This is a genomic window from Bacillus sp. MYb209 (assembly GCF_002975175.1).
GTDB lineage: Bacteria > Bacillota > Bacilli > Bacillales > Bacillaceae_G > Bacillus_A.
Map to the genome: position 1 here is coordinate 505,529 of NZ_PCNZ01000001.1, position 57,671 is coordinate 563,199.

At 36.4% G+C, this 57,671-nt stretch carries 58 protein-coding genes, 1 pseudogene and 2 other annotated features (2 of these 61 running past the window's edge); of the genes and pseudogenes, 23 read left to right on the forward strand and 36 right to left on the reverse strand.

What is annotated here, in order from left to right:
• A protein-coding gene (locus CQZ94_RS02825) for an MEMO1 family protein (protein WP_071720112.1) crosses the window boundary here: on the forward strand, positions 1-40 show its 3' portion. 317 nt of this gene lie to the left of the window's left edge; the window shows 40 of its 357 coding nt (coding positions 318-357); its start codon lies beyond the left edge, outside the window; its stop codon occupies positions 38-40.
• A gap of 93 nt (positions 41-133) precedes the next feature.
• Here the strand turns inward: CQZ94_RS02825 and CQZ94_RS32320 are convergent, their stop codons facing one another.
• The 9 genes from CQZ94_RS32320 to CQZ94_RS02875 all read right to left on the reverse strand — a co-directional run bounded on the left by CQZ94_RS32320 (position 134) and on the right by CQZ94_RS02875 (position 8,106).
• A complete protein-coding gene (locus tag CQZ94_RS32320) occupies positions 134-340 on the reverse strand; it encodes a recombinase family protein (protein WP_105584193.1) in 207 nt (68 codons plus the stop codon).
• 259 nt (positions 341-599) lie between these two features.
• On the reverse strand, positions 600-3,878 hold the full coding sequence (locus tag CQZ94_RS02835; RefSeq protein ID WP_181149420.1) for an Eco57I restriction-modification methylase domain-containing protein: 3,279 nt from the start codon (positions 3,876-3,878) through the stop codon (positions 600-602).
• Positions 3,879-5,140: 1,262 nt separating this feature from the next.
• Positions 5,141-5,737 carry a DUF4878 domain-containing protein gene (locus tag CQZ94_RS02845; RefSeq protein WP_142395730.1) on the reverse strand — a complete coding sequence of 199 codons (597 nt, stop codon included), beginning with the start codon at positions 5,735-5,737 and terminating at the stop codon, positions 5,141-5,143.
• A 158-nt stretch (positions 5,738-5,895) separates the two neighbouring features.
• Positions 5,896-6,441: a hypothetical protein gene (locus CQZ94_RS02850; protein WP_142395731.1), complete on the reverse strand. Its 546-nt coding sequence runs from the start codon at positions 6,439-6,441 to the stop codon at positions 5,896-5,898.
• A gap of 80 nt (positions 6,442-6,521) precedes the next feature.
• Complete coding sequence (locus CQZ94_RS02855; RefSeq protein WP_142395732.1) at positions 6,522-6,791, reverse strand: hypothetical protein; 270 nt, start codon at positions 6,789-6,791, stop codon at positions 6,522-6,524.
• Between the two features lie 18 nt (positions 6,792-6,809).
• Entirely contained in the window at positions 6,810-7,169 is a 360-nt protein-coding gene (locus CQZ94_RS02860) for a hypothetical protein (RefSeq protein WP_105584198.1), read from the reverse strand.
• 136 nt (positions 7,170-7,305) lie between these two features.
• Positions 7,306-7,488, reverse strand: a complete 183-nt coding sequence (locus tag CQZ94_RS02865; RefSeq protein WP_105584199.1) for a DUF3976 domain-containing protein — start codon at positions 7,486-7,488, stop codon at positions 7,306-7,308.
• 28 nt (positions 7,489-7,516) lie between these two features.
• On the reverse strand, positions 7,517-7,894 hold the full coding sequence (locus tag CQZ94_RS02870; RefSeq protein ID WP_105584200.1) for a permease: 378 nt from the start codon (positions 7,892-7,894) through the stop codon (positions 7,517-7,519).
• Entirely contained in the window at positions 7,891-8,106 is a 216-nt protein-coding gene (locus CQZ94_RS02875; protein WP_105584201.1) for a helix-turn-helix transcriptional regulator, read from the reverse strand. The genes CQZ94_RS02870 and CQZ94_RS02875 overlap by 4 nt, the downstream gene beginning before the upstream one ends.
• 956 nt (positions 8,107-9,062) lie before the next feature.
• On the opposite strand from CQZ94_RS02875, the gene odhA reads away from it, so the two are divergent.
• From odhA to CQZ94_RS02905, 6 genes are all read left to right on the forward strand, one after another.
• A complete protein-coding gene (odhA, locus tag CQZ94_RS02880; RefSeq protein ID WP_105584202.1) occupies positions 9,063-11,930 on the forward strand; it encodes a 2-oxoglutarate dehydrogenase E1 component in 2,868 nt (955 codons plus the stop codon).
• A gap of 130 nt (positions 11,931-12,060) precedes the next feature.
• Positions 12,061-13,317 carry a 2-oxoglutarate dehydrogenase complex dihydrolipoyllysine-residue succinyltransferase gene (odhB, locus tag CQZ94_RS02885; RefSeq protein WP_105584203.1) on the forward strand — a complete coding sequence of 419 codons (1,257 nt, stop codon included), beginning with the start codon at positions 12,061-12,063 and terminating at the stop codon, positions 13,315-13,317.
• Between the two features lie 125 nt (positions 13,318-13,442).
• Positions 13,443-15,362 (forward strand): putative thiazole-containing bacteriocin maturation protein, encoded by a 1,920-nt coding sequence (locus CQZ94_RS02890; protein WP_105584204.1) that lies wholly within the window; start codon positions 13,443-13,445, stop codon positions 15,360-15,362.
• Complete coding sequence (locus tag CQZ94_RS02895) at positions 15,359-17,308, forward strand: TOMM precursor leader peptide-binding protein (protein WP_105584205.1); 1,950 nt, start codon at positions 15,359-15,361, stop codon at positions 17,306-17,308. Before CQZ94_RS02890 ends, CQZ94_RS02895 begins: the two co-directional genes overlap by 4 nt.
• Before the next feature lie 22 nt (positions 17,309-17,330).
• Positions 17,331-18,893, forward strand: a complete 1,563-nt coding sequence (locus CQZ94_RS02900; protein WP_105584206.1) for a SagB family peptide dehydrogenase — start codon at positions 17,331-17,333, stop codon at positions 18,891-18,893.
• Between the two features lie 91 nt (positions 18,894-18,984).
• Positions 18,985-19,575, forward strand: coding sequence for a class I SAM-dependent methyltransferase (locus CQZ94_RS02905; RefSeq protein ID WP_105584207.1), 591 nt, complete (start codon positions 18,985-18,987; stop codon positions 19,573-19,575).
• A gap of 31 nt (positions 19,576-19,606) precedes the next feature.
• Here the strand turns inward: CQZ94_RS02905 and CQZ94_RS02910 are convergent, their stop codons facing one another.
• The 3 genes from CQZ94_RS02910 to CQZ94_RS02920 form a co-directional block, all read right to left on the reverse strand.
• A complete protein-coding gene (locus CQZ94_RS02910; RefSeq protein WP_105584208.1) occupies positions 19,607-20,017 on the reverse strand; it encodes a DUF3908 family protein in 411 nt (136 codons plus the stop codon).
• A 148-nt stretch (positions 20,018-20,165) separates the two neighbouring features.
• Complete coding sequence (locus tag CQZ94_RS02915; RefSeq protein ID WP_105584209.1) at positions 20,166-20,654, reverse strand: GNAT family N-acetyltransferase; 489 nt, start codon at positions 20,652-20,654, stop codon at positions 20,166-20,168.
• A gap of 101 nt (positions 20,655-20,755) precedes the next feature.
• The gene (locus tag CQZ94_RS02920; protein WP_105584210.1) at positions 20,756-22,090 is read right to left on the reverse strand and encodes a CoA-disulfide reductase; all 1,335 of its coding nucleotides are present in this window, start codon (positions 22,088-22,090) and stop codon (positions 20,756-20,758) included.
• Between the two features lie 198 nt (positions 22,091-22,288).
• On the opposite strand from CQZ94_RS02920, the pseudogene CQZ94_RS30820 reads away from it, so the two are divergent.
• Positions 22,289-22,708 (forward strand): annotated as a pseudogene (locus CQZ94_RS30820) (hypothetical protein).
• Positions 22,709-22,754: 46 nt separating this feature from the next.
• Here CQZ94_RS30820 and CQZ94_RS02935 read toward each other — a convergent pair.
• Both CQZ94_RS02935 and CQZ94_RS02940 read right to left on the reverse strand, forming a co-directional pair.
• A complete protein-coding gene (locus tag CQZ94_RS02935; RefSeq protein WP_105584211.1) occupies positions 22,755-23,993 on the reverse strand; it encodes a TcaA 3rd/4th domain-containing protein in 1,239 nt (412 codons plus the stop codon).
• 19 nt (positions 23,994-24,012) lie between these two features.
• Positions 24,013-24,795: a zinc ribbon domain-containing protein gene (locus CQZ94_RS02940; protein ID WP_105584212.1), complete on the reverse strand. Its 783-nt coding sequence runs from the start codon at positions 24,793-24,795 to the stop codon at positions 24,013-24,015.
• Between the two features lie 200 nt (positions 24,796-24,995).
• Here CQZ94_RS02940 and CQZ94_RS02945 point away from each other — a divergent pair, with 200 nt between their 5' ends.
• The gene (locus tag CQZ94_RS02945) at positions 24,996-25,829 is read left to right on the forward strand and encodes a hypothetical protein (protein WP_105584213.1); all 834 of its coding nucleotides are present in this window, start codon (positions 24,996-24,998) and stop codon (positions 25,827-25,829) included.
• Between the two features lie 14 nt (positions 25,830-25,843).
• On the opposite strand, the gene CQZ94_RS02950 is transcribed toward CQZ94_RS02945, so the two are convergent.
• The 10 genes from CQZ94_RS02950 to trpE form a co-directional block, all read right to left on the reverse strand.
• On the reverse strand, positions 25,844-26,527 hold the full coding sequence (locus tag CQZ94_RS02950; RefSeq protein WP_105584214.1) for a DUF2278 family protein: 684 nt from the start codon (positions 26,525-26,527) through the stop codon (positions 25,844-25,846).
• Positions 26,528-26,618: 91 nt separating this feature from the next.
• Positions 26,619-28,118, reverse strand: coding sequence for an L-lactate permease (locus tag CQZ94_RS02955; protein ID WP_105584215.1), 1,500 nt, complete (start codon positions 28,116-28,118; stop codon positions 26,619-26,621).
• Between the two features lie 114 nt (positions 28,119-28,232).
• The gene (locus CQZ94_RS02960) at positions 28,233-28,592 is read right to left on the reverse strand and encodes a DUF4029 domain-containing protein (RefSeq protein ID WP_105584216.1); all 360 of its coding nucleotides are present in this window, start codon (positions 28,590-28,592) and stop codon (positions 28,233-28,235) included.
• Positions 28,593-28,667: 75 nt separating this feature from the next.
• Positions 28,668-29,444, reverse strand: coding sequence for a tryptophan synthase subunit alpha (gene trpA / locus CQZ94_RS02965; protein ID WP_105584217.1), 777 nt, complete (start codon positions 29,442-29,444; stop codon positions 28,668-28,670).
• A 3-nt stretch (positions 29,445-29,447) separates the two neighbouring features.
• Complete coding sequence (trpB, locus tag CQZ94_RS02970) at positions 29,448-30,641, reverse strand: tryptophan synthase subunit beta (protein ID WP_105584218.1); 1,194 nt, start codon at positions 30,639-30,641, stop codon at positions 29,448-29,450.
• Positions 30,638-31,252 carry a phosphoribosylanthranilate isomerase gene (locus CQZ94_RS02975; RefSeq protein WP_105584219.1) on the reverse strand — a complete coding sequence of 205 codons (615 nt, stop codon included), beginning with the start codon at positions 31,250-31,252 and terminating at the stop codon, positions 30,638-30,640. Before CQZ94_RS02975 ends, trpB begins: the two co-directional genes overlap by 4 nt.
• Positions 31,249-32,010: an indole-3-glycerol phosphate synthase TrpC gene (gene trpC, locus CQZ94_RS02980; RefSeq protein ID WP_105584220.1), complete on the reverse strand. Its 762-nt coding sequence runs from the start codon at positions 32,008-32,010 to the stop codon at positions 31,249-31,251. The genes CQZ94_RS02975 and trpC overlap by 4 nt, the downstream gene beginning before the upstream one ends.
• A 1-nt stretch (position 32,011) precedes the next feature.
• Positions 32,012-33,037, reverse strand: a complete 1,026-nt coding sequence (gene trpD / locus CQZ94_RS02985; protein WP_105584221.1) for an anthranilate phosphoribosyltransferase — start codon at positions 33,035-33,037, stop codon at positions 32,012-32,014.
• Positions 33,034-33,621, reverse strand: coding sequence for an anthranilate synthase component II (locus CQZ94_RS02990; protein ID WP_105584222.1), 588 nt, complete (start codon positions 33,619-33,621; stop codon positions 33,034-33,036). The genes trpD and CQZ94_RS02990 overlap by 4 nt, the downstream gene beginning before the upstream one ends.
• Positions 33,618-35,036: an anthranilate synthase component I gene (trpE, locus tag CQZ94_RS02995; protein ID WP_142395733.1), complete on the reverse strand. Its 1,419-nt coding sequence runs from the start codon at positions 35,034-35,036 to the stop codon at positions 33,618-33,620. The genes CQZ94_RS02990 and trpE overlap by 4 nt, the downstream gene beginning before the upstream one ends.
• A 52-nt stretch (positions 35,037-35,088) precedes the next feature.
• Positions 35,089-35,334 (reverse strand) — a binding site (T-box leader).
• A 42-nt stretch (positions 35,335-35,376) separates the two neighbouring features.
• Positions 35,377-35,615, reverse strand: a binding site (T-box leader).
• Positions 35,616-35,921: 306 nt separating this feature from the next.
• Here trpE and putP point away from each other — a divergent pair.
• Entirely contained in the window at positions 35,922-37,400 is a 1,479-nt protein-coding gene (gene putP, locus CQZ94_RS03005) for a sodium/proline symporter PutP (RefSeq protein WP_105584225.1), read from the forward strand.
• A gap of 163 nt (positions 37,401-37,563) precedes the next feature.
• On the forward strand, positions 37,564-37,962 hold the full coding sequence (locus tag CQZ94_RS03010; protein ID WP_105584226.1) for an Ig-like domain-containing protein: 399 nt from the start codon (positions 37,564-37,566) through the stop codon (positions 37,960-37,962).
• A gap of 135 nt (positions 37,963-38,097) precedes the next feature.
• Here CQZ94_RS03010 and CQZ94_RS03015 read toward each other — a convergent pair whose 3' ends face one another.
• A complete protein-coding gene (locus tag CQZ94_RS03015; RefSeq protein WP_105584227.1) occupies positions 38,098-38,493 on the reverse strand; it encodes a PH domain-containing protein in 396 nt (131 codons plus the stop codon).
• Positions 38,494-38,581: 88 nt separating this feature from the next.
• Between CQZ94_RS03015 and CQZ94_RS03020 the strand changes: the two genes are divergently transcribed.
• Entirely contained in the window at positions 38,582-39,253 is a 672-nt protein-coding gene (locus tag CQZ94_RS03020; RefSeq protein WP_105584228.1) for a DUF4386 domain-containing protein, read from the forward strand.
• Here the strand turns inward: CQZ94_RS03020 and CQZ94_RS03025 are convergent.
• Both CQZ94_RS03025 and CQZ94_RS03030 read right to left on the reverse strand, forming a co-directional pair.
• Entirely contained in the window at positions 39,243-39,818 is a 576-nt protein-coding gene (locus tag CQZ94_RS03025; protein ID WP_105584229.1) for a Crp/Fnr family transcriptional regulator, read from the reverse strand. The genes CQZ94_RS03020 and CQZ94_RS03025 overlap by 11 nt on opposite strands.
• Positions 39,819-39,982: 164 nt before the next feature.
• Complete coding sequence (locus CQZ94_RS03030; RefSeq protein ID WP_105584230.1) at positions 39,983-40,894, reverse strand: DMT family transporter; 912 nt, start codon at positions 40,892-40,894, stop codon at positions 39,983-39,985.
• Positions 40,895-41,097: 203 nt separating this feature from the next.
• On the opposite strand from CQZ94_RS03030, the gene CQZ94_RS03035 reads away from it, so the two are divergent.
• The 6 genes from CQZ94_RS03035 to exsF all read left to right on the forward strand — a co-directional run bounded on the left by CQZ94_RS03035 (position 41,098) and on the right by exsF (position 46,448).
• Entirely contained in the window at positions 41,098-41,829 is a 732-nt protein-coding gene (locus CQZ94_RS03035; protein ID WP_105584231.1) for an alpha/beta hydrolase, read from the forward strand.
• Positions 41,830-41,919: 90 nt separating this feature from the next.
• Complete coding sequence (locus tag CQZ94_RS03040; protein WP_105584232.1) at positions 41,920-42,438, forward strand: YjcG family protein; 519 nt, start codon at positions 41,920-41,922, stop codon at positions 42,436-42,438.
• Position 42,439: 1 nt separating this feature from the next.
• Entirely contained in the window at positions 42,440-42,862 is a 423-nt protein-coding gene (locus tag CQZ94_RS03045; protein WP_105584233.1) for a GNAT family N-acetyltransferase, read from the forward strand.
• Between the two features lie 99 nt (positions 42,863-42,961).
• Complete coding sequence (locus CQZ94_RS03050) at positions 42,962-45,028, forward strand: ATP-dependent helicase (protein WP_105584234.1); 2,067 nt, start codon at positions 42,962-42,964, stop codon at positions 45,026-45,028.
• Between the two features lie 296 nt (positions 45,029-45,324).
• Entirely contained in the window at positions 45,325-45,795 is a 471-nt protein-coding gene (locus CQZ94_RS03055) for a CotY/CotZ family spore coat protein (protein ID WP_105584235.1), read from the forward strand.
• Positions 45,796-45,935: 140 nt separating this feature from the next.
• Positions 45,936-46,448, forward strand: a complete 513-nt coding sequence (exsF, locus tag CQZ94_RS03060; protein ID WP_105584236.1) for an exosporium protein ExsF — start codon at positions 45,936-45,938, stop codon at positions 46,446-46,448.
• 76 nt (positions 46,449-46,524) lie between these two features.
• On the opposite strand, the gene CQZ94_RS03065 is transcribed toward exsF, so the two are convergent.
• The gene (locus CQZ94_RS03065) at positions 46,525-46,710 is read right to left on the reverse strand and encodes a cytochrome C oxidase subunit III (RefSeq protein ID WP_105584317.1); all 186 of its coding nucleotides are present in this window, start codon (positions 46,708-46,710) and stop codon (positions 46,525-46,527) included.
• A gap of 154 nt (positions 46,711-46,864) precedes the next feature.
• Positions 46,865-47,224, reverse strand: coding sequence for a DUF1360 domain-containing protein (locus CQZ94_RS03070; RefSeq protein ID WP_105584237.1), 360 nt, complete (start codon positions 47,222-47,224; stop codon positions 46,865-46,867).
• Positions 47,225-47,347: 123 nt separating this feature from the next.
• Between CQZ94_RS03070 and CQZ94_RS03075 the strand changes: the two genes are divergently transcribed.
• A complete protein-coding gene (locus CQZ94_RS03075) occupies positions 47,348-47,812 on the forward strand; it encodes a CotY/CotZ family spore coat protein (RefSeq protein ID WP_105584238.1) in 465 nt (154 codons plus the stop codon).
• 58 nt (positions 47,813-47,870) lie between these two features.
• On the opposite strand, the gene CQZ94_RS03080 is transcribed toward CQZ94_RS03075, so the two are convergent.
• The 7 genes from CQZ94_RS03080 to CQZ94_RS32325 form a co-directional block, all read right to left on the reverse strand.
• On the reverse strand, positions 47,871-48,410 hold the full coding sequence (locus tag CQZ94_RS03080; RefSeq protein WP_105584318.1) for a spore coat CotO family protein: 540 nt from the start codon (positions 48,408-48,410) through the stop codon (positions 47,871-47,873).
• A 150-nt stretch (positions 48,411-48,560) separates the two neighbouring features.
• Positions 48,561-49,331 (reverse strand): enoyl-ACP reductase FabI, encoded by a 771-nt coding sequence (fabI, locus tag CQZ94_RS03085; protein ID WP_000421884.1) that lies wholly within the window; start codon positions 49,329-49,331, stop codon positions 48,561-48,563.
• Between the two features lie 108 nt (positions 49,332-49,439).
• The gene (gene rfbD, locus CQZ94_RS03090) at positions 49,440-50,294 is read right to left on the reverse strand and encodes a dTDP-4-dehydrorhamnose reductase (protein ID WP_105584239.1); all 855 of its coding nucleotides are present in this window, start codon (positions 50,292-50,294) and stop codon (positions 49,440-49,442) included.
• An 11-nt stretch (positions 50,295-50,305) separates the two neighbouring features.
• The gene (gene rfbB / locus CQZ94_RS03095) at positions 50,306-51,277 is read right to left on the reverse strand and encodes a dTDP-glucose 4,6-dehydratase (RefSeq protein WP_105584240.1); all 972 of its coding nucleotides are present in this window, start codon (positions 51,275-51,277) and stop codon (positions 50,306-50,308) included.
• Positions 51,278-51,292: 15 nt separating this feature from the next.
• The gene (rfbC, locus tag CQZ94_RS03100) at positions 51,293-51,838 is read right to left on the reverse strand and encodes a dTDP-4-dehydrorhamnose 3,5-epimerase (protein WP_105584241.1); all 546 of its coding nucleotides are present in this window, start codon (positions 51,836-51,838) and stop codon (positions 51,293-51,295) included.
• Complete coding sequence (locus tag CQZ94_RS03105) at positions 51,835-52,584, reverse strand: sugar phosphate nucleotidyltransferase (RefSeq protein WP_105584242.1); 750 nt, start codon at positions 52,582-52,584, stop codon at positions 51,835-51,837. Before CQZ94_RS03105 ends, rfbC begins: the two co-directional genes overlap by 4 nt.
• A gap of 14 nt (positions 52,585-52,598) precedes the next feature.
• A complete protein-coding gene (locus CQZ94_RS32325) occupies positions 52,599-53,057 on the reverse strand; it encodes a glycosyltransferase (RefSeq protein ID WP_374954544.1) in 459 nt (152 codons plus the stop codon).
• A 165-nt stretch (positions 53,058-53,222) separates the two neighbouring features.
• Here CQZ94_RS32325 and CQZ94_RS03115 point away from each other — a divergent pair, with 165 nt between their 5' ends.
• The 4 genes from CQZ94_RS03115 to CQZ94_RS03130 all read left to right on the forward strand — a co-directional run.
• Entirely contained in the window at positions 53,223-54,062 is an 840-nt protein-coding gene (locus CQZ94_RS03115) for a BclA C-terminal domain-containing protein (protein ID WP_105584243.1), read from the forward strand.
• Positions 54,063-54,593: 531 nt separating this feature from the next.
• Complete coding sequence (locus CQZ94_RS03120; protein WP_105584244.1) at positions 54,594-55,754, forward strand: FtsW/RodA/SpoVE family cell cycle protein; 1,161 nt, start codon at positions 54,594-54,596, stop codon at positions 55,752-55,754.
• Positions 55,755-55,833: 79 nt separating this feature from the next.
• A complete protein-coding gene (gene prpE / locus CQZ94_RS03125) occupies positions 55,834-56,574 on the forward strand; it encodes a bis(5'-nucleosyl)-tetraphosphatase PrpE (protein ID WP_105584245.1) in 741 nt (246 codons plus the stop codon).
• A gap of 149 nt (positions 56,575-56,723) precedes the next feature.
• Positions 56,724-57,671, forward strand: partial view of a peptidase G2 autoproteolytic cleavage domain-containing protein gene (locus tag CQZ94_RS03130; protein WP_105584246.1) — the 5' portion only. 447 nt of this gene lie beyond the right edge of the window; only the first 948 of its 1,395 coding nucleotides appear in the window; it begins with the start codon at positions 56,724-56,726; the stop codon falls past the right edge of the window.

Consider the following 57,671-nt stretch of genomic DNA (forward strand, 5'->3'; position numbering starts at 1 on the left):
TCACTTTGTTGGGGAAAAACGTAGAATGAAACAAGTTTAAAAAGTGATGAGGATAAAAAGGGGTAAGGATTTACCCCTAATTTATTTAAGTCTATCTTTTAGAATAACAATTTTTTCTTTAGATAATCTTCTTCTATATTGTATTTTCTAATATTACTGCATTGAGAACACGACCGTCCTTCTTGAAAAGGTGTTCAATAACCTCAATCCCATTACGCATGTCCCTTATAAATCTATCTAATTTAGTGATTACTAATGTGTCAACTTTAGAAAGATGACTTAAAACTATATTGAATTGGGATCTATCAGATGTAGTTCCAGTAAAATTTTTAGAGTAGATTTTTCCACAGTTTTTATTTTGGAGTGCTTACAAGTTGTACATCTAAACCTTGACCTATTATAGACACTTTAGCTTATCTGTATTTTTTCTATATGGATTTATGCCCTTAAGTTACGCTACCCTTAGATATCTCGATATCACAGAGGAAGCTTATGTATGTTAATCCTTTTAAGTTATGGCACCGCTGTATAACAAAAGGCAATTACCAGTTGAAGAGGTAACTGCCTTTTTAGAGGTAGATATTAAATGAAAGTAAAAGTTAGTTAGCGATTTGTTTTTTAATAACAGCAATCTCATTATCATTCAAATTGTATAAAGTGTAAACTTCCTTGTCTATTTCGCATTGTACAGCTTTAATTTGTTGTTGTGTTAAAATTATTTTTTCTTTTTTCTTTTCAAAAACAGGCTTAAAATCAAAGGCTTCTACTTCGGTTAACTTCACCTTTTTTTTATTTAATTCTCCTATAAATTCCTTGTAAGAAAGATTAAAGAATTTATCTAGCTTTTTCGAAGGTTTTTCTAGTCCTTTCATCTCTTTCAAATAATCTAAAAAGGAGTGTTGTTCGTTATACAAAGATGTATTCAACTCAAGTAATTGATTAGCTAAATTTTCAATCCTAAGCTTCTCAGCACTTTTAGGAGTTTTTACAGGAAAGTCATTAAGATACTGACGTTTAAATCGTAAGTATCCTCCTCTGATTGCAGCACCTGTTGCAAACATATAATAAAAAAGGAGTTCTGAGTTCAATAATCCTAATAAATATTTTGAGTCAGAAGGAATAAAAAAGCCAGTCATATCTATATACCTACCTACTGTATCAAGAGAAAAGCGTGGTATAGGTGCAATATCAGGAAAGATGATTTTTACTTTCTTATATTCTTCATAATAAGAACAAGCCCTTAACTCGTACCATTCACCTTTACCTTTAATATCACTTCTATTAGATAGAGGTTCTTTATATTGATTAAGATGATTTAAGATACTAGGATAATTGCTTATATCTATTCCTTTTTCAACTAAAATAATAAAGCGATCTTTGTCTGCAACTAGATATTGTCGAATATCTGTACCCATAGTGAAAGGGTGTATAATATCAGCAGCCTTAGGATCATCATTGATGAGTTCCATTTTCTTTTCTTCATCAATAATATAAGCGGTGTTATAACCAGTCTTGATTCCACCGTAGATGTCCTTACCTAACCATTTAGATAGAGAAGTCCCTTGCTTTTTTATTTTTTCGAAGATGGAAGTACTCTCTGTATTGCCTATATACCAAAAACCGTCATCTAATTTATTCGACTTAATAGGAAAAGAGTTTTCTTCTAAGTACTCGTCCAAATTTGTAACATTTTTTTCTTTTACATCACATGCTTTAATATCATATGCTTTTTTGGGAGAAGCTTTTTTCATAGATAAGATTAAAGGATAGGTTACAGCATCTTGGAATATAGGCAAATCTCCAAAGTCAATAAGTTTAAGTATTTGATAATTAAGCAAGAAGCCTCTTAAAGGCTTTCCATACCTAGCTTTCATAAACTTATTAGGAAAAATAAGTGACAAACGTCCTTCTTTTTCTTTAAGTAAGTTTAGACTTTTTTCTAGAAAGTAAGTATATAAATCAGCACTACCACTAAAAACTGTATAATTCTTTTCTAAAAAAGGTTTGTAATGACCAATAAATTCATTACGTACATAAGGCGGGTTTCCAATAATGACATCAAAACCTCCATTGTCCATAATGTCTTTAAAAGATTCTGACCAATCAAAAGGTTTTAGTGCGGGACTTGCATTGTCTATTAAACTGTTACCACATTGGATGTTTTTATCGAGTGTAGTCAATTCATCTTTTGCACTGGCAGTTTTCAGCCACAGAGAAAGCTTTGTGATTTCTACCGATTCCTTGTTTAGATCTACTCCAAACAAATTATTTTTTAAGATGTGCTTATTTAGATCAAACAGAGTTAATTGTCCTACCCCCGTAATTGCCTCGTTTACAATCATGCCTTCCTTGTACAAATAATCAAAAGCTTGGTTCAAAAAAGCACCAGAACCACAAGCTGGGTCTAAAACTTTAATATTTGAGAGTACATCTCTATACGCCAACCAAAAATTTAACCATTTATTTTCAGCAGCAGTACGAACAGATTTTGCTGAACTTTTTAATTTTCTTTTTTCGATAGCATCTAGCTTTCTATTATATTCAGCCTCCCTTTCTTTCAATTTTGTGTTATACCATTCATCAATATCAATAAGTTCAGGTAAATTTTCTTCACCTAACTCTTTTCTTTTAGCTGATAGCCAACCTCCGATAGCATCTTCTACTATAAATCTAGTTATATACTCAGGAGTATAAAAGATACCATCTTTTTTACGTTTTCCATTCTTGCCAATCTTTTCACCACGTATCTCTTGTTTCATTTCTTCTATATCAGATATAGACTGTTCAAAAATGTGCCCTAAAATGTTTACATCTAAATCACTGTTAAAATTATTGTTTGAAATTCGTGTGAACTCTATAAAGATTGAATCTTGAATGTTAAGAGAGTCAAGAACTTCGTCATATTTAAATAGACCGCCATTGAATTTATTGATGTTGTTTCGTTGATTTCCTTTGTCTATCGACAAAAAGAGATTCTTTAATTGTTCCCAAATTGGTGTATCAGTTACTACATAAGATAGTTTTGCAGCTTCAATTACACGTCTAAACGTATTTTCAGGGAGAAGCCCTGTGTCTTCACAAAAGCATACAAAGATAAATCTATCCATTAATTTTTGGGTCTTTTCAAATAAGACTAATTCATCTACAAGAGGATTATGAGTCTTTAAGTGTTCAAATACATTTAAACGCGTCTGTTTATATTCTTTATAAAACTTGTCGCTAATTTCTTCCTTTTCAGCGTCATTTGTATCATAAAACTCATCTGTTTTAGAATCTTTTTCTGAATCGATAAGATGTTCTTTACAAAGTAAATAGTAAAAGCGTTTGAACTCTTCTACGTCTGTTAATTCAATTATGTCGAATCGTTCATACTCGGATTGTGTCGAACTTCTATAAAACCTAATTTCTTTAAAGTTAGAAACAATAACCCACTTACAATTCTTACCTTGTTTAGAAGCATAAGAAAAAGCCTGTTCAACTGGTGTTTGCTGATTTTTCCTCCCACGTTGTTTACTGTCAAGATGTGTTTTTGCATCCTTTAATTCAATGATTACTTGTACATCATGCTTATTACGTGTAAAGTAGCCTAAAACTCCGTCAGCTTTGCTACTATCTGTTGAAGATTTGCTTTCCTGTATTAAATTCCACTCATCATTTCCAATTTGATCTTGATATCCTAATACATTTCTAAAAAAGTCAATTAGAAAACTCCCTTGCAAGGATTCTTCTTTAGTCTTCTTAAATTCATTGTCTTCTAAACTGTGTTTCCAATTAGTCAATATTTTTAGTTTTTCATCGAAGTTTGGAATCTGATCTAATTTAAAATTTCCCAATCGTTCATTTAACAGTTTTCGATTAAAAATTTGTTTATGTATCAATTGATATACCGCCCTTATAAAAGTAGTTATTTCCATATTACCACAAACCAGCCATATCATAGGATAGATAAATCACTAAAGATACAAGGTGTTAGGTGTAGAAAAAAACTCCTATTATACTTATATCAATTTAAATTCAAGAATATAGACCTGCGATTCTCCTTTTTAATCGAACAAACTGTCAGATTAAAAACATATTTCATATATTAAATAAAAGCTTATATAAAATACTACATATTCTGACAAATCATCCCTTTAAAATATGTTATTATTACGTGTAAACTAAAACCATCGGAGGAGTATTATGTTATTATTTTTCATTATTATTTGTTACTTAGGTTTAAATATTATTTCCTATCTATGCACTATTAAAGTTTTTCGAAAAGGTGAGATCTTAAAAGGGTTAATTTATTTATCATTAACAACAGCTTTATTTATTACTTTTATCTTCCTGTGCTATCTCATTGATTTTAAAGTTAATTTTATAATTAAATTTCTCATTGCAACTCTGGCTGCCTCAAAAGTAATAACTTTATCTCTTAGATTGTTGTTAAACATATCAAGATTAAAACAAAACGAGAGTTATTTATCAAGATGGGTTATTTTCCTGCCCATTTTTATAGTAGTAGCCGCAATTTATTGGATAACCGATGATTATATTGGGATACCACAAAGCACGTATATATATATAGAAGCTGTATCTTATCCACTATTCGTAGCAGGTATCGTCCAATACCTTCAGTTCCTGGAAAGAGATCAAAAATTCCCGTTCAAATATAAATAAATTACAATGTAGGAACTATAATAAAATACAATTAAAATGCAAAATCCTAATAAACTAATAAATACCCATCAAATAGAACTGGGAGGATAATTAAAAATAAAGTCATTGATTACTCATTTAAACGTACGATAAATATTAAAAGACGTCAGACAGATGTAATTCCCTTTTATAATATGTGGTTTAAATATTGCCTAAAAAAACAAAATGCCCCTCGAAATTTTTTAACCACTTTACAGCAGAAAATAACCCTTTTATAATAAAGTTAATAAATAATTCATGTGAAGTGGTTTGTCGTTAGAAACGTAATAAAAACAATTGATATACATAAGCTTCCAACTTTTAAACCTTGACAGGGTGGAGGTCGTGAGTTCGAACCTCTCCGGGGTCATAAAAAAACACCATATCAACCTATTAGGTGATATGGTGTCTCTTTTTATCCAAGTTACTTCTTATAAAAACTAAAAATCTTGCCAGTTAATCACTTCCCACCAAACATCTTCTCCAAAGACTTCGCATTAGCAAATAATAATTCCTGCAGGTTGTCATCAGCAACGATTTTGTAGTCTCCATCTTTGTCTTTCTTTAAGTTCAATGTAACTTCGCGAATTGCCATTGCTGCCTCTTTATCTGCTAAGTTTTTGATGATAGTTGATGTCATTGTTTTTTCTATTGTTTTTTCGGATTGCTCTTTGTCTTCACTAAAGGCACTAGCGAAGGCCATTGGCATAACTTCTCCCATTGCTTTTGTTACGGCAACAGATAGATCAACAGATGTAACTTTCACTTTAACTTCTGCTTTGTCATCCTTTTTTGATACTTCTTCTATTTTTTCAAATTTAAAGTTTTTCGTAATGGCGCTCAGCATGGCTTTTCCGTCAGCATCATCTGTTTTTTCATTTAGTTTACTAAACTCTTTGTCACTTTCAACAAATGTACGAGCCTTTTCTAAGTCACCTTTTTGTATCGCTGTTAAAAATTCTTCTACAGAGTCTTTCGGATTTGCACATCCTGCTAAAACACCAACTGTTAATCCTACTACCATCATTAACAGCAATAATTTCTTTATCTTTTTCACGTTCATTCTCCTCTTATCTTTTCTAGTAAGTCATCACTATACAATAGTATGAAACTGACATTACAAACATTTTTTAGTATAGCATTTATATGATTTGTTTTCTATTCTTTCCCAAAAGACAAAGAGCCTTGTAGAAATACTACAAGGCTCTTTGTCTTTCAATCCGTATCCGTAGCACAAATTAACCACATTTTATGCTCCTTACTATCTAACACCATCCAAGTAGCATCCCATGCAATATCATAAAACCAATCTGTCCAAGGACGATAGCTTTCAAACACTCTAATATCTTCATATCGATCTTGGAACATGTATTGACATACATTAATCGCTAATTGCTTCGCGACAACCGGACGATCTTGAAATTCTACATATGCTCCGCCCCATAAAATTTGAGCGGCAATGCTATCATCAAGCATTACTGCGTTACTTTCTTGAAAATGAAACTTATATTTTTCTGATGTATGTATTTTTAACTCTTCTATGTTATTAATTATATCTAAAGAGTTGAAGATTCTTCTGAAAAAGTGCTCGTGTCCATCTTCTCCATACGGTATTTCTTTGAAAAAATTTTCGTTATGTACTTTAAAACAGCTTATAACCGCTCCGCCATGTAAGTTGTGTTCCTTGAATGTATGTATTAGTTGCTCAATAGATGAGTCATTTGTTTCTACTTTTTCAAAAGTTCCTGCTTTCCACCTCATGACGCCCACTACTCTCTATTAAAAGTTTGTTTCTCCATTAAAGTATTAAAATAAAAACCAGCAACTTTAAGATTGCCGGTTTATCTCTTATTCATATTTGAAAATACAATAACAATTACTCCAAGTACATCATGCCCCGCTACCATCCATATACTCCGATCAAAAATCATAAGGGACAACCAAAGTGATATATTAATAGCAGCAAATAATAAATATAAAATAAAGTCCCTCTTTTGTAGCGCCTCTCTATTCATCAAAATGTAAATTGCACCGATAGGAGGCAGAATAAAGCAAAGGAAAAAGACAAATATTTTTCTTAATGACCATGGATATGAAGTTACTGTCTGCATATGAACCTCCTTTTCACTTTATAGTACTTTTAACATCGGCCTTACTACCCTATATTCTTCACTATAAGGTTCCTTTATGATTAACGGCGGGTGATTATCTTTTTCTTCTTCAATCATTGTGAATACTTCTGTTTTTTCTTGTAATATGTTGGATTCACTATCTTTAGTAGGCTGTTTGCTTGTTTCAATTTTCTTCGTCACTTCGCCAAGTTTTGGCCCGGATTTTTCTGCTTTGGCAGGTTCATTCGTAACGTAATATTCCTGGCCCTTCCATACTAATATAGGTGGTACTTGTTCTCGTTTGTTACATATTATATAAGTAATACTAGCTATAAGTAGTAGGCATATTGCTATAAAGAAGATAGCTTTTTTATTTATATACTATTCTCCTTATCTATCATTTTATTGGATTATATAATAGGAAATATAGTCAGTAAATAGTTTTTATGGTGATTTTTAGTATTAATTTCAAATAGAAAAACCTTACTGTAAAGTAAGGTTCCGTTTTTAAATTCTATAATGTTTTATTAATTAGAACGATCATTACGATAATCGCTATAAACATAACAACTAAACAGCAGATCATTTTATAAAATCCTCGTTTCGTTAGCGTTCCGCCCTGAACGTCTTTACGAATGAATAGGAACACCGCTAAAAATAAAACAAGCCCCATGCCAAAAGCGTACATCATTTGCATATGTTAATCTTCCTTTCTCTCTTACATCTTAATATCTTTTAGATAAAACAACAAACGAGATAAAAACTGTACTCATCGTAAGTGCCATTAATATGTTCAATAATTCAACCGCAGATAGTGTAATTACTTTTAAATTTAAGCCAATAGAGAAAAGAAGATAGTATGCTGTTAGCGCAAAAAAGCTGAAGAACATTCCTTTGTAACGAATGAGTTTCATTCGCTCATCTTTTTCTTTAAATTGCGGGTGTAAGTAACTTAGGCAAAAACACATAATCATCATTGCAAGCACGGTATAAGTTGGAATTGGCGGCGCGGAATGCGTCATTATACCTGCTAATACCATAGTTCCACTCATAATTAAAAAGATAATCCCCATAATTACAAAGTACTTTTGTGAATAATTCATCCTTTCTCCCCCTCTTTTTTTCCTTCATAAATAAATACATGTTCTATCGTTGTCTGAAATGCTTTTGCTATTTCAAATGCTAAAGGAAGTGATGGATCATATTTCCCCTTTTCAATTGAGATAATGGTTTGTCTAGAAACCCCAAGTTTCTCAGCCAATTTTTCTTGAGATAGTCCAAATTTTTTTCGGTATTCGACCATTTTATTTTCCAAGGAAATTTCTCCCTCCTTCCTTATACCGAGTATATATGTAAAGCAAACTTTACGTCAAGGTTCCTTTACATTCATTTAGATTATTTTGCATTCTATTTATCCCGCTATTTGCGGGCAGTACGAATGCAAGGAAGTTAGGCGGGCGATAACTGCCCGTAAATGCCCGATTGGTGAGGGCTAATAATCAGTGGGGGATGGACAACCCCCCACTGATTAAAGTTTCACTTTATATAGAAGAAACTTTTTCAAATTCAGCACGTCTATTTTGAAATGAAACATGGAACAATGTATATAGCCGTTACTATATCTCCTCCCCGCTTTTGTGAAAATTTAATATCTCCATATTTGTTTTATCCTTTTAAAATATTTTATTCTTCTCCTTATTGGGTGATGTGCGCTATTGTTTTTACGTTGTTTTTCGCCATATTTATAGAAACTAACGGTTTATGAAGCATTTTTTATGTATAGCCACTTTTTTTGTAGAAACCCTTCATTTTCCTTTCAATATTTAACACTATCGATATAAAGTTTATGGTAAATTCATAATTTTTTATTTTTTATACTATATTCCGTTATATTGTTGTATAATATCAATGAAAGCGCTTATTATTTCAATATACATAATTCGAACTAAACTTTATCGAAACATTCTGATAGTTATACTTATATTTAAATTCAACAATTATAGTTATTAATGTAGGTATACCAAATATATCCACCCCATTTTTCTGTAAAATTACTTTATAACATGAAAGATTAACTTGGGTGATAAGTTATTGTGAATGTTTTTTTACAAAACAGATAAGTAATAGTGTTTGGTATTATGTAAATTATTGTAATAACATAAGAGTAAAGAAAACCATTTACATTAATTATTAGTTCATCAATTATTGAAAAAGAGCAAAATGCACCTTTTGTATAGGAAAAGGATTATATGCATTGGGAGGTTTAAACAAATGACGAGGAAGAATACAACGACAAACCCTTGGGCCAAGTTCCATGGTCCGAACCTTGGTTATGTTATTGAACAGTATGATCTTTACGTAACTGGAGCAGGTTCTGTTGATCCGGAATTACAAGAGCTTTTTGAAATTTTTGGAGCTCCTTCGTTTCAAGATGATGTCGTAACAGGGGACAACACAGCAACACATTTTTCTCCTCAAAACACAGGGAACATTGAAAAGATTCTTAAAGTCGTTCAACTTGTTGAGCAGATTCGTTCTTTCGGGCATACATTGGCTCACATTAATCCGATGGAAGATGCTGCAAATGGACAATCTCTTATCGAGAAAACAATGAACGAACTGAGCGATGCTGATTTGAAAGCGATTCCAGCAAAAACAGTATGGCAAAATGCACCAGAGGGTATTCACACTGCACTTGATGTAATTCATAGATTAAAAGACGTTTATACAAAATCTTTAGCTTATGAATTCTCACATATACAAGATAGTGAAGAACGCGCGTGGTTGCATCAAATGGTGGAATCAAATTCATTGCGTCAACCATTATCAAATAAAAAACGAACTGCTCTTTTAAAACGTTTAACTGCTGTTGAAGGTTTCGAGCAATTCTTGCATAAAACATTCGTTGGTCAAAAACGTTTCTCAATAGAGGGCGTTGATATGCTTGTACCTGTACTAGATGAAATTGTTTCAGAAGGTGCTAAAGGCGGCGTAGAAGATGTCATGATTGGTATGGCTCACCGTGGTCGTCTAAGCGTACTCGCTCACGTATTAGAAAAGCCATATAATCACATGTTTGCAGAATTCAAACATGCAAAAATAGAAGGTGTAAAGACAAATGCTGGCTGGACTGGCGACGTGAAATACCATTTAGGTAGAGAACAAGTCGTTGGTAATGAAGAAGTTAGCACTCGTGTTACATTAGCAAATAATCCGAGTCATCTTGAGTTCGTTAACCCTGTTGTTGAAGGTTTCGCACGTGCAGCTCAAGAGAATCGTAAAAAACCTGGTCTTCCAGAACAAGATACTACAAAATCATTCGTAATTTTAGTTCATGGTGATGCTGCATTCCCTGGTCAAGGTGTTGTGTCTGAAACATTGAACTTAAGTAGATTGAATGCGTACCAAACTGGCGGAACTATTCATGTTATCGCAAATAATGCAGTCGGCTTTACGACTGATAGCTATGATTCTCGTTCTACTAAATATTCAAGCGACCTTGCAAAAGGTTTCGATATTCCGATTGTTCACGTGAATGCTGATGATCCGGAAGCTTGTCTTGCTGCTGCAAACCTTGCGATCCAATATCGTACGCTGTTCAAAAAGGACTTCTTAATCGATTTAATCGGTTACCGCCGATATGGTCATAACGAAATGGATGATCCAGCAGTTACGCAACCACAAGTGTACAAAAAAATTAAAAATCACCCAACTGTAAGAGCAATTTATGCAGATCAATTACAATCTGCTGGCGTTCTGAATGCAGATGAGGTTGAAACAATTACTCAGTTTATACAAGAGGAATTAAAGGCTGAATACGCACAAGTGCCACCAGCTGATACGAGTGCTGCAACAATTCACGTTAAAGTTCCAGAGGTTGTTGCAAAAGGAATCCAGCCGATTGACACTGGTGTTTCAATTGACTCGCTTCGTGCAATTAATGAAGGACTATTATCTTGGCCTGAAGGCTTTAACGTATATCCAAAAGTGAAGAAAATTCTTGAGCGCCGTAAAGATGCTCTGGAAGAGAACGGTAAAATTGAATGGGCACTTGCTGAATCTTTAGCATTCGCTTCTATTTTACAAGAAGGTACGCCAATTCGTTTAACTGGTCAAGATTCACAGCGTGGTACATTTGCGCATCGTCATATCGTATTACACGATACTGATACAAACGAAACATATTCACCATTACATCGTTTACCGAACATTAACGCATCATTCTCTGTTCATAACAGTCCGTTATCAGAAGCTGCTGTTGTTGGTTACGAATATGGTTATAACGTATTTGCTCCAGAAACTCTTGTGATGTGGGAAGCTCAATATGGTGACTTCTCAAATACTGCGCAAGCATTATTTGATCAATATGTTTCAGCAGGAAGAGCGAAATGGGGTCAAAAATCAGGTCTAGTTCTTCTATTACCACACGGTTATGAAGGTCAAGGACCGGAGCATTCTAGTGCACGTCCAGAGCGTTTCTTACAATTAGCTGCTGAGAACAACTGGACAGTTGCAAACTTAACGAGCGCAGCACAATACTTCCATATCTTGCGCCGTCAAGCATCTATCTTAGGAACAGAGGCTGTTCGACCATTAGTAATTATGACGCCGAAAAGCTTATTACGTCACCCACTTACACTTTCTACAGGTAGTGAGTTAAGTGAAGGACGTTTCCAACCTGCTTTAGAACAAGGAAACCTTGGTGCGAAACCAAACAAAGTAAAACGCCTTGTTTTAAGTACAGGTAAAATGGCAATTGACTTAGCAGCAGAAATCGAAAGTGGTAAGCATGAGTACAGCCTAGATGAAGTTCATATGGTTCGTATCGAGCAGTTGTACCCATTCCCTGCTGAAAAAGTTCAATCTATTATTAAACGCTTTAAAAACTTAGAAGAAATCATTTGGGTTCAAGAAGAACCTCGTAATATGGGCGCATGGCATTACATGGCTCCAATTCTGTTCGAACTAGCTGGGGATAAAGTGAAAACAGGTTACATTGGACGCCCAGATCGTTCTAGCCCATCTGGTGGCGATCCATTCGCTCACAAAGCTGAGCAAGAATTAATCGTTGCACACGCTTTAGATGTGAAGTACAACTTCCGTCAAGATAAACAAGAAATTGAAGTTTTCAGCAACTGAAAGTAACAACGAATTTCACTAGCTCAGCTTGGGCAGATATTCTGCCCAAGGTCGAGCTAATACATGGAGATTACCGAAGATTAAAGAAGACAAAACACACCGTTAGGCAAATAAGGGGAGGACATTTAAAATGATCGAAATTAAAGTACCTGAGCTTGCAGAATCTATTTCAGAAGGAACTATTTCACAATGGCTTATCAACGTAGGCGACAAAGTTGAGAAAGGTGGCAGCGTTGTTGAGCTTGAGACTGACAAAGTCAATGTAGAAATCATTGCAGAGGATTCAGGTATTGTATCGAAGTTACTAGGCGAACCTGGAGATACAGTTGAAGTTGGCGCTACTATCGCAATTTTAGATGCAAACGGCGCAGCAGTTGCAGTAAGTACACCTACTCCGGCTAATGAGCAACCAAAACAAGAAACTACTGAAGCACCGAAAGCAGAAGCTCCAAGTGCTGAACAAAATAAAGCGTTGCAAGGTTTACCAAATACAAATCGTCCTATCGCATCACCAGCTGCTCGCAAAATGGCTCGTGAATTAGGAATCGACTTAAACGACGTACGTAGCACAGATCCACTTGGACGTGTGAGACCACATGATGTACAAGCTCACGCTGCAGCTCCAAAAGAAGCACCAGCTGCTCCAAAACAAAGTCCGGCTCCAGTTGCAAAAACTGAATTCGAAAAACCAGTTGAGCGTGTGAAAATGTCCCGCCGCCGTCAAACAATTGCAAAACGTCTTGTAGAAGTTCAACAAACATCTGCAATGTTAACTACATTTAACGAAGTTGATATGAGTGCAATCATGGAATTACGTAAAGAACGCAAAGATGCTTTCGAGAAAAAACATGATGTACGTCTTGGCTTTATGTCATTCTTCACAAAAGCAGTTGTTGCAGCATTAAAACAGTTCCCATTATTAAATGCTGAAATTCAAGGCGACGAGCTTATCATTAAAAAATTCTATGATATCGGTATTGCAGTAGCAGCTCCAGATGGATTAGTTGTTCCAGTTGTACGCGATGCTAACCAATTGAACTTCGCTGAAATTGAAAGCGAGATTCGTAATTTAGGTCTGAAAGCACGCGATAATAAACTTTCATTAAAAGAGCTACAAGGTGGTACATTTACGATTACAAATGGTGGCGTGTTCGGTTCTCTAATGTCGACACCAATCCTAAATAGTCCACAAGTAGGTATTCTAGGGATGCATAAAATCCAAGTACGTCCAGTTGCGATCGATAACGAACGTATGGAAAACCGTCCAATGATGTACCTTGCACTATCTTACGATCACCGTATTGTTGATGGTAAAGAAGCAGTTAGCTTCCTTGTTGCCGTTAAAGATATGCTTGAAGATCCAAAATCATTATTATTAGAAGGTTGATAGATTACGAATCTATTAAAGGCTGTAGAATGAATCATTCTACAGCCTTTTTTTATTGTGTTCATACGGGACAAATCACACTACATAGACTAATAATGTATGCCTAAAGCGTAAGGGGGATAAACATGAGTAACCTTCCAGTTCATGCAAAACTTAAAGCAAATAAGGATACTTTCTTCCTCCCCGATTCAAACGGGGGTGTTTACTTTCGAAATAACTCCAGTTCATTCCGTATGGATGGTGATGGAATTTATGACTGGATTGAGAAATTAATGCCTATGTTTAACGGTAATCATTCTTTGACAGAAATAACCGATGGTCTCCCTCTTCCCTATCAAAATCGAGTATTTGAAATTGGAGAGATTTTATATGAAAATGGTTTCGTTCGTGATGTAAGCCAAGATGCTCCCCACGAATTAAACAGTGCATTACTCGACAGATACGCTTCGCAAATTGAGTTTTTAGAAGCTGATTCCCATTCAGGTGCTTTAAAATTCGAAACGTACCGCGCAGCAAATGTGCTTATAATTGGTTCTGGCGATATGCTTACTTCACTAGTTTCGTCTTTATTAGAATCTGGTTTACCTACATTTCATTATCTTGTTACAGATCGTGCTGAAACAAACTACGATCGAATTCATGAACTAAGCGAACGTGCATATGCAAATGATGACAATGTACTTATTCAAGAAGTAGATATTACAATTGATCTTCCTTTACATGAAGTATTCGAGCCTTTCGACTGGATTTTATACGTTTCCCAAAATGGAGATATTGAAAGTTTAAGAGCAATCCATACTATTTGTAGAGAGTTTAAGAAAAATTTCATACCAGCTATTTGCTTATCAAGAATTGGTTTAGCTGGACCTGTCGTAACCGCAGACCGTGAAGAATGCTGGGAATCAGCTTGGCATCGTCTACACGAAACTACTTTACAAAGTGAAAATCCACCTGAACCTGTCTCACCAATTACATCTGCAATGTTAGCAAATATTATCGCTTTTGAGTTATTTAAACATGTCGCTGAAGATTCACACAGGCAGCATAATCCTCAATTCTTTTTATTAAACTTGGAAACACTTGAAGGAAAGTGGCACCCTTTCATAAAACATCTTCTCGCAACCGATGAAATCTTTACAATTGATACGGTGCAAAATCTTCAAGAAAACCTTGCCCATCGTTCCGGACAATATACTTCAACTGAACTTTTTCGTTTTTTTGATACGTTAACTTCTAAAGAAGCTGGCATATTCCACATGTGGGATGAACAAGATTTACACCAATTGCCTTTATCACAGTGCTATATTCAAGTTGCAAATCCATTATCAGACGGACCTACCTCTCTCCTTCCTACTATAGCTTGCGGTGGATTAACTCATAATGAAGCACGCCGCGAAGCTGGTTTAACAGGAGTTGAAACATATGTAGCTGAAATGATTCATCGTCTTATCCCCGAACATACTGATATCGGTATTGGTGCTGGGGAAACGATGGCAGAAGGTGTATACCGAGCACTACAAAAACATTTAAATAATAAGTTATATGAACGCCAATCACATATGCTAGAAGAGATTACAGAGCTTGATTTAACCGAAATTCATGATAAACATTGTAGGTTTTACTACGATGCTCTCTCTACAATTCATGAAATACCTAAAGTAGGAATGAGTGAGGAGTTACTTGGTTTTCCTGTCGTTTGGATCGGTATAAATGATAGATGGTATGGTGCGGCAAATATTAATATAACATTGGCGTTAAGAAATGCTCTGCAACAAGCACTCCTTCATATTCAAAATGAAGAGATTCCTTATAAAGCTAATATGTTACCGGAATCATCCATTGTTTTATATAGTACGGATTCTGTTAGAGTAACAATACAAGAAGAGGAAGAAATTCCAGGCGTACAGTCTTTACAAGTTGCCTTGCAAAATTTAACGAAAAACAACTTGTATCCATTCGTTTTTGATTTAGCTATTGAGTCATTTTTAAGAGACAACTTAGACGGTGTATATGGGGTATTAATTGCAAAGGAGGATGACCAATGACTCAAAACATATTACTTATAGGAGATGGCCTACTCACAGAATATGTACATGAGCAATTGTGTAAGCAATATTCCCTCATCCGCCAGCATACAATTACAGAAGCTCTTCCTGAAAACATTCATCTTGCTCTTGTCTTACATGACGGGTCTCCTTCTTCCGTACATCATGATGCTGAGCTTATCTTTCGCTCAAATAATATTCCGTGGCTTCGCGCGTTTACTTCGTTTGGTGAAGGTATTATCGGTCCTTACGTGAAGCCTCTTACAACTGGATGTTCCCACTGCGCTGATGGACGCCGGTTTATAGCTGGATTTGATCAAAAAGAAATGTGGGAACTACAACGGAAATATGCGTTAAAAGCAGATAACGTGACGAGGCGTGATGTACGCGCCACCCAAAATGGAATGTTACAAATGTGCCAGCTCATTCATGCTGAAACAGAGAAAATATTAACTAACAAACATTTTTCTATAGACAATGAACTCATTTTACTGGACTTACAAACGTTACAATGTACCCGGCATTCGTTTCTTCCAGACCCTCTCTGTCCGGTATGCAGCAATTTGTCTGACGATACAGCAGATGCAGCGCAAATTTCTTTACAACCAAGTTTGAAAACGAGTACTGAAACGTATCGCTGTCGTTCCATTCACGAGCTAAACACATTTTTAACGAGAGACTATTTAGATTACCGGACTGGTATTTTAAACGGCAAAATGCAACATTCTTTATTACCGTTTGCTGATGTTATTATAAACATGCCATTAATGTTCGGCAATGAAGGTGTAGCGGGCCGAACTCATTCATTCGCACTTAGTGAAGCAACCGCTATTTTGGAAGGATTAGAACGATATTGCGGTATGTCGCCTCGCGGGAAAAAGTCAAATGTGCATGGTAGTTTTCATGAGCTAGAGCATATTGCACTGAATCCCCTCACACTCGGCGTGCATACAAATGAACATTACAATCGTGATAGTTTTCCATTTAAGCCGTTTGATCCTGATTATGAGCAAAACTGGGTATGGGGATACTCTTTATCACAAAGCCAGCCACTTTTAGTTCCAGAAGCAATCGCTTATTATAGCCTCGGTCAACGAGATGCTTTCGTGTATGAAACATCAAATGGATGTGCACTTGGTGGTAGCTTAGAAGAGGCAATTTTTCATGGCATTTTAGAAATTGTAGAGCGTGACGCCTTTTTGCTCACTTGGTATGCCGAATTACCTCTTCCCCGCCTTGATCTTAGTTCAGCAAATGATACGGAATTACAATTAATGCTCCATCGGTTACGCACGATTACCGGGTATGAATTACATGCTTTTAACGCGACGATGGAACATGGCATCCCGAGCCTATGGGTCATTGCAAAAAATACGCGTGAAAATGGAATGAACGTTGTTTGTGCAGGAGGCTCTCATTTAGACCCAATCCGAGCTCTAAAGAGTGCAATTCACGAAATAGCAGGCATGTTACTTATAACAGACGATGAGCTCAAGCAAAAAAGAGAGAAATATGAAAACTGTTTACAAGATCCATATCTCGTTACGCAAATGGAAGATCATAGTATGCTGTACGGATTGAAAGAAGCGGAAGAACGTCTTCACTTCCTTTTACGAGACGATGCTCCGGTGCAAACGTTCCAAGAAATGAAGGCATTACAATCATTTGATATGGATTTAACATCTGATCTTCATCAACTTTTAAACCGACTACATCAATCTGGACTTGAAGTAATCGTTGTAGATCAAACCGTACCCCTTATAGAAAAAAACGGATTACATTGTGTAAAAGTCATTATTCCAGGCATGTTACCGATGACGTTCGGTCACCATCTCACTCGGGTTACAGGACTGGATAGAGTGTATACCGTACCGATGACACTTGGATATAGGGCTGAGCCTTTAACGAATGAAAGTTTAAATCCACATCCGCATCCTTTTCCATAATTCATAGCGAGGGGGAAATTTGATGCAACTGGATACTTTTTTACATCATCTCCATTTTTCTATTAATGAAATTATGTCGTCCGATAAAGAGATTGATTGGGAAGACGCACCACTTCCTTATAAATTATATCGAAATTTACCAGTCATCCCTCTCTCTTTAGAAATCCCTTTAACTTTGCGGAATTCTTCTACTAAACCTAACTTAGAGGAACTCGGTCATTATCTTTGGTACTCATTTGGTTTAACACAATTATGTCAACCTACTACTAGCCTAGAAAATAATAAAACAACGACTCTATTTCGAAGATTCATCCCTTCTGGGGGTGCTTTATATCCAAATGAATTATATATGTATTTAAAAATTGATCATTATCCAGACGGCATTTACCATTATGACGCCGCGCATCATCGTCTCATCTTACTTCGCGAAGGAAATTTCGATTCTTATCTTACAGAAGCACTCGGCAATCGTTGTAACATACATTCTTGTTTTGGCGCTGCATTCGTATCCACTATGTTTTGGAAAAACTTCTTTAAATACAATAACTTTTCGTATCGTCTGCAAGGATTAGATAGTGGTGTTCTGATCGGTCAATTGCTTGAATGCGCAAAACAATTCGGTTATACAAACGGTGTATATTTTCAGTTTCTAGACCGGGCAATGAATCATTTACTTGGACTGTCAGAAGGTGAAGAAAGTGTATATGCTGTTATTCCTTTAAGTACAGAACCCACTGCAGATTGGTTTCACAATGATCATTGTGAAAATAAAACAGTTACTTCTCATGACTTACTGCAGCAAATCCCGCCGTTAACACATGAGCATTTCGTTCGCTCAAAATATGTAGATGAATATCCGATGATAAAAAAAATAAACGCGGCATCTATGATTGAATCGACAGAACACTTCCAAACATTAACTCAAGAAGACCGACATCAATATAGTGCACACGCTGTACAGCTACCAAAAGTAGAGCGTTTATCGTATGATTTCTTACATCTTTGTAAAAAACGATATTCACCTGATTCTGACTTCATTTTAACGAAATGGGATGCAGCCGAGCTCGCTACTCTACTACAAGAAGCGAGCCTCTCTTTCCCTTATTACAACGACCTTGATGGCAAGTATGTAAATGAAAACGCACGAGTCTCATTATATGGATGTTTTTATAACGTAAAAGACATAGAAAACGGCGCTTACGCTTATAACAGTAGGACACATTCCATACAGCCACTTCAGCACGGAGACCTTCGTTATCCGCTTCAATCTAGTATGACGATGGATAACGTAAATCTTTTTCAAGTACCACTTTGTCTACATGTAATCGGAAATAAAGATTACTATAAAAATAAATTAGGTTATAGAGGATACCGCATTCACCAAATGGAAGCTGGCATGCTCGTTCATAAACTCGTTTTAGCTGCGACCGCTATGGGGATGGGCGGGCATCCGTTACTAAGTTTTGATACAAATTCATGCGATCAATTGTACGGGATTGATGCCGGAAATAAAACTTCACTCATTCAAATTCCGGTTGGGGCGTATCGAGCGCGAAATTGGCTAAAAGGGTCCTTGCATAATTAGAAGCACGCCGGTAGACGGCGTGCTTTTTTAAAGGAGTTAAATTATTAAAAGCGAAATAAGTATATATTCTTATATAAAAGGAGAGCTGGAATTGGGTATTTTACAACGATTAATCGAGCAAGCGAAAAATCCTCGTGGGACAATTGGTTCCTCTATGCTTTGCATTATGAATGCTGCGCATACGAGACTAACAAATTGGGCTTTACAAAAAATACATATACGTGAAGATGCAGTTATTTTAGATATCGGTTGCGGAGGTGGGAAAACAATACATAGCCTTTCAAGAGTAACTCCCCACGGAAAAATATACGGCATTGACTATTCAGAACAGGCTGTTGAAAACTCAAAGAAAACCAATATGAAGGATGTAAAAACAGAAAAAATAATCATTCATCAGGCAAGTGTGTCCTCTATTCCATACAATACGAACTTCTTCGATCTCATTACCGCCCTTCAAACCCATTACTTTTGGCCCGATTTTGAACACGATATAAAAGAAGTATTTCGCATCTTAAAACCGAACGGATCCTTTTTACTAGTCGCTGAAACTTTCAAAATCCAATATCATATGGATAAATTTAAGACGACCGAAGAATTAGTAAACCTTTTTTATAAGACGGGATTTACAAGCGTGAAATATTACGAAGAAAGAGGGTGCCTTTGCGTAATAGGAAATAAGTAAAAAAGCAGACCCTCCAGGGCCTACTGTTTTACTAGATTAATTTAAAAATACTCTTAATTTGTCTTGCGAATAGCCAATTTTTCGTACCGTAGTTATCATTCAGGCTATCTAAACTGATAGATTTCCCGTTAGCAAACTTTAATTCTAACGTTGTATTTTTATCATTTGTTTTTAAGTTACTATTTGTAATATCATCATACTTTAATTTTTCAATCTCAATATACTCTTCCTTCTCTTCTCCGATAACGACTTGATCTTGGAAGAAAAACAATACTTCTACTTTCTTACCGAAACAAAATACGTTTTTCGTATAAATTAATGTCGCGTTATCAAGTCCGACACATACTTCTTTCATCTCTTCAACAACGTTTCCTAAGTCTTCTTCGTTTCTTGCATTTGATTCAGCAATCCATTCTTCGATTGTATTCATGTTAATTGCCATACTGTGCCCCCTGGTTCGTTCATTGCTTTGTTAAAAAAACAAATACTATATGACAATATAAGCGATAAGTACTAAGTTTTTCAAGGGTGAACGGTATATTCGAAATAAAGTTAAATTTCAAAGTACTACATACGGAGCACCAATTCCATTATATTTTAAACGTCTGCACGAAGCATTCCTCATCATCAATTAGCTGTTTTCGTTCATCAAATTCAATGTTTAGCTCTCTATATAATTTCTTCGAAAAAGAAACAGCTGGTACATTTTTCACAAGCTCAATAACGAAATATTTGCCTCGTTTCTCTTCTAGTAAGTTTTCAATAACTTGCTTACCGATTCCTTTTCCCTTGTATTGATTCAATATGAAAATATCATTAATGCCAAAGTCGTTTTCTTTCTTCAAAAATGGACGTTCCAATAGTAATAAAAATCCTACAATACTATTATCAGCTTTTATGAAATATGGAGTGATTCCATCAATTTTCCAAAACGTGTCCAAATCTTCGTATTCAAAAAAGCCGTCCGCTCCAATAGTTATATTAGTAGTAAACTTAGAAAGGTCATGAAGATATAGTACATACAAATTACGTAATATTTCTTTTTCTAATTCTTGGACTTTTTGAAGTGCCACAACCATTTTTAAAGATCCCCTTCCCTATATGTAACTATTTCCCAAATCTCTTTATTCGACAAAAATGATTATTCCCCTTTAACAAAAAAATAGCACTTTAAAAAGTGCTATTCCGCTCGCCTTGCTGCTTGTTGAATTGGATCCCAAACGCTGTTATATGGTGGTGCGTAACTTAAATCGACATCTTCTAAATCGTGAATGCTCATTTTATTGAAAAGTGCCATTGCGATAACATCAATGCGTTTATCTATCCCTTCTTCTCCAATTACTTGTCCTCCTAATAATTGTTTCGTATCGGCGTGATATAGTAATTTCAAGTGAAGTGGCGAAGCACTCGGGTAATAACCCGCCATATTTGTTGAATCTACTTTGACCGTCTTATATGGGATGTTTAGCCCTTTCGCTTCTTTTTCATTTAAGCCTGTTCTTGCGAGCGTCAGATTCATAAATTTAATAATGCCTGTACCTAACGTACCTTTAAATGATCTTCGTTTATCAACCATATTGAGTCCGGCAAGTCGCCCTTGTTTATTCGCAGTCGTTCCAAGCGGGATATGATCATGAGTTTCCTTTATAACATGGTAATGCGTTGCACAGTCTCCGGCCGCGTATACGTCTTTCACATTTGTTTGCATATAAGCATTTACTTCAATTGCACCTTTATGATTTTTATGTACATTTGTCCCCTCAAGAAAATCAGTATTTGGCTGTACACCGACAGATACTAAAACGAGATCAGTTTTATACGTCCCTTTATCTGTTTCAATTTGTTCCACTCTTTCTTTTCCTTTAAACGCTTTTACATTCTCATTTGTTAAAATTTCAATATTATGTTTGTCTGCTTCTTTATGTATATATTCCGCCATATCGGCATCATAAATTGTGCCAATATGATCGTTTCGCTCAATCATTCTTACTTTCTTTCCTAGTTCTACAAATGTTTCTGCCATCTCTAGACCAATTGCACCGCCGCCAATAATGGTTACATCTTCAACTTTATTCGCTTCTAGCGTTTTTAATATGCGCTCTGCATCTGGAATTGTTTTTAAAAGATGAACACCTTGTAAATCTTTACCTTCCCAATCCGGCATTACAGGACGTACACCCGTCGCGATTAATAATCGGTCATATGAAAATTCAAAGACATCTTTCGTCTTCGTATGTACTGCATACACAATTTTCTTTTCCGTATCTACTTTCGTTACTTCATGACGCACTTTCGCATCAATCCCATATTTATCACGAAACGTCTTTACATCGCGTGCAATTAACTTTTCAGTAGAGGCGATAACACCACTAATCACATACGGTAATCCGCACTGAGCGTATGAATAGATTTCACCTTTTTCTAACGTTACAACATTTGCCGTTTCATCACTTCTAACAATTTGCATTGCTGCACTCATACCAGCTGCATCTCCGCCAATAATGACATATTTCACTTTACCACTCCTTCTTTTTACATACTCTTTACGATTTCCATAATTTATAGAAATAACACCTACTTCCATTGTAAAGAAAGAGAATTTAATCTACAAATTTAGTGCACAAGACTATGTATAAATAGGTAACCGTCGTGTCTTATAAATAAGATGTTTAATATGCTATAACAGTAACTATTGAAAGTAGGTGAAACATACATGTGCGCCGGCCTTCTCGTCCAGCTTCCAGAGGAACCGATAGAACCGAGACCCGCCCTCCCGCTTGAACAAGAGTTTTCCATTAACGCAACAATATACAGCGCTCGCGCTTGGTTATCTAACGATGATACTTTCGCACAAACTATTTGGAAAGCTACCCGTTTCGCTTCTGCATCACACGCTGGTAAGTCCATCTTCCCCATCGGTACTGTTAAAATCGTTAACTTATCTCCCGATACAATAACAGTTACTACATAAGATGATGATGATGCGCTCAAAATAGTCGTACCACCCCATTCTGAAGCAGCTTTAACGTCTAGTTCTTTATCCGCTGTACAGGCTAGTACATCAGGAAAAGCAAGTAAAGTCACATTTCTCTTTCACATCTTTTTCTCAAGGGATCCTGGTCCAGCTAAATAACCATAGAAAAGGTACAGTAATATACACTGTACCTTTTTCACGCGTTCTATTCTCTTGATTTGATAAGTTCAACATTATAAACTTCAATATCCGTTAACTTCCCTGTAAAATACGGATTTTCTCTATACCAAGACTGTTTTGAAAAATACGTTTGCATATCTTTCGCTTGAAAAATATGTCCATGTCTTGCGTATATTTCATTTCTAGCAATTTTCAACTGCTCTTTCGATAAGTATCTTAAATCTGAACTCGTTAATTTTCGAATATCACTATCAGGGAAGATGAAGGCATTATATACATACCCCGTCGCAGGTGGCGGGGTAACATTGTAAACAACCGTTTTTTCTGTACTTTTCTTTTGGAATGGCAGGCTATAAGCCGAAAGTGCCGTTACCGTTTCTACCTTCGTCATTTCCCTTCCATTTTCTCCATTTCGTTCTAAATAAATCGCCGCACTTCCATCGGTCGCTATCGGTCCCCACGTAATTTCTTCTCCGGTCAATGCTGTAACTGGCTTTTGATTCACATATAATGTTGCACCAGGCTCATTCGTTTGAACTGTAATATATTGCCCTTGCAACGTTAAATCTATCGTTACATTATTTTGACTTTGTTTCATAAGTACAACCTTTTCCTCACGTGATAGTTTTACATAGTCATTTTTATATTCGGATTGAAATACTTGAGCTCCTGGAAGAAACGGCCCATATTGCTTCTCAAACTTTTTGTCATTTGTCTTATCAATTTCTTTTCCGTTCAATTTTAAAGATGTCCCTTTTTCATTTGTAAGCAGAGTCGTATAATACGTCTTCGCTTTCAATTTATACCGATCAAATAAAAAGAAATGTTTCCCGTCTTTCGTTAAAGAAAAATCTGCTCTTTCTATTCCATCCCCTTGTTTTTCACCTTGCCTCAAATATTCTTTCAATTCATTCACGTAAGATGGATTTTCTTTTATATATGAAAATAGAGGCGTTAAGCTCTCTCTCGTTACAATAACGGCTAGATCATCTGTCGTGACAATCTCAGCTAATTTCTCTCCGTCCCTCTCTTGTAAAACAGTAATAATTCTCTCTACTTGCGATGATTGTGAGTAATATGAAGATCCATACGCATATAATCCGCCCAATACTATAATAAAAAATGTTAAAAGTGTAATTCCAATTATTGTCCCTTTGCTCATTTTCTGCTTTTTTACTACAGGATTTCCCCTCTTCGTCCCGCAATTTTGACAAAATTGCACACCGTCTTCAAAATGCGTCCCACACTTTGTGCATACATTCATCCGTTCAACCACCTTTTCGTTAGAAGCCAGTTAATCCCTGTGTAAAGGTTTGAATTATCGTGTTAATGTAAGACCAAAACACAATAAACGTTGCAATTCCAATTAAAACATTTGCGATAAGAAGTGTGTAAACAGGATCTAATCCACCGTTATCTAGTTTTAATATAGCTACAATTATACTAATTCCCATATACGTTGTAGCCAGCCCTAATAATATTGGTAAAAAAAAGATCAATAGGAAACTAAATAGAAAAGAAAGAACTAGTATAGCAATAGCTGGCGTCGCTATCGTCCCCCATATACCGAATGCTTCAAGAAAAGAAAAAGATGATTTCATCATCTTACCACTTACAAAAATAATAAATCCGACAAATAAAGTTAAAATTAATAAAAAGAAAAAGACCATTACAGATTCTCCAAAGAAAGTAGGAGTAGTTATATCTGGCACTAATGTCCTCGTAACAGTCGCCGCCGCGCTCATCATTCTATAAAAAATACATGCTCCTAAAAAACAAATAAGTACAAGGCTTGCAATTCCATTTCGCGCTTCAATATTTCCACTTTTCATAATGGCCGATGGTGATTTAAAAGCATTTTTAAAGAACTGAAAATAGCCACTTGCAAATCTCTTCGCTTGTTCTACCGTTTCATTCGGACGACTTTCCTTTACTTGTGCCGGGCGCGATAGTTGCCCTTCTTCCTGCCCACCACTTGCTACGGCTTCTTCCGTTAACGAATGTCCACAATTTCCGCAAAACTTTGCTTCCGCTGCATTTTCTGTATTACACGCCGGACATTTCATTCTCTTATCCCTCCTTAAACATATACCTTATAGGGTGTTACAAATTCAATATATGACTTTGGACATAAAACATGACTACAAGAAAAAGAATATAAAATCCTTCTTTTAAACGAAACTATGTGTGCTAGTAATATAGAAAAATAATGTTATTATGAAACAGAGCAAATAAAGTGCAACTTTAAACAGATTGGATGAAGACAGTGGAATTTGTAAACTCGATTTTTCAAACACTCCTTACAAGTGTGATACAATTATTTTCTTTAATTGGAATCATCATTGTAATTGGATTTATATTAGGTTATTTAGAATCTCTCACACGAATGTATTGGTCGAGAGCTTTTGGTAGGAAAGGCTTTCTTTTGACTGCATGGATCGGTGTTCCCGTTCATGAGTTTGGACATGCAATTATGTGTCTATTATTTCGTCATAAAATTGTAGCAACGCAGTTCTTCCCAACAGATACAAGTCAAGGAGCTCTAGGTTACGTACAACATCAATACAATCAAAAAAGTATATATCAACGAATCGGGAATTTCTTTATCGGCATCGGCCCTATTATTTCTGGTATTACTACCTTAATACTTTTAATGCGCTATTTCGTACCCGAGTCATATTCTTTATTTAATACGACTCTCGAAACAACGATTGCATCGACTTCTATTAACTTAGACATGATTCAAAACATGTTTTTATCAACATTCTTTTTATTAAAAAGCTTGTTTACAATGAGCAATTTATTGACCCCTTCTTTTTGGTTATTTTTATTTATCGCTATTTGTATTTCCGCACATATCGCTTTAAGTAAACCAGACATTAAAGGATCAATAGACGGCGTCATCGTAATGTTTATCGTATTATTTTTATTCAATATAATAGCAGGGCTTTTTCAGTACGATAGTAACCAACTAATCGGCAAAGTTATGAAATATAATATGTATCTCATCGCGTTTTCTAGTGTGGCGCTGCTTTTCTCTTGTATTTCTACACTTGTGAGTTTTGTGTTTTATAAAATTAGAGGAGGTAGTTCATTTTGAACTACCTCCTCTAATCATTTCTCTCTCTTATAACTACAATTCTCAACCGGAACACGAGCATGCCCTTCTTCATCGATACACCATGATTGTGACTGAAAAGCAAGGAAAATACCTATCCACTCTTCTTTCTTCTCAAAATGAATAAGTAGTCCACCGTCTTGCCATATACCGTCGTCACCTTGCCATTTCTCTACATTTCCTTGGTTCATATGAATATCATGTATACCGTTTCCTGGTTTAAAATGAAAGTAGAAATCAGGTGTAGTTTCTTCCGGTCCCCATCTTTCACCGAACGCGTAAATAATCGCTTTTTCTTCTATTGCTCTCTTTATATACCGCTCTATTTTTTCATTCAAATCATTATCCACTCCTGCTTTTTCAGCAGGTAAAGGAATCATTTGCTTCGAATCAAATAAATTACCTCTTACATAATCTAAAGCGACTTTCGGCTCATTATTTTTCACTTCTGTAAAGCCGAACGGTAATGTTGGTAAAATATGAATCGCCTCTGACCGAATGTTACTACTTGCAAAATATAAAACTTCCGACGGATAACTTTGCGACTTTACGTTAATTGCAATACGATAATTTACTCCTGCTTCGCCTTGTAAATGAACTTGATAATGAGGTGTTTTCCCTTTTCCAATCTTAGATTGTATAACTGTACCTTTTAATACACCGTAGTTTTTTAAGGGCATACATTTCATCTCCTATTCATTTAGTAGAAGCTATTCATACTTAAGGCATTATCCATATAAAAAGAAAATCCTCCTTTGCCAGGAGGATTTTTTATTTTCTCAACATATACCAAAAAATCACCTCTACCACTACAAGCAACACCGCACCAAAAATCATTAACGTCGTCTTCTTTAGTAGTTCGTTTTCACGATAAGGGATATTACATAAATAAGCGCCTAGTGTTATACGTGATGGGCAAGCGATTGTCGCTACTGATGATGCTGTGTTTTGCAGTGTTGTGACGTATTGCCACGGGAGTGCTACGTTTTGTGCTGTTTGCATTTGGAGTTTAATAAACATCGCATTTGATCCTGCGTTACTACCTGTTAAAAAGCCGCCAATTCCTCCAATGAACGGAGCAACGAAAACGAAAAAGGTACCAAATGTTTCACCAGCTGTCTTTGCGAGTAATGAATGCATACCAGATGCACCCATTAGTTCTGAAATCGCAATGAGCATCGTCGTTGTAATTGCGAAAGGAATCCATTGTTTTATCGTTTGCGAGAGTGATTGTTTAATAATATTAGATGGAATACGGAAGAAAATAATTGTAAATAAACAAGTCATGGCGAGCCAAAATCCTGGCGAATATAGTAGCTCTAGTTTGTAAGAATATGATTTTAAATCGAGAACTGCATATGACCTAAGAAAATCGTGTAATGCTGGAACGAGGCGAGAAAGTAAAATACAAACTGTTAAAAAGATATAAGGACTAATAATTTTTATAATCGATACTTCTCTCTCCGTAGCCGCAGCATGTTCTGTTATAAGGGTTTGTTCATTTTTCCCTTTTAGTTTAATGATAAGAAAGCCAAATGTAATTGTAACGATAGAACTTAATATCCCTGCTAGTTCAACACTTACGTATGCGTTAGAAAGGTAGATTCCGAGAGAAAATAATAGAAAGAATCCTACTCCTTCCTTCCACTTTTCAATAACTGCCTGCCTGCCACCAACAACGTGCAAAGAAAGAATGATGAAGTAAGCAAACATCGGGATGCTTAATAGTGCTGTATTTGTGCCAAGTGTCGTAAGTGGCATATTTATAAGCTGCGAACCGATAATCGTACCAGTTGCCATTGCGCCCCACGAGCTTGCGAGTAAGCCGATAAATGAAAGCAGTACAGCTTGAAATGGTTTATAGCCTAATGAAAGAAAAATAGGTGCCGCTACCATAAAACCAATACCGAATCCACTTACTGATTCAATTAGTGGGCAAATACCAAAACACATAAGAAGCATTTGTAATAAGCGATCGTGAGTAACTTCTTCTAAAAAACGAGCTACTTGATCGATATACCCCATTTTGTTCATGAGGTGAAATAAAAAAATACCAAAAAATAAAACGTACCCGACAATAAAACAAATTAACCAACCTTTAATCGTTGCGTGCACAGTTTCACTTATCCCTAATTGAAATGTTGGCGAGAGTAAAACGATTCCAACAGACACAGCGTAAGAAATTAACGAGGATCTTAATGACGTTTGTTTAAACAAAAATAAACAAATGAAAATCATCATAATTGGGATAAGTGCCAACAATATGGCCATGCTATCATCTCTTTTCGTAAAAAGTACAATTTTAACTATTATATAACAGATACCATAATTTTCAATTATTTTTGTAACAGACTCAAAAAAGAAGCCAAGCGGCTCCTTTTTGAATCACTCCCATTTTCTTTTATCCTGAAAAACCGTCTGCTGCCCCAGCATTCTTTCTAAAACAGCAAACACAATATAAACACATACTACCTGCAATGCAACATTCCAAAATTTCATTAAAGAAAATGAATGTATCCACTGAAATAATTCATTTAGCAGTGCAATCGAAACGATAGTGAATAGTCCTATAATGAAGGAAAATATACATACTTCTAAAGTAGATTGCTCATGAATCCGATTTAGATTAGAGAAGATGAATAAACATCCTAGAAACAGAGCCAATAATTCTATTTTCGTCATGCTAATTAGACAAGCGTATAGTGGTACGGTTAAAAGAAGATATAATAGTTTACGTCTTAACATGCCTTCTCCCCCTCTAAGTTAGAAGTAATCTTTTGTATATTTTAACATTTTTTACATCAAACAAACAGAAGAGACTTACGCCTCTTCTGTTTGTTTGACTGCCCCTATTAACTCACATATTTCCTCTAACTTTTCATTTTCTAAAAGCTCAATAACCTTACTCCCAACGACAACACCATCACATATCGTAATCATTTCTTCTATTTGCTCTCGTGTTGAAATACCGAATCCTGCGACTACTGGTAAGTGGACATGTGATTTTACTTTTTCTAAGTAACTATGAATCTCATCTTTAAAGTTTTGGCGTACTCCCGTTACACCAGCTACCGTAACGGCGTAGACGAATCCTTGTGATTCACTCGTAATTTTTTCGATTCGCTCAATAGGGCTTGTTACGGTAACGAGTGGAATTAAAGCAATATTCGCATCGCGGAGAAGCGGTGCAAGAATATGTTGTTCTTCATACGGTAAATCTGGAACGATAATGCCATCCACACCTGCTTCAAGACAGCTCTCAATGAAACGTTCTTTTCCGAATGCGAGTACTGGATTTAAATATGTCATAAGTACAAATGGAATTTGAACTTCTTGCCTCACTTCTATTAATGCTTGAAAAATACCTTTTAATGTTACACCACTATCTAGCGCTCGTTTTCCTGCTCTTTGAATAGTTGGCCCATCTGCGACTGGATCTGAGAATGGGATACCAATTTCAACGATGCTTGCTCCTGCTTCATCTAGAAAACGGATTCTTTCTTTTAACTTTTCAAGTCCACCATCTCCGCCCATTACGTACGGAATAAATGCTTTCTTGCCATTTTCAAACGCTGCTGTAATTTTTTCTACTCCCATTTTTTACACCTCTCCCATATAACGTTTTATACTCTCTACATCTTTATCACCGCGGCCGGATAAACAAATGACAAGCCCCTCGTCTTGCTTCATTTGCGGTGCTAATTTTAAAGCGCATGCGACAGCATGTGAGCTTTCTAATGCCGGGATAATCCCTTCTTTTTTCGTTAATAATTGAAACGCTTCTAACGCTTCATCATCTGTAATCGAATGGTAAGAAACGCGTCCAATATCTTTTAATAAACTATGTTCTGGTCCAACACCTGGATAATCTAGTCCAGCTGAAATAGAGTGTGCTTCTTGAATTTGCCCTTCTTCATTTTGGAGAAGGTACATCATCGATCCGTGTAAAACACCGACGCTTCCTTTCGTTAAAGTCGCTGCGTGCTTTTCTGTATGAACGCCTTTTCCAGCTGCTTCTACGCCGTAAAGGGCAACTTCTTCATCGTGTACGAACGGATAAAACATTCCCATTGCGTTACTACCACCACCGATACAAGCAACGACTGCTTCTGGTAATTTCTCCTCTAACGCTTCATATTGTTTTTTCGTTTCTTTTCCAATTACACTTTGGAAATCACGGACAATTTGCGGGAATGGATGTGGTCCGAGAACTGACCCCATAATGTAGTGCGTATCGTGTACATGTGAAACCCAGTAACGAAGTGCCTCGTTCACCGCATCTTTCAACGTGCCGCTACCTGCCGCAACGCTTTCTACTTTCGCTCCGAGTAATTCCATTCGGAACACGTTTAATTTTTGTCGTCTCACATCTTCTTCCCCCATGAAAATGACGCATTCTAAACCGAGAAGTGCACATACAGTAGCTGTTGCAACTCCGTGTTGTCCTGCTCCTGTTTCAGCGACAACTTTCTTCTTACCCATTCTTACCGCAAGAAGTGCCTGACCAATTGTATTGTTAATTTTATGAGCTCCCGTATGGTTCAAATCTTCACGTTTCAAATAGATTTTTGCACCGCCGCAATACTTCGTCATATTTTCAGCGAAATAAAGCGGTGTTTCTCTTCCAACATACGTTTGTAAATAATGATTTAATTCCTTTTGAAACGCTTCGTCTTGCATCGCTTCTTTATACGCTTCTTCTAACTCTAATACGGATTGCATTAACGTTTCTGGAACGTATCGTCCTCCGTATATACCGTAATGACCTTTTTCATCTGGATATGCGTAATTCATTTGGAACACTCCTTCACTTTTTTAATAAATTGTTTTATTTTCTCTAAATCTTTCTTTCCTTCTGTCTCTACTCCGCTACTCACATCGACCATATATGGCTGAACGGTTCGAATTGCTTCTTCTATATTAAGGATGTTTAATCCGCCAGCTAATATCGTTTTCTCTCGCAAATCGTTTGGCATATGCGCGAGTAACTCCCATGAAAATGTCTTACCGTTCCCACCATGAAACTTTTCTTTAGGGCTATCAAATAACATGTAATCTGTTTCGTATTTTTTCGCATGTTCAATATCTTTCTCTAAAGCTACTCCTACCGCTTTTATAGACGGAATATTCAATCTTCTAATATGGTGATTTTCCTCGTCCCCATGCAATTGCACATGTGTTAACCCGCACTCTTCTGCAATTTTCCGGATCACTTCTACTGATTCATTTACGAAAACACCAACTTTTAAAACGTGTGCTGGAATTTCCCCAATAATTTCTTTCGCTTGCCCTGGAGTGATTTTCCGTTTACTTTCTGCAAAAACGAAACCGATTGCATCCGCTCCGTATTCGCAAGCACGTTTCGCTGTTTCCATATCAGTAATACCGCAAATCTTTACTTTCATATTTTCACCTTGCATTCATCGAAAAAGCTACTAATAGAAGATGTTGTCATAAGTGCTTCTCCGACTAATACGCCTTTGGCACCAGCTCGTTTGACTCTGATGATATCTTCTTTTGAATGAATACCACTTTCACTAATCCAAAGTAGATTTTCCTCATTCAGTCGTTTTCCGAGCTTTTCAGTTTGGCTTAAATCTACTTCGAACGTTTTTAAATTACGGTTGTTAATACCGATAACGTGCGGATGTAATTCGATCGCAATTTCTAATTCCTGTTCATCATGAACTTCAACAATCGCTTCTAATCCCATTTCTAGTACGTAGTTATAAAGCTCTTTTAATTTCTCTTTTGACAATGCTGCAACGATTAATAAAATAAGATCTGCTCCTGCTTCATAAGCTCTATCAATTTGAATCTTATCGATTATAAAATCTTTGCATAAAAGCGGAATGTTACTTTCTGCTCTTGCCGTTTGTAAATCGTGAAACGATCCTTTAAAAAATTGACTGTCTGTTAAAACCGAAACTGCTCCAGCGCCGCATTCTTCATATGTTTTTACTTGTTTTGGTACATCAACGTGTAAATTAATATCGCCTTTTGATGGAGACGCTCGCTTTACTTCGGCGATTACAGTAAACTGCTCTAAAGCTTTCACAAGTGAGTTTGTTTTCCTTTTTTCTTTCACTGGTGAATATGTTTCATATAACTCCGCAACTTCTACTTTCTTCTGCTCTACAATTTTGTCTAAAATCGTCCCCACTTTAATTCACCCTTTCTAACTTTTCATGACTTGCTGTAATTAATAAGTTTAATTTTTCTAATGCTTTTCCAGAGTCAATGCTATGCGTTGCTAGTTTAATTCCTTCTTCAATCGTTTCCGCTTTTCCGTTTGCGAAAAGAGCAAGCCCTGCATTTAATAAGACGGTATCGCGGTAAACACTCTTTTCTCCATTCAATACTCCGAGCGTAATCTTTGCATTTTCTTTTGAATTCCCGCCTCTAATTTCTTCATTTTTCACTTTTGAGAAACCATACTTTTCCGGATCAATACTCATTTCTACTATTTCATTATCTTTTAAAACGACGACATGATTTTCTCCTTGTAATGACGCTTCATCTAAAAAGCCACTTCCATTTACGATAAGCGCTTGTTTCCTGCCTAGCTTTTGTAATACTTGTGCAACTGGTAATAACATATCTCGTTTATAAATACCGACAAATTGTGTTTCTAAATTAACTGGATTTGTTAAAGGGCCAATTAAGTTAAAGATCGTCGGAACATTTAATTCTTTTCTTATTTTCATAATGCGTCGCAGTGCTGGGTGCATCGCTGGTGCGAATAAGAAGGCAATCCCTACATTTTCTAATAAGTAGTCAATCTCACCTGGCGTACAACTAATGTTTACACCGAGTTCTTCTAATAAATCAGCACTTCCTGTTTTACTAGAAACAGCGCGATTTCCATGTTTCGCAACCTTTACACCAGCTCCGGCAAGTACAAATGCCGATGTTGTACTGATATTGAATGTTTGCGCACCGTCACCACCCGTTCCGCAATTGTCCATCGCGCCTTTTATATGATTTGAAAACGGTAATGCCTTTTCGCGAAGAGCACGAACGAGACCGTATATTTCTTCTGCTGTTTCGCCTTTCGCTTTCAGCAATACTAAGAAAGCTGCAACTTCACTTTCCAATATGTTGTCACTTAATAAAAGAAGTCCCGCTTCATACATTTCTTCTTCTGTTAAATGTTGTCCCTCTACTAATTTTCGAAGATAACTGTTCATACTCTTTCCTCCTCTTTCACTTCTGCTAAAAAGGCACGTATTAACTTTCCGCCTTCTTCTGTTGCAATTGATTCTGGGTGAAACTGTAATCCGAAGAGCGGATAATAGTTGTGACGAACTGCCATGATTTCTCCGTCATCCATCGCTGTCGCGAGTATGTCAAAACACTGCGGCAAACTATTTTGCGCTGCGACGAGGGAATGGTAACGCATCGCCGTTAGCGGCTGCGTAACGTACGAAAAGATTGACGTTCCGTTATGTTTCACACGTGATGTTTTTCCGTGTTTAATGCGCTCTGCTCTAACAATTTCTCCTCCAAATGCGGATATGATTGCTTGATGGCCAAGGCAAATTCCTAAGATGGGAACGTTCTTATGAAAGTGACGAATAACATCGATACAAATTCCAGCATCTTCTGGTTTCCCAGGTCCTGGTGATAGCACAATTCCTTTCGGCTTCATCTCCTCTAATTGTTCAATTGTTATTTGATCATTTCTTACGACAACAATTTCTTCCTCGTACTCGCCTAATAGTTGATACAAGTTATATGTGAATGAATCATAATTATCGATAAGTACAATCATTTCATAACCTCCAAAAGCGCTCTCGCTTTATTTAATGTTTCTTCATATTCAGCTACCGGGTCTGAATCGTAGACGATACCCGCTCCTGCCTGAACGTACGCTTTCTCATCTTTCACAACCATCGTTCGAATTGCTAGCGCCATATCAAGATTTCCTGAGAATGAAATATATCCAACTGCTCCGGCATATACATTTCTTTTTTCATACTCTAATGTATTAATAATTTCCATCGCTCTAATTTTCGGAGCACCTGATACTGTACCAGCTGGTAAACAATACGCTAATGCGTCAAATCCACTCATTTGCTTTCGCAATGTTCCGTAAACTTCAGATACAATGTGCATAACATGAGAGTATTTCTCTACTTTCATATATTTATCTATCGTAACAGAGCCAATTTCACTTACTCTGCCAATATCATTTCGTCCTAGGTCCACAAGCATCATATGCTCCGCCCGCTCTTTCTCATTTCCTAACAGTTCTTTTTCGATTTCCTCATCTTCCTGCTTCGCTTTCCCCCTCGGTCTCGTACCCGCAATCGGGTTCGTCATCACTTTATCCTCTCTTACTGATAACAAACTTTCCGGCGAAGAACCGAGTACAACATAATTTTCAAAATCGATATAAAACATATATGGCGACGGGTTTGCAATTCGAAGTTTCCGGTATAATGCAAATGGATCTCCTTTACATTCACTTTGCAAACGCTGAGATAATACAACTTGAAAAATATCTCCGGCCCGAATGTATTCTTTCGCTGTTTCTACCATTTCACAAAATTCTTTTTCAGTTACTGAAGAAGTGAATGATAAAGATGATATTACTTCACTCACCTTCTCTTCTTCTCCGTTTAGCACTTCCTCTTTGTATACTTGCAATCTTTCGTATACTTCTTCATAAGAAGCTGAATCATCTTCCCTGCATACATATACAAACGACAACTTTTGGCGTAAATGATCGTAAACGATGAACTCACGATATAGTAAAAGGTGTACTTCTGGAATATTTAATGGATCATGTAAGTCTACTCCTATATTTTCATACTGCCGAATTACATCGTAGCCGATGTATCCAATCGCTCCTCCGCAAAACGGAAATGGACTTTCTACTTGCGATGGTGCGAGTACTTCTTCTAATACATGTAATACATTTTTTTGAAACTTTTCAGTTTGACCATTTATCGTTCGTTCTACCGCTGTACCAACACTTTTCACTTCTCCATAAGGATTACACCCTAAGTAAGAATAGCGCCCTTTATCTTGATGAAGCTGCGAGCTTTCTAGTAAAAACTTTTTCTGCCCCTTCATACGTCTATATAAAGAAATTGGCGTAATGCTATCTCCTTCTTCTTCAGCGATTACTAAAAATGTTTTTCCTTGGTTTTTTTGCTTCATAAATTCTTCTTTCGTCATCATGCCTTTCACCTCACTCTGAAAAATAAAAAAAGTCCCCTACATATCGAAATATGTAGAGGACGATAAATTTACCGTGGTACCACCTCATGTTGGATGCAAAAGCATCCCGCTTTATTCAGGTACAAAATATATACCTTATCCTTGTAACGGCGGAACCCGGGTTGCCTACTGAAAACAATTGTTCAGCATACCTCTCGTAAGCCCATTCCGTATATGGCACCGTACCGGGCTCTCACCTCTCCCCAGCTCTCTGAAACGTCTCCAAATATACGTACTCTTCTTACTTAAACGATTTAGCTTATTTAATTTTTTATACACAAAAAGGGAGTACTCATCCTATAGAAAGGACGGGTACTCCCGTGGTGCCACCTTAATTCGTTACGATTGTAACGCACTTTGCCGTATCAAAAAATAATACGTGTCTCTTATATCGATGAGATCATGTCGCCAAAGCCTACTTCTTTCGTTTCGGTTTGGAAGCTCCGAAGCCCATTCCACATCAATTCCATACTGATTCGCACCAACCATCAGCTCTCTGACATGTTCATCATGTGTACTCTTCTTCATCAACGCTTGCATTTTTTTAAGTTGCACTCATTATATTCCTCGCGTTTCTAAAAAGTCAATGCTTTTTCCGAAAAAAAAATTTTTTCTTCATTCAATATTATATTGACAAAACAACCTATTTTTATGTAAATATAATAAATACTCTATTTAAATTAAGGTTTTTTGTCATAAAATTATATATTACAAAAGAAAAACATTGTCAAAAAACGCTTACATTTCAGAAAATTCGTATTTTAGAATGGATTTTTCTGAATAATCATGATAGATTATAAATATGCAAAATGCATCAAAAGACATTACAAAAGGAAGGGGAACTACATGAGTACGCAGATGTTAACTTTAACTTCTATCTCTATTTACATGCTCGGGATGTTAGTAATCGGCTATTTCGCCTACAAACGAACGTCCAACTTAACAGATTATATGCTTGGCGGGCGTACACTAGGCCCCGCAGTAACAGCATTAAGTGCTGGAGCATCCGATATGAGTGGTTGGCTTTTAATGGGATTACCCGGTGCAATGTTTAGCGTTGGATTAAGTAGTAGTTGGATTGCGCTCGGCCTAACACTAGGCGCATACGCAAACTGGCTTTATGTCGCTCCTCGCTTACGTACCTACTCAGAAATTGCAAACAACTCTATTACTATCCCAGAATTTTTGGAACACCGTTTCCACGACAAATCTCATATGCTACGCTTAGTATCCGGACTTGTTATTATGATTTTCTTTACTTTCTATGTAGCTTCAGGACTAGTTTCAGGTGCTGTATTATTTGAAAATTCATTTGGTATGAACTATCATGTTGGATTATTCATTGTCGCAGCAGTTGTCGTGGCTTACACATTATTTGGTGGTTTCTTAGCGGTAAGTTGGACAGACTTCGTGCAAGGAATCATTATGGTAATTGCTCTTATTCTTGTTCCTATCGTAACAATTATGAATTCGAACGGACTTGGACCTGCGTTTGACACAATTCGATCTGTAGATCCAACACGTTTAGATATTTTTAAAGGTGCCTCTACTTTAGGAATGATTTCTTTATTCGCATGGGGCCTTGGTTATGTTGGACAACCTCATATTATCGTACGCTTTATGGCAATTTCGTCTGTAAAAGAAATTAAAAGCGCGCGAAGAATTGGTATGAGCTGGATGATTTTCTCTGTTGTCGGAGCTATGTTTACTGGTCTTATCGGTATTGCTTACTATTCACAACAAGGGTTGACATTATCTAATCCAGAGACAATTTTCCTTGAACTTGGAAAAATTTTATTCCATCCACTTATTACTGGATTTTTATTAGCAGCGATTTTAGCAGCGATTATGAGTACAATCTCATCTCAGTTGCTCGTTACTTCTAGTGCTATAACAGAAGATTTATATCGTACATTCTTTAAACGTTCTGCTTCTGATAAAGAGCTTGTATTTGTCGGTCGTATGGCTGTACTTGTTATCGCCTTAGTCGGGTGCGCATTAGCGTTTAAACAAAATGATACGATTTTAGCTCTTGTGGGATATGCTTGGGCTGGATTTGGTTCTTCATTTGGACCTGCTATTTTATTAAGCTTATATTGGAAACGTATGACGAAATGGGGCGCACTTGCTGGTATGGTTTCAGGTGCCGCTACAGTAATTATTTGGACTCAATTCAAATTCTTAAAAGATTTCTTATATGAAATGATTCCTGGTTTCGCTATTAGTTTACTAGTGATCATAATTGTTAGTTTACTAACTAAACCTTCAAAAGAAGTTGAAGAGCAATTTGAGAATTTTGAAAAACAACATATTCATAATCTATAAAAAGAAAGCTCTGCTGTTATCGTAACAGCAGAGCTTTCTTTTTACCGCAGTTCGACAATATTCTTCTCGAATTTAACAATTTCTTTATGTTTCGTTAAATTTACTATAACATTCTTCCTTTATATTATTAGTATCGACACCTATACAGAAAGGGGACTCCACAATGTTAGCATCTTTACAGCAACAACATATAAGAAAATTTTCACCTATCACAAACACTTCTACTTCTCGTTTAAACATACAACCTAATCCACCCAAAGTTTCAATTGCTCCTTCTGTTATATCTGTAATTGGTATTCATATACAGAAAAATAAGCTTAAAATAAAAACCGGACAAAGTGCCGATTTATCAGCTTCTGTTTTGCCAATGCAGGCAACGAATCAAGAGCTTATATGGACAAATATGAATTCCGACGTCATCACCATCTATCCGAAAGGTGAGACAGTAACGATTACAGGAAAAAGTGCGGGAAGAGCAGTTGTTATTGTCACAACTGCTGAAGGAAAATTCCGCGACTTATGTGTCGTTCACGTACAACCTTATATGACAAACCCAAAGTGACATAAAGAGAGTGGATATGAATCCACTCTCTTACTTTATCCCGCTATTTGCCGGGCAGTAAGACTCCCACCTCAAAATTCGGCTGGAGCAAAGAAGTTAAGTGGGGGATGAACAAAACCCCCACTGATTAAAGTTTCACTTTATTTCAATCCCAGGATTTTTTCTTTTTAACAACAAAATAAATTCTTCTTTATTTCTTGGAGAAATAAGTTCTGTTTCATATGATCCGTAAACAATTTCTAATCGATCGAATGATAGTGCATGAGCTGCTATTGGATTTTTCGTATCTGAAATTCGCTTTATATCCCTTATAAGAATACGTTTTTTGACGAAACCAGATCTAATAGTAATCTCTTCTTCCCCTACAATATATTTTGTTGAAAACCAACTCCAAGAAAATAGTATTGCTAACGGAATTGTGAAAAACAGGAGGAAATATTCCTGCCCTGCAAAAATTGGAGCGAAACATGCGCCTAAAACAATGAAAAAGATTGGATATAACCATGCATCTTTTTTTGATGGAAATTCCATTACGCTCTCTCCTCTCTTGATTTAAGTCAATGAATTCCCCTCCTTCTCTTATTAAAATAAAAGTAATATTGAAATAGGAGGACGACATATGAATGAACGAAAGTTTGCCTTATTTACTGGTGCTTCTCTTCTTATTATGGCATTTGCTGCATTTTTTTCTTACGGTTTTGTTCACGGAAATCTCGTTGTACAAGGAGCTGCGAACGCGACACTCCATAATATTCAAACTTCAAGTTCACTTTTCAAAGCAGAAATTTTCGGATGGATTATCATTTTTATTACGGATATTATCGCCTCGTGGGCTCTTTATTTCTTTCTAAAGCCTATCCATGCTAGCCTCTCATTACTAGCTGCCTGTCTTCGTCTTATGTATACAGCTATACTTGGGATTGCTATATTCAATTTAATATTTGTATTACCTCTTTCAAAAAGTACAGTTGCTAATTCCGAAGCATATACAATGTTATTTCTAGAAGCTTTTGAATACATTTGGTCTGTAGGATTAATCATTTTCGGCTTACATCTTCTCACCTTAGGATACGTAACCTTTCAATCTAAAAACATACCGAAAACTATTAGTATATTACTGCTCATTGCTGCAATCGGCTATATCATCATTAACATAATGAATACAATATTTTCACAATATGATGCGATTATTTCCATTCTTAACGTTGTCTTTCAACTACCGATGATCGCAGGTGAACTAGGATTTAGTATATGGCTATTGCTTAGAGGTGGAAAAAACTCTACTGTTTGAGTCGTTTCTTAATTCTGCTTAATGATTCTGGCGTAATACCTAGATAACTTGCCAATTGATATTGAGGAACACGATGAATTAAATGAGGTCGTTTTTGTAATAATGATTTGTAGCGCTCTTCTGGTGTCGATGCAATAAATAATGTAAGTTCTTCTTGTACTTCACCAAAATTGTATTCAATCATTTTGCGCGTCATTTCTTCTAACTGTGAATATTTCTTATACACGTCCTTTTCACTATACAGATCGCCAACTACAACTAGACAATCTTCTAGGCACGTTAACGTATGTGGGGATGATTTATCTTGTTTATGATGATTGAAATTTGCGATTGCTTGTTCTTCTGTATAGAAATTTGATGTAACTTCTTTCCCAGCTTCATCTATACAATGTTGCCTCACGCATCCTTTTAATACAAAATAACATTTAGACGGAACATCTCCTTGCCTTAAGAGCACTGTTCCTTTTTTATATTCTTCAATCTGTAGTTCTTCTACGATCATGCGCTGCTGTTCTTCACTTAATGTCGTAAGATTTTTCATGTATTTCATTAAAATATCTTTCATTTGGTCTCTCCTTCCCTCTCTATCTTTGTATGAGAAACGTATGATTGAACTCCACTATATATTTATAGTGGAAATCCCCCCTATTTATCTGTTTTACTTTCTGCATGGAACAAAAAAAGAGAAGTTACCAATAACCTCTCTTCTCATATTTTACAATAAACTCGTTATACTTCCTGTGTATAAGCCGGCTCGTTCACCATATTTTTTGATGTTCGCTTTTGTTGCTGTAGTAAGAAAACAGATACACCAAACAATACGAGCATGCTACCGATAATTTGCATTGCGTTTAATTTTTCCCCAAGTAAGAAGAACGCTAGTATAGATGCCCCAACTGGTTCCCCTAAAATACTCATTGAAATTGTTGTTGCATTTACGTAATTTAATAACCAATTATTAATGACGTGTGACACTGTCGGTACAATCGCAAGTAAAAGAAAAATACTCCAATCCCACTTCGTATAGCCTGTAAATGGCACTTGAAGTATAACGTTATAAATCGCTATAAATATACCAGCGAAGGCAAATACAGTGAAACTATAAATCCAATGAGATACTTTCTTTACTGTCGTTTGTCCGATAAATAAATAACCGACAACTGCTATTACACTTAAAAAGGATAATATATCCCCATAAATTGCTTGCTCACTTAGCCCTAAATCTCCCCAGCCAATACACATTACGCCTAGTATCGCAATTCCCATCGTCGCAATTGCTGAATAGGTTGTTCTTTCTTTAAATAAGAAAAAACCTCCCACTAAAGATACGATCGGTTGAAGTGCTAAAATAATCGTCGAACTAGCAACTGTCGTATGCTTTAAGGATTCAAACCATAAAAGAAAATGAAGAGCTAAAAAGAAACCAGATCCAATTAAAAATCCCCAATCTTTTATTTGAATCCTACTAAACTCTTCCCGTTTTTTCCAAACGATCGGCAGCATAATAAGTACGATAATCCATAATCGGTACATACTTAAAATTGAAGATGGTGCTGAGGACATCTTTGCAAAAACAGCTGCGAATGAAATGGCTATAATGGAAATGGCTAATGGTAGTGCGATTGATCTTTCTTGTTTCAAATCCTGTCTCCCCTCTCACCTGTAAAAAATCCCACTTCATTATATCCGTTTTCTTTCATAACTTAAATACTAATTTTTTAGATTCTTCGTACCATTATGGTAAAATAGAAATTAAGGCACCTATTAGTGATTATTTCTTTCCTTTTCACTACAAGCGTCGCTCTTACAATCATTACAGTAAATTTTTATTTAGGGGGATATACATGAATCAACCAATAGGGAGAATTGAAGAAATTTCATTTTTTAGTACATCACTTCAAGAAGAACTTACACTTCTTGTTTATTTACCAGTAAATTACACATCTCTCCATAAACATACGGTTGTTATTGCACAAGATGGTAGAGATTATTTTCAGCTCGGTAAAGCGCACCGTGTAATTGAGCGTCTTCGTGAAACTGAAGAAATCGACCGCACAATTATTGTCGGTATTCCATATAAAAATGTACACGATCGTAAGGAAAAATATTTCCCGAGCGATGTAAAGAATGCTGCTTACATTCGTTTCCTTGCTCACGAGCTTGCTCCATATATTGATGCAAATTATCCAACGTATCAAATGGGTAAAGGACGCGTTTTAATTGGAGATTCTCTTGGCGGTACAGTTTCCTTCATGACCGCACTTATGTATCCGCATACATTCGGCAAGGTCGTTATGCAATCACCATTTGTTGATGAAACAGTCATGAACTTAGCAAAAGATTTCAAAGATCCGGGAGCGCTGGAAATTTATCACGTCATTGGGACCGAAGAAACAGCTGTCAAGCGTACAGACGGACAAGTATCTGATTTCGTAGAGCCAAATCGCGAGTTAAACAAACTACTTACAGATAGAAATTTCATCACGCATTATGAAGAGTTTGAAGGGAATCATACATGGAAATATTGGCAAGCAGATTTACCGAAAGCATTTTCTCATATTCTATCAATGAAATAATAGAGAGCGTTATTCAGAATAATTTGATATAATAGATAAAGAGATTTATTCTCAAAATCTAACTAGACTTGCAAAGGGAGGAATTGGAACATGAAATTAGGAATTGTAATTTTTCCATCAAAAATGATTCAAGATAAAGCGAACGGATTACGTAAACGTTACGATCCGCATTACGCATTAGTTCCGCCACATATTACATTGAAAACACCCTTTGAAACGCAAGATGAACAATTAGAATCGATTGTGAATGAGTTACATACAATCGCAAACAAAACGAACCCTTTCACCCTTCATGTTGGAAAAGTTGGTTCATTCGCACCTGTTAATAATGTTCTTTATTTTAAAGTAGAAAAAACACCTGAACTTACTTTCTTAAATGAAGAAATGCATAATGGTTTCTTTACACAAGAGCGCGAGTACTCTTTCGTACCTCATTTAACAATCGGTCAAGACTTATCAGATGCAGAGCACGCTGATGTATTAGGTCGATTACGTATGAAAGATTTCTATTATGAGCAACCAATCGAGCGTTTCCACCTTCTATACCAATTAGAAAATGGAACGTGGACTGTACATGAAACATTCCACCTTGGAAAGGGGAACAAATAATTTGCACGCACAAATCGTACAAACGGACGAACAACTAAGTGATGCATTCTCTGTACGTAAGCAAGTATTTGTAAATGAACAACAGGTTTCTGCAGAAGAAGAGTATGATGAGTTTGAAGAAATTTCAACACACGTTGTTATATATGATAATGATGTTCCAGTTGGTGCGGGCCGCTTCCGCATCGTTGATGGAATAGGAAAAATGGAGCGCATTTGCGTACTAGCTTCCCATCGTAAAAAAGGCATTGGTAAAATCATTATGGATGCACTTGAAGCGTATGCGAAAGAAGAGTCTCTACCGAAATTGAAACTCCATGCTCAAACACATGCTGAAGTTTTCTATAAAAAGCTAGGATACGTGACGGCTTCTGATGTGTTTATGGAAGCAAATATCCCGCACATCGTAATGATAAAAGAATTATAATTTTGTAGCAGGAGGTAGCCCCTCCTGTTTTTTACATTGCTATTTTCTTTTTCTTCCGCTAAAGTTAAATGTTGATGCTATAGTTTTGAAGGTGAATATATGACACAAGAAAAATTTTCACAAAAATCGTTAACACACGCTGGCATTCCGCAAGCGACGTATCATATTCCGAAAACATCTACCCATTTAATTATGGAAGAAGATGCAGATGCGACGTATTTCCGCGCTTTAGAACAGCAAGGTGTTTATTTAAATGAAAAACAGTTAGAAGCAGTGCAAACGACAGAAGGACCTGTCCTTACACTAGCTGGTGCTGGAAGTGGTAAAACATCTGTTTTAACAACTCGCGTTGGTTATTTAGTTAATGTAAAACATGTCCATCCGCGAAATATTTTGCTGCTGACGTTTACACAAAAAGCAGCTGAAGAAATTCGAAGCCGTGTAGCGAATTTACCTGGTATGAATCATGCCGCAAGTAGCTATGTCGTTGCTGGTACATTCCACTCTGTCTTTTTAAAATTGCTTCGTAGTCAAGGATATAATCAGCAAATTTTAGCAAATGAAAAACATAAACAAATTATGATAAAGAAAATTTTGAAAGAATTGCGCTTAAAAGACGATTATGATGCCGAAACAATACTCGCTATGATTTCACTTGAGAAAAACAAATTGAATCGTCCGAAAGATGTAAAAGCGAAAACGCCTGTTGAACAAGAGTTCAAAGAAGTATACGAGCGTTTCGAAGAGGTAAAACAACGATACAATTATATCGATTTTGACGACATATTATTAGAAATGTATTATATGTTAGAAAATAACGCTCCCCTGCTTACTCAATTACAAGAGCGTTTTCATTACATTGAAGTAGATGAGTTTCAAGATACGTCGTATGCACAATATGAAATTGTAAAATTGTTAGCCACGCCGAGAAATAATTTATTTATCGCAGGTGATGACGATCAAGCGATTTACGGCTGGCGAGGGGCAAGTCACCAAATTATTTTATCTTTTCCAAAGGAATTTGATAATACAACGATTATCGCACTTAATACGAATTATCGATCTAATCCATTTATCGTCGGACTTGGAAATGAAGTTATTAAGCTCAATCAAGAACGTTTTGATAAAGAGCTATATTCTGTTCGTGAAGAAGGTGTACAACCATTTTACGCAAGACCCGCTACGACTCTTGATGAAGCAAACCAAATTTTGCAACTCATTCAGGAAAAAGTAGATAGTGGTGAACGAAATTATAAAGATTTTTGTTTATTATATCGTACACATTCTGTAAGCCGTTCTTTACTCGATCAGCTTACAATTCATAAAATTCCATTTATAAAACATGGGGCGAGCCAATCGTTCTACGAGCATTCTTTAATTAAGCCCGTATTAGATCATTTACGACTCGTGCTGGAACCGTTCCGCCTCGAATCACTTTCAAATATATTGCCAACGATGTATATTGGCCGTGATGAGTGCATTTCATTTATTGAACGTGAACAATGGAAATATGGTGAGGGCCGTTTCCCTTCTCTTCTTCATTTCCTATTATTAAATCCAAGCTTGAAACCTTTTCAAGTTAAAAAAGTAAATGAGCGAATCGATTTTATTAAATTTATAAAAGAACTTGAACCGAAAAAAGCATTGAAAGAAATTATTCATGGTAAAGGAAAATATTTAGAGTACTTACAAAGTAACGATCGTTCTTCCTTTACGATGCATAAGGACATACAAGAAGAAATGTTAGAAGAATTAATGGAGTCTGCAACTCGTTTCACCGATATTCCAGCTTACTTACAATTTATTGACGAGGCGATTCAAGGCCAAAAAGAAATGGAAGCATTAAAAACAATGCCGCAAAAAGATGCCGTATCGCTTATGTCAATTCATAACGCAAAAGGCCTTGAGTTTCCATGCGTCTTTTTACTTGGAGCGAGCGATGGTATATTACCGCACACTTCTTCTTTAAAAGATGCAAATGACCGTGTCACAGATACTTCTGAAGCCTTAGAAGAAGAACGCCGACTACTTTATGTCGCAATTACACGCGCAAAAGAAGAACTTTACATTTCCTCTCCGCAATTTTTCAGAGGAAAAAAACTAGATATATCTCGTTTTTTATATACTACGCGAAAAGATTTACCTGAAAAGACATCCACGAAATAAGGATGTCTTTTTTCCATATCACGTTATGTATATCCCCTCTATATAAAGTGAAACTTTAATCAGTGGGGGTTTTGTTCATCCCCCACTGATTATTAGCCCTCACCAATCGGGCGTTTACGGGCAGCAGGGCTCCCCCCTAACTTCTTTGCTCCTGCCAAATTTTGAGGCGGGAGTCTTACTGCCCGTTAATGCGGGATAAATTCCCTGTTTTTATCATGAGAATTAACGTAATATCGACCATATCCCACTCATATTGTAATAGTGTATGTCAGAACTCACGATAAGGAGTGAACATAATGAGCTGCAATTGTAACGAAGATAATCATCACCATGATTTTGATTTCAACTGTGTATCTAATGTCGTTCGTTTTATACATGAACTACAAGAATGTGCAACCACAACATGCGGATCTGGGTGCGAAGTTCCATTTTTAGGAGCACATAATAGCGCAGTAGTTGCAAATACGCGTCCTTTTATTTTATACACAAAAGAAGGAGAACCTTTCAAAGCATTTGCACCATCAGAAAATTCTAAGCACTGTATGTCTTCGATTTTCCGCGTTGAGAGCATAGATGATGACGACTGCGCTGTGCTACGCGTATTAGTTGTTGTATTATGTGATGGCTCTCCTGTACCAGGTGATGATGATCCAATTTGTACGTTTTTAAATGTACCAAATGCGAAATTAAAATCAACCTCTTCTTGTCTTACTGTCGATTTAAATTGCTTCTGCGCTATTCAATGCTTACGCGATGTTTCTATATAAAACTACACAATGATTTAAGTATGGATTGGGTGGCAGAGAACTCTGCCACCCAATCCATGCTTAAAAGGTATTATTATGTATTTTTCATAAAATTGGGAACTTGTTCACTACATTAACTGAGAGTAGAAACAGATAAAAGAGTGAAAAACACATTCTCTTCTGATTGCGAATTTACTAAAATTGATTGCGAGGCGAAACCAGCTAGTACACTAACTGCCTTCGGTTTTGCTTTTAATGCTTTTGCGCCTCAATTCGCTTCATTATTCACACCATTACTATTACCTAGCACAAGTCCAAATCCAAACATTACGGTTCCAATAATAAACGATACGGTAAGTGTAGGAGATGGTATTAAAATTCAACTACCTGGTATTTATCAAATCAGTTATACATTATCAATAAGCCTTGATAATTCCAATGCAATTCCTGAAGCTGATCGTTTCTTCTTATCATTAGATACACCACACAATATTATTCCAGGCTCAGGTACTGCGGTTCGCTCTAACGTTATTGACACTGGTGAAGTAGATATCTCCAGCGGTGTTATCCTTATTAACTTAAACCCTGGCAACTTAATTCAAATTGTACCAGTCGAATTATTCGGTAGTGTAGATGTTCGTGCTGCAGCATTAACAGTTGTACAAATCGGTTAGTAAAAAGCGGTATTTCTTAACCGAAATACCGCTTTTTATTTTTATAATAAAAAACACTCACAGTAACATGAGTGTTTCATTCTTCATATTGTTTTAATATGTTCTTCTTTTTCCCACAGTTACATCCCTTTTTCTTCACAAATCCTTGTTGCTGTAACTGTTCTTGATATGCCTGTTGTTGTGCTTGTTGCTGTTGCTGTATATTATACCACTGCTGTAGGTCATATGAATTTTGACTTGGATTATTACTCACAGCAAACATCTCCTCTACTGTCAATTCTGTCTATTTACTATATGAACAACTCCTTATTTCCGTTCCCTCATCCTCTTAAACTCCGCTTTTACTAGCATCATGAAGATTTATCCCGATTGGTGAGGGCTAATAGTTAGTGTGGATGATCCCCAGTTTCATTTTATTATTCTCCCATAAAATATCCTGTAATTGTTTCAATGATCGCCGCTGCACCTGCAATGGCTAATAATGCTAGTACAGGCTCTGCAACAATAGGAATCCATTTATATAAAACTAATAAAAAAGCACTGACCCACACACCTGTACACCAATAGCAGCTTAATAATTCTCCAATCCACTTTCTTAATCCTTTCCCTTTCACCTTTGTAAAAGTCGATACACTTCCATCTGGTTCCGTAATCTCTAACTCATCAATAAACGGTCTTCGCAAAAAAGCTGTAATTTTATCATACACAATGAGACGAGTTAACCTAAAAGCAGCTAGCGCGAAAATAAGAAATAAAAGCCAGCTTGTAACTAACATAATTCCACCTTCCCTATCTTCTTTAGCCTATTAAAAAAAAAGGTCTTGAGACTGTGACCAAATCTCCCCTACTCCAATATCTTATTAATGTAAATACAAACAAGAAGATAAGGAGTGACATTAATGAGTTGTAACGAAAATAAACACCATGGCTCTTCTCACTGCGTAGTTGACGTCGTAAAATTCATCAATGAACTACAAGATTGTTCTACTACAACGTGTGGATCTGGTTGTGAAATTCCATTTTTAGGAGCACATAACACTGCATCAGTAGCGAATACACGTCCTTTTATTTTATACACAAAAGATGGAGAACCTTTTGAAGCATTTGCACCAGTAGCAGTAGGAGAAGCTAAGCACTGTACGTCTGCAGTTTTCCGTGTTGAGAGCGTAGATGACGGTAGCTGCGCTGTGCTACGCGTATTAGTTGTAGTATTAGGTAATGGCTCCCCTGTACCAGCTGATGATGATCCAATTTGTACGTTTTTAAATGTACCAAATGCAAAGTTAAAATCAACACCTACTTGTATTACTGTTGATTTAAGCTGTTTCTGTGCTATTCAGTGCTTAAGCGACGTTTCTATTTAATAAGTAAACTAAAAAACTATTGGGGGAGGGGTAGAGTCTTTCTACCACCTTTACATATTTATAAACCGGCCATATCAATCGATTTTATTTCTTTTATAGGTAACTTAATGTCTCTCATACTATTTGGTGGCATAATTGATACGACTCCATTTTGGTACGATATAATCGATCCTACATATGATATCGTTGCTGTTTTTATTCTGCATCTTACTTTCGGAATGTAATGAGGGCGGTTTAATAAGAAGTTAATTTTTTCTTCATTGCTCATATTCTTAAACGATTTATTGTGTGGGACTGTTCTCACCTGTGCTTGCTCTTCTTTCCCGTCTTGCTCCTCCTCTTCTATTTTTTCTTCTTCCACTTGATGTTCCCATTGCTCTTGTCGTTCTTGCTCTATCACCTCTTCCACCGCACTACTGACAATACTTTGATCTCTATCGCTTTGCTCACGCCTACCATCATTTTTAAAGTTTGTAAGGAGAATTCTTTTTATTTTCGGTGTATCGAGTTCTAAATTTACTTGTGCAATATATAACAACGGTTTTCCAACTGTTGAACTTTTATTTTTATTCTTCACACTCGTCCCTCCCACTTCCATACATAACTGGATAAATCGTGTACTATTATAGTTATATTCATAACAATGCAAGAACTTTCGTTAAAAATCGTTCTTTCCTAGAACAATTAAAAAGGACAGTCTCAATATTTAGAGACTGTCCTTTTTAAAAAACTATAATCAATATTATATTTATCCTAGAATATGATATCCTGAATCAACATGAATGTTTTCACCTGTTACTCCGCGTGCTAAATCACTGAATAAGAATACTGCTGTATCTCCAACTTCTTCTGGAGTTGTTGTGCGACGAAGTGGTGCGCGCTCCTCAATTTCTTTTAAGATTGAGTTAAAGTCACCTACACCTTTCGCAGATAACGTACGAATTGGTCCTGCAGAAATAGCGTTGACGCGAATGCCGTGTTGTCCTAAATCGTTTGCTAAATATTTTACACTAGCTTCTAATGAAGCTTTCGCAACACCCATAACGTTATAGTTTTTCACAACGCGTTCGCCGCCAAGGTATGTTAACGTTAAAATATTTCCGCCTTCTGTCATCACTTTCTTCGCTTCTCTTGCTACAGCTGTTAAAGAGAATGCACTAATATTTTGTGCAAGTAAAAATCCATCGCGAGAAGTATCTACAAATTCGCCTTTTAAATCGTCACGATTTGCAAAAGCAATACAATGTGCTACACCGTGAATTGTACCAACTTCTTGCTTAATCGTTTCAAAGCAAGCTGTAAGTTCTTCATCATTCGTTACATCACAAGGTAATACAAGTGATTCTTGTCCTTCTAATGTGTCCGCTAATTCACGAACGTTTCTTTCTAAACGTTCTCCTGCATATGTGAATATTAATTTTGCACCTGCATTATGCAAAGAGCGAGCAATTCCCCATGCAATACTTCTTTGGTTCGCAACGCCCATAACAACAAATGTTTTCCCTTGTAATAGTTCCATGATATATCCTCCCAGAAATACTTATACTTGTTATTAGTACCTGATACTATAATAATAGTACCATAAAACCTCTTAAAGGCAAACAAAAAAGTCATTAACTTAAATTTGTTAATAACTTTTTGTTTCTATAAAAAACCGTTCTAATCCTTCTTCCCAAGAAGGCATTTGTGAAAAACCACTTAATCGTAGCATGTTATGTTGAAAGATAGAATATTTCGGTCTCGCTGCCGCCGATCCGAATTCTTCGGTTGAAACAGGTAATACATTCACTTTCATATTTGCATACGAAAATATTTTTTTTGCAAATTCAAACCAAGAACATGAGCCTCTATTTGATACATGATACGTACCGTATAAAGAAGTATGAATGAGCTTATTAATAATCATATTTAAATCCGCCACATACGTAGGAGAGCCGATTTGATCCGCTACAACAGATACTTCTTCTCTTTCTTTTCCTAATCGCATCATCGTTTTCACAAAATTATTTCCATATTTACCATATAGCCAAGATGTACGAACGATAAAATATTTATTATGTAACTCTTTTACAAACTGTTCTCCTGCAAGCTTAGAATATCCGTATATATTTATCGGTGCTGGATTATGAAATTCATGATATCCGTTCGGCCTATTACCTGGAAATACATAATCGGTACTGATGTAAACTAATTTAGCCCCTACTAATTGTGAAGCAACTGCTACATTTCGAGCTCCAATCGCATTTATTAAGTACGCAAGATTCTGTTCTTTCTCAGCAGCATCTACCTTCGTATACGCTGCGCAATGAATAATTGTATGCGGCCTTATTTCTTGTACGACTTGCTCAATTTGAGATATATTTGTTACATCAAGTGACTTCTTATCAAATGGATACATGTCATATTCCTCAGAATTCAACTCTTCTTGTAGTTGCTTCCCTAATTGACCGTTAGCTCCCGTTATGATAATCCGTTCTTTCATCTACATGCCCCTTACCTTTCTTTTAGTGGTTTCCACCATTCCGTATTGTTTTCATACCATTCCACTGTTTCTTTTAATCCTTGCTCGAATGTATATTTCGGTTCCCAATCAAACTCATTCTTCATTTTTTGTGCCTCAATCGCATAACGACGATCGTGACCTAAACGATTTGTTACAAATTCAATATCTTTTTTTGTTTTTCCTAAAAGTTCTATAATTTGTTCCACAACATCTACATTTGTCTTTTCATTATTTCCACCAATATTATATACCTCTCCTACACGTCCCTTATGCAAGACGGTGTCAATTGCACTACAATGATCCATTACATGCAGCCAATCTCTTACATTTAATCCATCACCATATAAAGGTAGTTTCTTTCCTTCAAGTGCATTCGTAACCATTAACGGTATTAACTTCTCAGGATATTGATACGGTCCATAATTATTAGAACAACGCGTCACAATAACTGGTAATTGGTATGTTTTATAATAAGATAAGGCTATCATATCCGCGCTCGCCTTACTGGAAGAATATGGACTATTTGGCGCTAATGGGGTTTCCTCTGTAAATTTCCCCGTTTTCCCTAAAGAACCGTATACTTCATCTGTTGATACTTGCACGAGTTTAATATGCGGATATTTTTTCACTAGCTCCAATAACGTAACTGTACCTATTACATTCGTATCATAAAAAGGGATTGGGTTTTCAATACTACGATCCACATGTGATTCAGCCGCGAAATTTACAATTACTTGCGCATCACATTCATGAATAACATGCTCTAGCATCTCTCCATTTTGAATTTCCCCTTTTACGAATGAGTAGTTAGGATTATCTTGAATAGACTTTACATTATTTAAATTCCCGCTATATGTTAATGCATCATAATTAATAATTTTATATGTTTCATATTTTTTTAACATATAATGTATGAAATTACTTCCAATAAATCCCGCTCCACCTGTTACTAATATATTCATAAACAACTCTCCTACTTAAAAACTATCTTCATATTCCTGGAGTAACGGTAATATTCGATCCTTATCGGACAAGATAGGATTTGTTACCGGCCATGGAATTGCTAATTCTTTATCTTCCCAAAGCAAACCTGAATCGTGATCAGCACTATAATACTCATCTACTTTATACATAACAATTGTATGAGGTACAAGCGTACAAAAACCATGAGCAAATCCTTTTGGCACTAATAATTGCCTATGATTATCCGCACTTAAAATATACCCTCTCCACCATTTAAAAGTTGGTGATTCTTTTCGCAAATCAACGATAACATCATATATTGCACCTTGCATAACTTGAATAAGCTTCGTTTGTGCTTTCGGATCTTTTTGAAAGTGTAACCCACGAATCGTTCCCGACCTAGCTGAATAAGATACATTATCCTGTACAAATGAATACGTAATCTCTAACGTTTCTAGTGTTTTCTTATTATAACTTTCTGTAAAAAAACCTCGCTCGTCTTCAAATAACCTCGGTTCTAACAATTTCGCATCGGTAAAATTTGTTTCTACAACTTTCATATTTTCACCTGTTTTCCATTAAACTGTTTCCCAAAGTTTATATCTCGCGCTAACGTATTCGCTCTTTGAAGAGATGCATAAGTTCCCGCATCAGTCCACCAACCGCTCATTTCATTATAAGTAAGTACCCCTCGTTTTAAATACCAATTATTTATATCTGTAATTTCAAGTTCCCCTCTTGCGGAAGGTTTTAATTCTTTTATATAAGAAAAGACTTTCGAATCATACAAATAAATTCCCGTCACAGCATAAGAACTTTTCGGCTCCTTCGGCTTTTCTTCAATTTCAATTATTTTCCGCCCTTGAATATGCGCTACGCCAAATCGTTCGGGATCTTCTACAGATTGAAGCAGCACTTTCGCACCTTCTTTTTGACTTGTAAACTCTTCAACATATGGACGAATATCATCTGAAAAGATATTATCTCCTAATATAACTACCATACGATCATTCCCAATGAAATCTTCACAAAGCCCTAACGCCTGTGCAATCCCGCCCGCCTTATCTTGCACACGATACGTAAAGGACACGCCAAATTCTTGACCACTTCCTAGAAAGCTAACAACACCTCCCATATGCTCTTTACCTGTAATAATCATAATATCTGTAATTTCACATTGCTTCAGCTTATATACCGCATGATAAATCATCGGATATCGCCCAACGGGAAGTAAATGTTTATTCGTTACTTTCGTTATTGGATATAGTCTCGACCCTGTCCCGCCTGCTAAAATAATCCCTTTCATCCTTCATCTCTCCCTTATGATGGAGATAGTATATCTTTATAATGTTCTACGAAAACTTTCCGGTACTTCTCATATGTATCCGCATCAAACTCATCTCCGTTGTAATGAATACACCATAGATTTGCTTGATTAGGGATACCAATTAAATATCCAGCCTTTTGAAATTCTAAAGACTGTGACACATCATAAAAGTGGAACCCTTGAAACAAATCCTCTCGCCACGGAATATCATGCTGCGTTGCTTTTGAAAAAGAAAAATTTCTAGCCGCTGCAAAATCATCAATCCATGAAAATTCGTATATATTAGAAGCATATTTCTCCACAATCTCTTTCGTTCGATCCATAGAACCCGTATCAACTATAATAATTTCATCAACTATGTTTTTTACTGATTCTAAGCATCGAGCTATTGTATTTTCTTCATCACGAACAATCATACATAAGCTAATTGTAATTTCATGCTTGTTCAATATAATCACCCGCTCCCCACTCAATCATATGTTATATACACAAAAAACTTCCCCTTTTTTTATATTATTCAATATATTCGAGATTTCTTTTCAATCCTTCTAATGTCGATGGTATTTTCTCACTAATTCCCACCTACTATATAATGAGAGATTTATGGAGGTGACTTTATGTCCAATCATACTTATTCAGATGGTTTAAATCCGGATGAATCTTTATCCGCCAGTGCATTTGATCCTAATCTCATAGGACCTACATTACCGCCAATTCCACCATTTACTTTTCCTACTGGACCGACCGGTATCACTGGGAACTCCGGGCCGACTGGCACTACCGGCGTCACTGGACTAACTGGCGATACTGAGACTACTGGCGATACTGGCACTACTGGCACTACTGGCGCCACTGGCACTACCGGGGCCACTGGCACTACCGGACCGACTGGAGCTACCGGCGCCACTGGCACTACCGGACCGACTGGAGCTACCGGGACCACTGGCGATACTGGTACTACTGGGGCTACTGGACCGACTGGAGCTACCGGCGCCACTGGGGCTACCGGAACTACTGGGGCTACTGGACCAACTGGACCGTCTGGGGCAGGACTTCCAGCAGGCTTGTACGCATTTAACTCTGATTCGGCTGGTGTCACTTTGTCGGGTACCGGACCTGTACCGTTTAATACATTGGGATCACAATTCGGCACAGCAATTTCTCCATTTTCAGGTGGTGATACTTTCAACATAAACGAAACTGGATTCTATAAAATTACCGTTATCGTATATACTACATTGGCAAGTGCATTAGGTAACATTGAAATTCAAGTTAATGGCTCACCTATACCAGGCGCCAATACAACTTTAGTTATAGCTGGAGTACCTATCGTTATCCAAGCGATTACACAAATTACATCAACTCCATCATTAGTTGAAGCATTTGTTACAAACATCACTGGATTATCACTAACTGCTGGTACGAGTGCATCAATTACTATTGAAAAAATCGCTTAATTTTTACTTAGCAGTAAAACTTATATAAGTTTTACTGCTTTTTCTATTATGTATTCAATCGTTATTTCTTCTCTTTCTACATTAGCCATAATGTCGTATACCTTTTTATAGGAGGCTCACATATAGAAAACAAATCTGTAGTTCAACCTTTCCACGGATTGCTAAAAAGAACAGCTTTGTTTGAAATATGAGTAGCGTATGGGCCATATCTCCCTACCTCATTACATATATCTATAGAACTTCCGCCTCGGTTGCACATTCAATTGAAGATCCTCCAGTACCATTTCTAAGTATTTTAAAGAATTCTTTACATACCGTCACATTTCAAATATCATTCCTGATGCACATGTACGTCTTTCTCATTATTTGGATATAATTATAAAAAGAGCTAAATCATTAGCCTATTCTACGAAAATAAAAGTATATAATCGATATGTGAATCCACGTTATCGATCATGCATTCATTTTAAACTCTGCGATACAGCAACTAAGATCCACTAATATAAAGAGCATTAGAAAGGAATACATACAGTGAAAGACTCAAATCCTCAATATCAAATAGACTACATATTAATATTTATTTTATTTGCCATTGGGACTGTTAGTTGCTTCGCTATTGCAAGTGCACAACCTTCTTTACCACCATTTTTACAAAACGTAAATTTTGTCCTAAAGCAAATCCAGTGGTACGTTATTGGATTTATCGCCATTGGTGTTATTATGATTATCGATTTTGATCGCTATAAAAAAATTGCTTGGTATTTGTATGGCTTTGCAATGATACTTCTTATTGGCCTAGAGCTTCAAGTTCCTGGCGCCGTTACAATTAAAGGGGCTACCGCGTGGTACAGACTTCCAGGCATCGGAAATTTTCAGCCTTCTGAAATTATGAAATTATTTTTGATTATCGTCGTTGGACGAATTATAGCGAATCACAATGAAAAATACCCTTTTCGAACAACTCGTGAAGATTTCATTTTACTTTTAAAAATATTTGTGGCTAGCTTACCACCACTACTTCTAATTGCAAAAGAACCTGATTTAGGAAACACAATGGTAATTTCCGCAATGCTCGCAGCAATGATTTTAGTTTCTGGTATACGTTGGCGCTTTATTTTCGGATTAACCACTACCATTTTCGCCATGAGCTCTGCCTTAACATATATTTATTTCACTCATACAGAGTTCTTTAAAGGTCATATTCTAAAAGAATATCAATTAAACCGCTTCTACGGCTGGCTAGCACCTTACAAATATGACGCTCAAGGATATCAATTAAGACAAGCATTCTTAGCTGCTGGATCAGGAGAAATGCAAGGAAAAGGGTGGGAAAATGGACAAGTATATTTCCCAGAGCCGCATACAGATTTTATTTTCACAAATGTCGCTGAACAATTCGGCTTTTTAGGAGCCAGTATCATTATTTCACTTTTTTTCTTACTCATATACCGAATGATTCATATCGCTTTAGAAAGCAATGAACCTTTCGGTAGTTACATTTGTGCTGGTACAATCGGAATGTTCACGTTCCAAGTATTCCAAAATATCGGGATGACAATTGGTTTACTCCCTATTACAGGAATAACATTACCTCTTATGAGCTATGGTGGGAGTTCACTGCTCACATACATGGTTGCTATTGGATTTATTTTGAACGTATGCTCAAGAACTAAAGTCTTTATGTTTAAATGAACCATATCGAAAAACGGTATGGTTTTTTTCTATGTCCATTTTAGATATACTAATGAAAAAATGAGCTGGAGGTTTACATATGAAATATGACATTATAGGCGATATTCACGGATGCTTCCAAGAGTTTCAAGACTTAACAACGAAACTAGGATATAGCTGGGATAGCGGTCTCCCAATTCATAACGAAAAACGAAAGCTGGCATTCGTTGGTGATATTACAGACCGCGGTCCACATTCATTACGTATGATTGAAATTGTATGGGAGCTCGTAATAAATAGAAAAGAAGCTTATTATGCTCCAGGGAATCACTGCAATAAACTGTATCGTTTTTTCCTTGGGCGTAATGTTACAATCGCTCATGGGCTCGAAACAACTGTTGCAGAATATGAAACATTATCTTCTAATAAACAACAAATAATAAAAGAAAAATTCATTACTCTTTACGAACAATCACCGCTATATCACATACTGGATGAAAAAAAATTAATCGTCTGTCACGCTGGCATTCGGCAAGATTACATAGGAAGACACGATAAAAAAGTACAAACATTTGTATTATATGGTGATATTACAGGAGAAAAACATCCTGACGGCTCACCAGTTCGGCGCGATTGGGCACAAGAGTATACAGGTGAAACATGGATTATTTATGGGCATACACCTGTCAATGAACCCCGCTTTGTGAATCATACAGTCAATATTGATACCGGCGCTGTATTTGGTGGTAAACTAACTGGACTACGTTACCCTGAGATGGAGACTGTTTCTGTCCCTTCTTCCCTACCTTTTGTTCCTGAAAAGTTCCGCCCAATTTCATAAATACCCCTATTGAATTCACAAGTAACAGGGAAAAATGATATTTTCTAGGCGTATCCCACACTAAAACTAGATAAAGCAATTAAAAAAAGATGCAATAAAGTGCATCTTTTTTTAATTGTGCGGCATATACTGTCGCAGGAGGTGACGGAATGAAGAAAAAATCTTCTAAACAAAAAAAAAAATTCCACCCTTTATACCATCCCATGTATGGAATTAACAACTGGTGCAGTATTCGAGCTGCAGCTATAGAAGAAATAGAAGAACAAGAGTCATCAAAAAAAAGCAAACCGAGAGAAAAATATGTCTCTTTAGAAAATGCTGTTATGAGGCGGATTATAGATAGCAGAAAAATAAAAGCACGACAAAAAAAGAAGCTCGCTTCTAATAATGATGAACCTGTGCTTAATTCGGAAAAGATACAAGAAAATATAGAAAAAAATATTCCTGCAGCAATAAAGGAAAAAGTACAACCAGAAATTCCAGCTACTATTATAAATCAAGTAAAAAAAATAAAAGAAGCATTAGTCTCAGGCAACGATGAACAAATAGAAGTATCCGCCCCTACTCAGGCTCCTGTACCTACACCTATAAAAAAAGAAGTTAACAAAGGAGGTCGCCACGCATATAAAGAAGGCCTTCACTCTACAGCTGACGGAATCGCCTCACATGCCGAAGGATTGCTTACACAAGCAATGGGTGCCTTTTCTCATGCAGAAGGATCAAAAACAAAGGCAACTGGACATAGTTCGCATAGTGAAGGAAGTGAAACGACAGCAGGCGGCTCTTATTCTCACGCGGAAGGAAAACATACAATTTCTTTAGGCGAAGCAGCACACGCAGAAGGAACCGCAACTATCGCTAATGGATTCTCATCTCATGCGGAAGGAAATCATACATCAACAGCTAATTTTGCAGGCAGCCATATTATGGGTAAATTTGGTACAGCAGAAGAAGCTTATTCCTGGTTTATCGCAAATGGGACAAATGACACTGATCATAATATTGGTGCCAAATGGCTTGCCCATAACGGAGAAATGTATATCGATGGTGCTTCTTACAATGCAAGCGGGACTGATTATGCACAAATGTTTGAAACA

What these genes read in the sequence shown, in the direction of transcription:
- CQZ94_RS02850 (WP_142395731.1), bottom strand. Translation starts at nt 6,441, where the DNA reads ATGAGGTGGAAAGCAGGAACTTTTGAAAAAGTAGAAACAAATGACTCA.
- CQZ94_RS02855 (WP_142395732.1), bottom strand. Translation starts at nt 6,791, where the DNA reads ATGCAGACAGTAACTTCATATCCATGGTCATTAAGAAAAATATTTGTC.
- CQZ94_RS02865 (WP_105584199.1), bottom strand. Translation starts at nt 7,488, where the DNA reads ATGCAAATGATGTACGCTTTTGGCATGGGGCTTGTTTTATTTTTAGCG.
- CQZ94_RS02870 (WP_105584200.1), bottom strand. Translation starts at nt 7,894, where the DNA reads ATGAATTATTCACAAAAGTACTTTGTAATTATGGGGATTATCTTTTTA.
- odhA (WP_105584202.1), top strand. Translation starts at nt 9,063, where the DNA reads ATGACGAGGAAGAATACAACGACAAACCCTTGGGCCAAGTTCCATGGT.
- odhB (WP_105584203.1), top strand. Translation starts at nt 12,061, where the DNA reads ATGATCGAAATTAAAGTACCTGAGCTTGCAGAATCTATTTCAGAAGGA.
- CQZ94_RS02890 (WP_105584204.1), top strand. Translation starts at nt 13,443, where the DNA reads ATGAGTAACCTTCCAGTTCATGCAAAACTTAAAGCAAATAAGGATACT.
- CQZ94_RS02895 (WP_105584205.1), top strand. Translation starts at nt 15,359, where the DNA reads ATGACTCAAAACATATTACTTATAGGAGATGGCCTACTCACAGAATAT.
- CQZ94_RS02900 (WP_105584206.1), top strand. Translation starts at nt 17,331, where the DNA reads ATGCAACTGGATACTTTTTTACATCATCTCCATTTTTCTATTAATGAA.
- CQZ94_RS02910 (WP_105584208.1), bottom strand. Translation starts at nt 20,017, where the DNA reads ATGGCAATTAACATGAATACAATCGAAGAATGGATTGCTGAATCAAAT.
- CQZ94_RS02915 (WP_105584209.1), bottom strand. Translation starts at nt 20,654, where the DNA reads ATGGTTGTGGCACTTCAAAAAGTCCAAGAATTAGAAAAAGAAATATTA.
- CQZ94_RS02935 (WP_105584211.1), bottom strand. Translation starts at nt 23,993, where the DNA reads ATGAATGTATGCACAAAGTGTGGGACGCATTTTGAAGACGGTGTGCAA.
- CQZ94_RS02940 (WP_105584212.1), bottom strand. Translation starts at nt 24,795, where the DNA reads ATGAAATGTCCGGCGTGTAATACAGAAAATGCAGCGGAAGCAAAGTTT.
- CQZ94_RS02950 (WP_105584214.1), bottom strand. Translation starts at nt 26,527, where the DNA reads ATGCCCTTAAAAAACTACGGTGTATTAAAAGGTACAGTTATACAATCT.
- CQZ94_RS02955 (WP_105584215.1), bottom strand. Translation starts at nt 28,118, where the DNA reads ATGGCCATATTGTTGGCACTTATCCCAATTATGATGATTTTCATTTGT.
- CQZ94_RS02960 (WP_105584216.1), bottom strand. Translation starts at nt 28,592, where the DNA reads ATGTTAAGACGTAAACTATTATATCTTCTTTTAACCGTACCACTATAC.
- trpA (WP_105584217.1), bottom strand. Translation starts at nt 29,444, where the DNA reads ATGGGAGTAGAAAAAATTACAGCAGCGTTTGAAAATGGCAAGAAAGCA.
- trpB (WP_105584218.1), bottom strand. Translation starts at nt 30,641, where the DNA reads ATGAATTACGCATATCCAGATGAAAAAGGTCATTACGGTATATACGGA.
- CQZ94_RS02975 (WP_105584219.1), bottom strand. Translation starts at nt 31,252, where the DNA reads ATGAAAGTAAAGATTTGCGGTATTACTGATATGGAAACAGCGAAACGT.
- trpD (WP_105584221.1), bottom strand. Translation starts at nt 33,037, where the DNA reads ATGAACAGTTATCTTCGAAAATTAGTAGAGGGACAACATTTAACAGAA.
- CQZ94_RS02990 (WP_105584222.1), bottom strand. Translation starts at nt 33,621, where the DNA reads ATGATTGTACTTATCGATAATTATGATTCATTCACATATAACTTGTAT.
- trpE (WP_142395733.1), bottom strand. Translation starts at nt 35,036, where the DNA reads ATGATGACGAAAGAAGAATTTATGAAGCAAAAAAACCAAGGAAAAACA.
- putP (WP_105584225.1), top strand. Translation starts at nt 35,922, where the DNA reads ATGAGTACGCAGATGTTAACTTTAACTTCTATCTCTATTTACATGCTC.
- CQZ94_RS03010 (WP_105584226.1), top strand. Translation starts at nt 37,564, where the DNA reads ATGTTAGCATCTTTACAGCAACAACATATAAGAAAATTTTCACCTATC.
- CQZ94_RS03015 (WP_105584227.1), bottom strand. Translation starts at nt 38,493, where the DNA reads ATGGAATTTCCATCAAAAAAAGATGCATGGTTATATCCAATCTTTTTC.
- CQZ94_RS03020 (WP_105584228.1), top strand. Translation starts at nt 38,582, where the DNA reads ATGAATGAACGAAAGTTTGCCTTATTTACTGGTGCTTCTCTTCTTATT.
- CQZ94_RS03025 (WP_105584229.1), bottom strand. Translation starts at nt 39,818, where the DNA reads ATGAAAGATATTTTAATGAAATACATGAAAAATCTTACGACATTAAGT.
- CQZ94_RS03035 (WP_105584231.1), top strand. Translation starts at nt 41,098, where the DNA reads ATGAATCAACCAATAGGGAGAATTGAAGAAATTTCATTTTTTAGTACA.
- CQZ94_RS03040 (WP_105584232.1), top strand. Translation starts at nt 41,920, where the DNA reads ATGAAATTAGGAATTGTAATTTTTCCATCAAAAATGATTCAAGATAAA.
- CQZ94_RS03050 (WP_105584234.1), top strand. Translation starts at nt 42,962, where the DNA reads ATGACACAAGAAAAATTTTCACAAAAATCGTTAACACACGCTGGCATT.
- CQZ94_RS03055 (WP_105584235.1), top strand. Translation starts at nt 45,325, where the DNA reads ATGAGCTGCAATTGTAACGAAGATAATCATCACCATGATTTTGATTTC.
- CQZ94_RS03065 (WP_105584317.1), bottom strand. Translation starts at nt 46,710, where the DNA reads ATGTTTGCTGTGAGTAATAATCCAAGTCAAAATTCATATGACCTACAG.
- CQZ94_RS03070 (WP_105584237.1), bottom strand. Translation starts at nt 47,224, where the DNA reads ATGTTAGTTACAAGCTGGCTTTTATTTCTTATTTTCGCGCTAGCTGCT.
- CQZ94_RS03075 (WP_105584238.1), top strand. Translation starts at nt 47,348, where the DNA reads ATGAGTTGTAACGAAAATAAACACCATGGCTCTTCTCACTGCGTAGTT.
- CQZ94_RS03080 (WP_105584318.1), bottom strand. Translation starts at nt 48,410, where the DNA reads ATGGAAGTGGGAGGGACGAGTGTGAAGAATAAAAATAAAAGTTCAACA.
- fabI (WP_000421884.1), bottom strand. Translation starts at nt 49,331, where the DNA reads ATGGAACTATTACAAGGGAAAACATTTGTTGTTATGGGCGTTGCGAAC.
- rfbD (WP_105584239.1), bottom strand. Translation starts at nt 50,294, where the DNA reads ATGAAAGAACGGATTATCATAACGGGAGCTAACGGTCAATTAGGGAAG.
- rfbB (WP_105584240.1), bottom strand. Translation starts at nt 51,277, where the DNA reads ATGAATATATTAGTAACAGGTGGAGCGGGATTTATTGGAAGTAATTTC.
- rfbC (WP_105584241.1), bottom strand. Translation starts at nt 51,838, where the DNA reads ATGAAAGTTGTAGAAACAAATTTTACCGATGCGAAATTGTTAGAACCG.
- CQZ94_RS03105 (WP_105584242.1), bottom strand. Translation starts at nt 52,584, where the DNA reads ATGAAAGGGATTATTTTAGCAGGCGGGACAGGGTCGAGACTATATCCA.
- CQZ94_RS03115 (WP_105584243.1), top strand. Translation starts at nt 53,223, where the DNA reads ATGTCCAATCATACTTATTCAGATGGTTTAAATCCGGATGAATCTTTA.
- prpE (WP_105584245.1), top strand. Translation starts at nt 55,834, where the DNA reads ATGAAATATGACATTATAGGCGATATTCACGGATGCTTCCAAGAGTTT.